This is a genomic window from Bacillus sp. SRB3LM (assembly GCF_015712745.1).
In the GTDB taxonomy this organism is placed as follows: Bacteria; Bacillota; Bacilli; order Bacillales; family Bacillaceae_G; genus Bacillus_A; species Bacillus_A thuringiensis_K.
This window is the reverse complement of record NZ_VWVQ01000078.1, coordinates 288,358-346,028: the sequence shown is the minus strand read 5'-3', so window position 1 is coordinate 346,028 and position 57,671 is coordinate 288,358. Positions and strand designations below refer to the sequence as shown.

Genomic DNA, 57,671 nt, shown 5'->3' with positions numbered 1-57,671 from the left:
TTCTTCTTGTAACGCCGTAATGTCTGTATTCGTTAAGCGATATAATTGCAAGGAAACAATTGCTTCTGCCTGTGCTTCTGTAAAGCCAAATTTTGCACTTAAATTATCTTTCGCGTTACGTTTATCTTTTGAAGCTCGAATTGTTTCAATTACTTGGTCTAAAATCGATAATGCTTTCTTTAAACCTTCTACAATATGTTGACGATTTTCTGCTTTTCTTAATTCATATTGCGAACGTCTCGTAATAACCTCTTTTTGATGTCCAATATAAGCATCTAAAATTTTCGGTAATGTCATAAGTGTTGGACGACGATTATTGATCGCTACCATATTAAAGTTATATGGAATTTGCAAATCTGTATTTTTATATAAATAATTTAAAATACCTTCGGCGTTTGCTTCTTTCTTTAATTCAACAACAATTCGTAAACCAGTACGATCTGTCTCATCACGCACTTCAGCAATACCATCTAACTTTTTATCTAGACGTAATTCATCCATTTTCTTTACAAGGTTTGCTTTATTTACTTCGTATGGAATTTCAGTAATTACGATTTGCTGTTTCCCGCCACGAACCGTTTCAACCTCTGCTTTCCCGCGAATAATAATTTTACCTTTACCTGTTTCATACGCCTTTTTAATACCATCAATCCCTTGAATAATACCACCTGTTGGGAAATCTGGTCCTTTCATAACTGTTAATAAATCATCAACAGTACTATTCGGTTTATCAATACGCATCATTGTAGCGTCAATAACTTCTCCAAGATGATGCGGAGGAATTTCTGTTGCATAACCTGCGGAAATTCCTGTAGATCCGTTCACTAATAAGTTCGGGAACGCTGCTGGTAATACGACCGGTTCTTCACTCGTATCATCAAAGTTTGACACGAATTCAACTGTTTCTTTATCAAGATCACGTAATAATTCAGATGCGATTGGTGATAAACGAGCTTCCGTATAACGCATCGCTGCCGCTGGGTCCCCATCAACACTACCGTTATTACCATGCATTTCAACTAAAACATTACGTACTTTCCAAGTTTGGCTTAAACGTACCATCGCCTCATATACAGAGGAATCACCATGCGGATGATAATTACCAATAACGTTACCGACTGTTTTAGCTGACTTACGGAACGCTTTATCATGCACGTTTCCTTCTACATACATAGAATATAAAATACGTCTTTGTACTGGTTTTAAGCCGTCACGCGCATCTGGAAGTGCGCGATCTTGAATAATATATTTACTATAACGTGCAAAACGATCACCTAACACGTCTTCAAGCGGGAGGTCATGAAACTTCTCTGCTTGCATGTTATTCCACCTCCGTCTCCATAATCATTTCATTTTCTAAAATATTTCCTTCTTCTTGCATACCAAACTGTACATTACGTTCAATCCATTTACGGCGCGGTTCTACTTTATCGCCCATTAATGTTGTAACGCGACGCTCTGCTCTTGCTGCATCATCAATTTTCACGCGAATTAATGTACGCGTTTCAGGGTTCATTGTTGTTTCCCATAATTGATCCGCATTCATTTCACCAAGTCCTTTATAACGTTGTAACATATAGCCTTTTCCAACTTTTTTCGTTACACCGTCTAATTCCTCATCTGACCAAGCGTATTCAATTACCTCACTCTTACCTTTTCCTTTACTTACTTTGTATAAAGGAGGAAGTGCGATAAACACTTTACCAGCTTCGATAAGTGGCTTCATATATCTGTAGAAGAACGTTAATAACAATACTTGAATATGAGCCCCATCCGTATCGGCATCGGTCATAATTACAACTTTATCGTAGTTAATATCTTCAACATCAAATTCATTTCCTACACCGCCGCCAATTGCATAAATGATTGTATTAATCTCTTCATTTTTAAAGATATCAGCAAGCTTTGCTTTTTCTGTATTAATTACTTTACCACGTAACGGTAATACGGCCTGGAAACGTCGGTCTCGTCCTTGTTTCGCAGAACCACCGGCAGAGTCACCCTCTACTAGGTACAGTTCATTTTTTTGCGGGTTACGTGATTGTGCAGGTGTTAATTTCCCGCTTAACGTACCTTCTGATTTTTTCTTTTTCTTACCACTCCGCGCTTCTTCTCTTGCTTTACGGGCTGCTTCACGGGCTTGTGCGGCTTTAATTGCTTTTCTCACAAGAAGTGTAGCTACATCAGGATTTTCTTCTAAAAAGTATGCTAAATGCTCAGATACAATGGCATCAATTGAAGAACGCGCTTCACTTGTACCTAGTTTCCCCTTCGTTTGCCCTTCAAACTGAAGCACTTCTTCTGGTACACGTACCGAAACGATAGCCGCTACACCTTCACGAATATCTGTGCCTTCTAAGTTTTTATCTTTTTCTTTTAATAGGGCTACTTTACGAGCATACTCGTTAAACACACGCGTCATCGCTGTTTTAAATCCAGCTTCGTGTGTTCCACCATCTTTTGTACGTACGTTATTTACAAACGATAAAATGTTTTCTGAGTAGCCATCGTTAAATTGAAATGCTAGTTCTGCTTCAATTCCATTTTGTTCACCAGTGAAATATACAACTGGATGAATGGAATCTTTTTCTTCGTTTAAATATGAAACGAAAGCTTCAATTCCCGTTTCATAATGAAATACATCCTCTAAATCATTTCGTTCATCTTTTATCGAGATTTTCATTCCTTTTAATAAGAATGCAGATTCACGTAATCTCTCACATAATGTTTCATAATTATAATTTGTTGTGCTGAAAATCGTTGTATCTGGTTTGAAATGCATCGTAGTACCAGATTCTTTCGTCTTCCCGATTTTCTCAAGCGTCGTTACAGGAACACCGCCATTTTCAAAGCGTTGTTCGTAAATATTTCCGTCACGCTTAATCGTTACGACTAACCATTCTGATAAGGCATTTACAACAGATGCCCCAACACCGTGCAAACCACCACTCGTTTTGTAACCACCTTGACCAAACTTACCACCGGCATGAAGTACAGTTAAAATAACTTCAGGTGTAGGTTTCCCAAGTTTATGCATTCCCGTAGGCATTCCTCGCCCTTTATCTATAACGCTAATACTATTATCTTTATGTATTACGACTGAAATTTCGTCGCCAAATCCCGCTAACGCTTCGTCAACGGAGTTATCTACTATTTCATATACTAAATGATGCAATCCACGGCTGTCCGTGCTCCCGATATACATACCCGGGCGTTTTCGAACGGCTTCAAGTCCTTCTAACACTTGAATCGCATCTTCATTATATTGGAACTGATGCTTCGCCAAACTCCTTGCCCCTTTCCTAATCCAAAATCAGAACATATGTTTCTATTATAGAATAACGCCTCGACTATAGTTTTGGCAAGTTATCTTATCTCTTTTATATACCATTTTCAATAGAAAAATCCTTGTTTTCTCACAAGGATTCCTCTAGGCTACTATTTCAGAAAAATAATCGTTTGTCAACGAGAAATGGATATGTATTCCAAGATTACACATTCCAAACCTTTATTATGATCCAAATGATCAAGATCCAAAATGGGATTACAAATAACAATCCCCAAAAACAGCCTTTAAAAAATCTCATGATGAACACCTCGTTCATCGGCCCTACTTATCTATAATGAGGGCTGAATCAATCTTTCTACCTTTACATCTACACTATTTTGTCATCGCATGTTCTACTTTAATACAACGATCCATTATTACAGTATAGTCTTTTTCTTTTAAAAGTTTATATGTATCCTCATCTTGTACTCCTAATTGTGCCCAAAAAACATCTGCATCAATCTCTACAAATTCTTTTGCAACATCCATTAAAAACTCTGAGCGACGAAATATATTTACTATGTCAACGTGTTCCTTAATATCCTTTAGTGAAGAAACTGCCTTTTCTCCAAGCACCTCATCTACTGTTGGATTAACTGGAATAATGCGGTATCCAGCATCTTGCATTGCTTTTGAAACCATATACGATGTACGTTCTGGCTTATCTGATAATCCAACAACCGCAATTGTTTTGCTTTTCTTTAGCACTTCACCAATTTCCGTACGAGTTGGGTTTTCAATTGTCATAATTAATCCCTCCTATTCCTTTAGTATAGCCGATAAAGAAAGTCTCTTTCAATATGAAAGAGACTTTCTTTTATTTCGATTATTGATTCTTTGTAGCTGAATTATCTGCTAAAGTAGCCGATTTCGTCATTTTTTGACCGTTACGGTAGAATGTAACTTCTACTTTCTCGCCTACTTTTTTCTTTTCATATAAATATTTACGGAATTGAAGAGCATTCTCTACTTTTTGATTATCTAATGCTACTACAATATCATATTGCTCTAAACCAGCTTTTTCAGCCGGTGAGATTGGGTAAATTTTACCTAATACAACACCATTAGTTACTTCTTTCGGTACTTTCAATTGATTGACTGCATAAGCTTGCACATCTTCTAATGAAACAACACCTACTCCAAGCGCTGGACGTTTTACTACTCCATCTTTTTCAAGAGATTCAATAACTGGTTTTGCGATATTAATTGGAATAGCAAATCCAATCCCTTCAACTTCTTGTTGTGCAATTTTACTTGAATTAATCCCAATTATTTCACCATTTTGGTTAAATAATGCACCACCACTGTTACCAGGGTTAATCGCTGCATCTGTTTGAATAACTTGTGCTTGCCAATCTGGTCGTTTATCGCCATCAATATCAACCGGAATTTCGCGTTCTTTACTACTGATTATACCTTCCGTTACACTTCCATCAAATCCTAGCGGGTTACCGATTGCAATGGCTTTTTCACCCGCACGAAGTTTACTTGAATCACCTAAAGTGGCAACTTTATTTACATTAGATCCATCAATTTCAACAACTGCTAAGTCTAACCAAGGGTCCTTACCAACTAATTTCGCATCAACTTGCTTTCCGTCGCTCAGCTTCACAGCAAGTTTATTTGCTCCATCCACTACATGGTTGTTTGTTACAATATATGCTTTATTCCCTGCTTTTTTATAAATAACACCTGATCCTGAACCAGCTTGTTGTTCTTGACCTGTCGGTTGCATTGCAAATGGATCAACACTTTGTTGCATATTAATAACACCTACAACAACATCTTTCGCCCCTTCAATCATACCAGGTAAATCAGTTTCATTTTTCGCTTTATTTACAACAGGAACTACAGTACCTTCTACTTTTGAATCCGAACTAAATGATGATACTGGCGCTCCATTATTTTGAGCCCATGGCATATATGGTGCTGCAAAACTAATCGAAACCGCTCCGACTACAGCTCCCACTAAACCTGTGAAGAAATAGCCTTTTTTACTACCTGATTTTCTCACTTCTCTCGTTTCACTATGCTCTTCATTTAAATTTGGTCCGTCGTAATATCCCATGTTTTATTTCCCCTCTCTGGTGAATTCGTATTTTCAGTATAGTCACGTTTTGTGTCCTTCTTGTGAACTCATCGTGAAATCCAATTAAAAAAATACACTTATCTAACATTGTAGACAAAAAAAGTATTTTTTGTACATTTTACCTTCAAAAGAGAGTATAAAATCGCCATTTCCCTAGGCTAAATTACACAAATCGCTCTAGATTATTCTTCAAATTTATAACCAACTCGAATAACAGTACCGATATGCTTCGCTTTATCTCCTAGCTTATTTCGAAGTTTTTTAATATGGGTATCAACCGTTCGGTCATCACCGTAATAGTCATATCCCCATAACTGATCTAATAAATGTTGACGTGATAACACGATTCCTTTGTTCTCCATTAAATACACAAGAAGTTCAAATTCTTTATGTGTCAATATAATTTCTTCTCCATCTACTAAAACAGTTCTAGATAGACGATTTACTTCTATTCCAGCTAAAGACATAGCATTTTCTTCCGCTACTCCTACCGCACCATCCGCACGTTTCAATAACGTCTTTGCACGAGCTACTAATACTTTCGGGCTAAATGGTTTCGTTACATACTCGTCTGCACCTAATTCGAAACCTAGCAATGTATCATCCTCATCCGAACGTGCTGTCAACATAATAATTGGTACTGCTGATTCTTTTCTAATTCTTCTACAAACAGACCATCCATCTATTTCTGGTAACATAATATCTAACATAATTAAATCAATTTCATGCTCTGCAAATAACTCTAACGCTTTTTTTCCATCTTCTGCTTCGATTACTTCAAAGCCTTCATTACGAAAATAATCACTAACAATTTCACGTAATCTTCTTTCATCTTCAACAAGCAATACTGTTTTATTCATATCATCTATCCCGCCTTTTTACTCTTTCAATCGAATAATACGTTGATTGGAGCTTCCGCGAAATGGAAGTGTTAAATCTTTTTTCTCAATTTCAAACCTTCCATCGACTAAAACATCCCCATAATGTAACAACTCTATCATATCATTATTTTGAGAACTCTGTATCTCTTCTAACGTATAACCTGTATACATCCATAGGTTTTTTTTTAAATCTTTCACGATTTTTGCTACCTTTTTCACTTCAGCAGCTTGAAAAAATGGATCTCCACCTGAAAATGTTACATCAGTTAATGGATTACTTGCAATCTCTTTCACAATTTCTTCTACTGTCATTTCCGTTCCATTGCAAATATTCCATGATTTCGGATTATGGCAACCAACGCAACGATGCGGACAGCCCGCAAAAAACACGACTGTCCGCAATCCTTCTCCATCTACTACACTATCATGAATAATATTCATCACTTTCATTTATGTTTCACCCGATCTATCTCTTCACTACGTTTCGCACTATTCCACTTCGACATATCTCCTACAAGATAGCCTGTTATACGGCGAATTCTTTCTATATTAGCCTCATCTTCATTCCCGCAACTTGGACATTCATTCCCAATAACCCCGTGATAACTACAGCACTTACAACGGTCAACAGGATGATTAATTGAACCGTATCCAACGCCATGTTCTGCCATAGCTTGTACAATTTGTTTTAATGCCTTTTTGTTATGCATTGCTGCTCCGTCTAGTTCAATATAAGTAATGTGTCCTCCATTACAGAGAGCATGGAACGGGCCCTCTAAACGGATTTTATTTATCGCTTGAATGTTATAATAAACTGGAATATGGAATGAATTCGTATAGTAATTATGGTTCGTTATACCGCTAATCACGCCAAATTCTTCTCTATCTTTTTTCACAAACTTCCCTGATAATCCTTCTGCTGGAGTTGCAATTACTGAGAAATTCAGTTGATGTTCTTCTGTCGCTTTATCCATTCTATCTCTCATAAAGGAAATAATTTCATACCCAAGTTTCCATGATTCTTCATCTTCCCCATGATGCTTTCCTGTTAAAGCTACTAAACATTCCGCAAGACCGATAAAACCAATACTTAACGTCCCTTGTTTTAAAATCGAGGCTACGGAGTCTTCAGGCTGCAACGTTTCTCCACCACGCCATACACCTTGTGAATATAAAAACTGAAAATCTCTTGCTCGCTTCGTACATTGATACGCATATCTTTCTAATAGCTGCTTAATTCCTAAATCTAAATAATAGTTTAGCGCTTCAAAAAACGCTTCTTTTGAACCACTAATTAACGCTAATTTCACTAAATTAATAGACGTAAATGATAAATTCCCTCTACCAATCGCTGTTTCTTCTCCATGTATATTAGACATAACACGGGTACGACATCCCATGTAACATACTTCACTTTCTGGTCTTCCATCATAATGCACTGCATTAAACGGCGCATCTAAAAATGAAAAGTTAGGGAATAATCGCTCTGCGGTTGTCTCTAATGCTAATTCAAATAAATCGTAGTTCGGATCACTTTCTTCAAAATTCACACCTTTTTTCATCTTGAAAATTTGAATCGGAAAAATCGGTGTCTCTCCTTTACCAAGTCCAGCTTGTGTCGCTTTTAAAAGTTGTTTAATTAACATTCTTCCTTCTTTTGATGTATCTGTTCCGTAATTAATAGAAATAAACGGGACTTGTCCTCCGCCCCTACTATGCATACTATTCGAATTATGAACGAAAGCCTCACACGCTTGATACGTATCATTTTCCGTTTCTTTCCATGCAAATTCTTCTATTTGTTCTTTCGTAAGCGGATATGATTGTAATCGTTTTTTATGTCTCTCAATTGTTTTTCGTACATAAGGTGCTAAATCAATATCAAAGAGTGCAAACGATTGACCACCATGCTGCATATTTTGATTCGCTTGAAAAATAATAGACGCAAGAGCCAATGCACTTTTAATGTCTTGCGGTTGTCTCATATGTCCATGCCCCGTATGAAAACCGTTAGCAAGCATTTGTGCTAACGGAATTTGTGAACAAGTCGTCGTTCCTGTCGCATAAAAATCTAAATCATGTGGATATAATATATTTTCATTTATTGCTTTTTTCACTTGATCTGACAATAAATTCTCAACAGCATAATATTTTGCACTCTCAGATGCGAAGGTTCCCATTACGCCCATTGGAGAGCGGCCGTCTACATTTGCATTTTCTTGCATTAAATCTTGTTCATTGCCGTGGACTATTGTCTCGAACACTTTCATTAATTCTTCTTCTCCACGTGTATTATTTTGTAACATTTATAACCCTCCACCAATATGTTGTTATCTTTTGATTAAAATGTTACTACATATAGTCTTACTGTTTCTGTGAGAAATGTAACATTACTGTGAAATTTTTTTCACGAAATAATGAATTTTTCATTTGCAAAAAAGAAATGTGCTCTTTACAAATGTATGGTACAATATACGGGAAAAACTCTTTTTACCCTTTATCAACACATTTGAATAAAGGAGACTGAACTTATGGTTACTACATATCTTTTATTTATCGTTGCCTACTTACTTGGCTCGATTCCATTTGCACTAGTTGTTGGAAAAATTGGCTACGGAATCGATATTCGTGAGCACGGGAGCGGTAATCTAGGCGGAACAAACACATTCCGCACATTAGGGAAAAAAGCAGGTTTTACCGTTACAATTGCTGACATTTTAAAAGGGACTTTAGCAACAAGTCTACCAATGATTTTCGGATTAGATATTCACCCACTATGGTTCGGGTTAGCGGCTGTTCTTGGACATGTCTATCCAATCTTCGCGAAATTCCGCGGTGGTAAAGCAGTTGCAACTTCTGCTGGGGTACTATTATGCTATTCACCAGTTGTTTTTGCAATATTGGCTGTTGTATTTTTCACCCTTTTATTTACAACAAGATACGTATCACTTTCTTCTATGGTAACAGCAGTTGTTGCTGTTATTGCATCCATTGTTAGCGGGGATAAAATCTTCATTATTGCGATGTGTTTATTAGCAGGTATGGTTATTTATAAACACCGTGCAAATATCGGACGAATTATAAATAAAACTGAACCAAAAGCAAACTTTTCAAAAAAGCAAAAATAAGATCGTAACCCACATAACGCAAAAAGAAAACGTGAAGCATATTAATAGCGTCTTTTTGCGTTATTTTTTATACTAAAGAAAAAGCAACATAATTTGGAGGAACTATACATGAATCTTTCCGTAACAAAAGAAGCAGCACAATGGTATAAAAATGAATTAAACTTACAATCAAATGAAACACTACGCTTTTTCGTACAATACGGTGGTTGCAGTACTGTGCAAAAAGGACTTTCTTTAGGTATTCGTAAAGATGATCCTGCACACCCTGCTGTTCAAATTCAAGAAGAAGGCATTAACTTCTTTATTGAAGGCGATGATGAATGGTTCTTCGATGGACATAATTTATCTGTTACACTTAACGAAGGTGACGACTTCCCACAATTTAATTATGAAAAATAAAAAAACGTGGCTTCTGCCACGCTTTTTTATTTTTTCTTAATTTCCTCATATTTCGCATACCACTCAGGATATAACTTTTTAAATGATACAGGACGGAACCCTTCTTTTTTCGCACAAATATTCGTCGTACTTGCAGTAATACACAGTTCACCATCACCATTATATATTTCATATCCATATACAACGCGAAGTGGGCTCACAGTATCTACCCATGTTTTTACGATTGCTTTTTCTCCGTAACGCATCGCTTTACGATATGAAATTTGTAAATCTAACACAGGAGAAATAATTCCTTCTTTCTCCATTTCAACATATGAAAAACCTAAATCTTGTATAAGTTTCGTGCGACCTAACTCAAGCCACACTAAGTAGTTTGAATGGTAAACAACACCCATTTGATCTGTTTCCGCATAACGGATTTCAACTTCATGTTCTGCTACAAACATATGTATTCGCCTTCTTTCACTTCTGCTGCCTTGCATACATTTAATCATAATACAGTAACATCAAAAATAAAATAAAAACAGTGAATCTTTTACTGAAAGGAGCCAGCATATGATTCAAATTGTAACGGTTCGTAGCGGTGATAGCGTATATAGCTTGGCATCAAAATATGGATCGACACCTGACGAAATAGTAAAAGACAATGGACTAAATCCAGCTGAAACGCTCGTTGTTGGTCAGGCACTTATCGTTAATACGAAAGGAAATAATTATTATGTACAGCCTGGTGACAGCCTCTATCGGATTTCTCAAACATATAATGTCCCCCTCGCTAGTTTAGCTAAAGTTAATAATTTATCTTTAAAATCTATTCTCCATGTCGGACAACAATTATATGTACCAAAAGGCACAAAACGAGCTGTAGAATCCATCGCTTATTTACAACCTTCCACTATACCGATTAAAGAGAGTTTAGTTAATGCTACACGTGCCATCAATCCATTTTTAACATATTTAGCTTATTTTAGTTTTGAGGCAAAAAGAGATGGCACATTAAAAGAACCTACTGAAACAGCTAAAATTGCTAATATTGCAACGCAAGGGCAAACAATCCCTATGCTCGTTATTACAAATATTGAAAATGGTAATTTCAGTGCCGATCTAACATCGGTTATTTTACGCGACGCAACGATTCAAAACAAATTTATTACTAACATTTTGCAAACAGCTGAAAAATATGGCATGCGAGACATTCATTTCGATTTCGAGAGTGTAGCACCCGAAGACCGCGAGGCATATAATCGCTTTTTACGAAATGTAAAAACACGCTTACCTAGCGGGTACACATTAAGCACAACTCTCGTACCGAAAACAAGTTCAAATCAAAAGGGAAAATTTTTCGAAGCCCATGATTATAAAGCGCAAGGGCAAATTGTTGATTTCGTCGTCATTATGACATATGACTGGGGTTGGCAGGGCGGGCCACCAATGGCAATCTCTCCTATCGGTCCTGTAAAAGAAGTACTTCAATACGCAAAATCTCAAATGCCTCCCCAAAAAATTATGATGGGGCAAAACTTATACGGATTCGATTGGAAACTTCCGTTCAAACAAGGGAATCCACCAGCAAAAGCAGTTAGCTCTGTCGCAGCTGTTGCACTTGCTCGTAAATATAATGTTCCTATCCGCTATGATTTCACAGCTCAAGCTCCACATTTTAATTACTTTGACGAAAATGGCGTACAACATGAAGTTTGGTTTGAAGATGCGAGGTCTATTCAAAGTAAATTCAATTTAATGAAAGAGCAGGGCATTGGCGGTATTAGTTATTGGAAGATTGGCTTGCCATTTCCACAAAATTGGCGTTTACTTGTTGAAAACTTTACGATTACGAAAAAGGGCTGACAAAAGTCAGCCCTTTTTGTACATTTTGTTAAGATTCATCTTTGATTTCACTTTTTAATGAGTCAATACTTTCTAAACGTCTTTGATTTTTTGCTTCAATAGCAGCACGATCTTTTTCATTAGAAAGTTCCGCTGTTTCTTTTGCTTCATTAAAGTTATCAACTGTATTTTGCACCATTTCTTGTAACTTTTCAGCGTTGTCACTTCGATTATCTGGATTTGGCATGTACTTCCCTCCTAATATTGTATATACACACCATCTTAAATTACCTATCTTTCCTCAAATTTATACATAAAAAAGGAGAATGTAATATTCTCCTTTTCTTTAACCATTATCAACAATCGGTTGTTTACCTGTTTGATCTTGCATTTGCTTTCCTTTATTTCCACCAGCTTTTTTCGATTGTGTTCCAATATGATTTGGTGCAAAGTCTTTTGAATTTTTTTTCGGATTACCCATTACTATCGCCTCCTTAACACTAGTATCGTACTAGTGTTAAGAATTATTCAGCTTGCTTAAAAAGTTTCATTTCATAACGTTTTTCAATGCGCTCTTCAATGCGATCAATTGCCTCACGATCGCTTAATAATTGTTGTTTATTTTCATTTACAAGTTCTTCAAACGATTTACGGCGACTTCTTCTCATGTTGTTCACCCTCTCTCCTTCGCTTTCTTATTACATAGTATGAGCAAACAAAAAACTCTTTAATCAGATTTGTAAGAAAATTTTATGTTTTAGTACTCCTAAAAAAACTCCGTGTACAATATATTGCACACGGAGTTTTTTATACCATAATATTTAAATACTCTTTCAACTTTTCATCTGCATTCATTTCATTTTCTTTATAATCATGAAGCGCCTGTAATACAAAATCATACTGCTCTAAAATATAACTTTCTAATTTCATAACATCCTCTAAGCTATTAAGCATAATTCTCGTATTACCAACTTCACTTTTTAACGCCGGTTCACATTTTAAACTTGTACATATTTCTTTCACATCTTCTTCTAATATCTCTGTTAATACGTATTTCTTTCGCCCTTTTACCTTTAATCTCATAACTGGATAAAAAGCTTTTATATCTAAATAACTTCCTACGTTCATACAACGTAGCCATTCTACATTACGTTTATTACATGCAAGTATTTCTTTCACCGCTTCATATACCGCAGTTTCATCAAGCATAGCCTTATTTACTTTTCGTTTCCCTTCTTCTTCAATAGCTGCACACTTTTGATAAACAGCAGCACACGTAATGCAATCGTCAAATGCATTATGAGAGCTTAAACGAATTCCAAGCATTCGTTTTAACGTTTCAAGTTTATGATTAGGCGCATGCTTCATGTATTTCTTTGCTAAAAATACAGTATCAATTACTTTATTTTTAGGTTCAGGCAACCCAAGCATATTTACATTACTTTTCAAAAAGCGCATATCAAAAGAAGCATTATGGGCCACAATAACATTTGTATGTAAAAATGCTAAAAATAAAGGTAACACTTCTTCAATCGTCGGTGCATCTGAAACGCGATAATTAGTAATACCTGTTAAACTCGTTATTCGGTCCGGAATTGGCCGCTCTGGATTCACGTATGAAACAAATTGATCTACTAATTCATGATTACGATATTTCACCGCTGCAACTTGAATAATTTTATCATTATAAGGGTTAAATCCTGTTGTTTCAAAATCAATTACAACATAATCTAACGGTAAGGATACATTCCCCACTCCATACACTCCTTTATCTCTAAACGTTTATATTTCTTACATCATATCATGAAGTGATTACTACTTGAAAAAGAAAAGGCAGAAATGGGAACTCTCCACCTCTACCTTTTCACCATTATTTTAATTTAGCAACTCTTTTCTCCATCTCTTTTTGTGTCATCGGCCCAATAAACTTATCTTGAATGACACCTTTTGTATCTATAAAATACGAAGTTGGAATCGTAATTACTTTATAAGCTGTTGTCACATCAATGTTCTTGTCCAATAAAATAGGAAAAGTAATTCCTTTTTCTTTAGCAAAATTGCTTACCTTCTCTTCCCCCCCACCTTTTTCTGAAGGCGTATAATTGATCGCTAAAATTTCTACGTTTTCTTTATGTTCTTTATAGAAAGCCTCCATATCCGGCATTTCTTGCTGACATGGTCCACACCACGTAGCCCAAAAGTTTAAAATTACTTTCTTTCCTTTTAAATCCGATAACTTTACATTTGTCCCATCTAACTTAGTTAATTCAAAGTCCGGTGCACTCTTCCCTATCTCAATACCATTCCTTGCGATCATCTCTTTCATAGCAACTTCACTTTTTTCTTGCTTCACTTTTACCGCCTGCTCTTTATGACCAAACTGTTCATAAGCTGCATATCCCGCTAAACAAAGTAACACTACAATAATCATAAGCTTCCGCCACATGTTATATCACCCTAACGTGTTTATCTTCTTTTAATATATCCATTCAAATGCTATATACCTTATTTTAGCTTATACGGACAAGCTTGAAAATATTCACATTCTAAATAATCAGAATTTTTATAAATAATATGAAATATTTACCTTTTAATCATATAATTAGAAATACACGGAACATTTTACAATGAAAGGAGCTCTCATGAATTTATTTGAAAAAATACTTCTATATATTCTTAGTTTTATATTTTTCCCAATCGGAATTATCACATGGATTATCTCACTATTTAGTAAAGATCCTAAAAAAACAAGTTGGACGTATTTGTCTCTATATCGCATTAATCTCATTTATCCTTTTGGCAGGCCTCGGCATTATTACTTTTTTCACAATGACTACCATTACTAATATAGAATAGTTATAGAAAGGATGATTGTTTTGGGAGAACACCCTATCACAAAAGAGCTACGCTATATACGAATATGCTTAGTTATTTTAGTAATCGTTCTTTTATTTTTCAACAGTGAAAAAGTCGTTGAAATTTCTACAAATCATGATTCCATAGAAAATGTTCCCACCAGTAATATGACACAAATTGCGGAAAATACATTCGCTATTCAAGAATATAATCCATTACTAAATAGCGAACATACAATTAAGATTTTTAAATATAATCCAGATACAAATCAACTTACTCTCGTCAAAGAAGTTAATTCTAGTGATCCGAATTCTTATACTTATCAACTTAATGAGACCGAATAAAGTGAAACTTTAATCAGCCCTCACCAATCGGGCTACCCGGCAAATAGCGGAATAAAGATAAGAGCATTACATATCTCTTATCTTTTTGTTTGCAACTCATTGTACAATGAGTTGCAATTTAATAATTCTCTAGGATTCCCACATTCCACAATAATCCCATTCTTCATGACAACAACACAATCTGCTATCATCGCTCTCTCTACATCATGTGTTGCCACAATTCTCGTTACATCTCTTCCTATCCCTTCAATCATATTCCAAACCAATTCTTGATTGCCCGGATCTAACCCAGCCGTCGGTTCATCTAAAATAATAAGAGTTGGATTTGATACAATCGCTCGCAATAATGCAAGACGTTTTCTTTCGCCTCCTGAAAACTCTTCACCGCTTTTATGTAGCACAGTTTGACTCCCTTCAGGTAACCCTCTAATAATCGGCGTTGCATTTATAAGTTCACTATTTTTTTCTAGCTGATTTTCTAAACCCTCTTCCCCGAAATACATATTCTCTGTTACCGTCGTTCGGAAAAAACGTGGTTCTTGCCACACTGTAGTCATACGAGCTTCATTACCATAATAAGCAATGCTACCGTTAGATGGTTTATACAAGCCCGTTATTAACTTTAAAAGCGTTGTTTTTCCTGCACCGCTTTTTCCCACAATAATAACGAGTTCACCAGGATGAATTTGTAAATCGATATTATGAATTCTACATTTCTCTCCATCATTCTCCTGAAATGAAACATTTGTTATCCTGATCCCCATCGCTCTTTCTACATTGCTATCTGCTGCTCTTTTATTTAAAAAGCAAAAAGCTCTATTTGCCGAAGCGACTGCAACTTGTGTCATTATTAATAAATCGCCCACATAACGGACAGGGAAAAAGAGCATCTCAATTGTCGCTAACACTGTAATGAGTGAACCAACTTCTATTTCTCCCCTCATTATTTTTTGTGCACCTATAATGAGAACAAGGATATATGCTCCTGTTTCAATCACCGTTCCAACTACTCCAATACAATGTTGCATCATCGTCTTCTTTACTTCCGATTTATACGATTGTGCCGTTACTCTTTTAAATAAGCGAATTGCCCATTTTTCTTTTTGTAAACTCCGCAAATCTTGTATCCCCTTTACAAACTGTGACACCATCTCTACAACACTTGAGTGATTTTTTTGAGCAACGCTTGCAATATCTCTTACCTTTTCTCCCATCAGTATTGGAACAATTGTACTTAAAAATAAAAACGGAGTTACCCACAATATAAACTGTATATCTATATGTTGTAGTGCTATGAAAGCCCCAATAAATTGGGCAATAGCGTGTATATATTCTATTAATATAGAGCCATATAATCTCACCCAGTTCGGAATATCAGACACGACCAAAGTTTCTAACTCTCCTTGCTTAATCTTCTCACTCTCTTCAAACGGTAATGAGAAATAGTTACGTAATAATTCTATACGTTTCGTTTGTAATATACGTTGACTCGCTTTTGAACTTATATAATCAAATAAAAGATTGTTCGTCCACATTAAAAAGCGACTACCCGCAAACAAGGCTATATATAAATACGCACCTTTTAGCTCCCTTTGAATAAGATTGTCTACAATTAACCCCATGAAAATTGGGCGTGATAAATTTAAAATGGCAGCAATTATCCCACTACATACAGCTGCTATTACTAATATTTTCTCTTGTCGTAACGGCAACAATATTCTTTTATACTCTGTCATGACGTTTCCTCCATTTTTATAGTAAAAAGAAAGGGATGAAACCAAATGGTTTCATCCCTTTCCATAAAATAAGGAAGCTAACTATTGTTAGCTTCCTTATTGTTCATTTCAATAATTTAGTTCGATACTTTAGATTCTTCAATTTTCTCACGAAGAACCATTTGCAGAATACCACCGTGACGGTAGTAGTCAATTTCAACTTCACTATCGAAACGAGCTACTACTTCAAATTGTTTTTCGTTGCCATCTGCATCAGTTGCAACTACTTTTACAAGATCGCGTGGTCTAACTGTTTTGTCGATTTGAATTTCAAATGACTCGTTACCAACAAGACCTAACGTTTCAGCACTTTCGCCATCTTTAAATTGAAGCGGTAGTACACCCATTAACACTAAGTTACTGCGGTGAATACGTTCGAAGCTTTCTGCGATTACTGCTTTAATACCTAATAAGTTAGTACCTTTCGCAGCCCAGTCACGAGAACTTCCCATACCGTAATCTTTACCAGCAACAACTAGAAGACCTGTTCCATCTTCTTTATATTTCATAGCAGCATCATAGATAGATGTTACTTCACCAGTTGGCCAATATGTTGTATATCCGCCTTCTGTTCCTGGTGCGATTTGGTTTTTAATACGGATGTTTGCGAATGTACCACGCATCATAACTTCATGGTTACCACGACGAGAACCGTAAGAGTTAAAGTCAACTGGTTGTACGCCGTTTTCTAATAAGTAGCGTCCAGCTGGTGTATGCTTACCGATTGAACCTGCTGGTGAAATGTGGTCTGTCGTTACAGAGTCACCAAATTTACCAACTACGCGTAGGCCTGATAATGTTTCGACTTCACCTGGCTCTTTAGATAAACCTTCAAAGAATGGCGGGTTTTGAATGTATGTTGAATCATTATCCCAAGTATATAAAGCTTCGTTTGAAGTTTGGATTTCATTCCAGCGCTCATTGCTGTTAAATACTTGTGCATATTCTTTCTTGAACAGTTCAGATGTAACAACGTTTTGAACTACATCTTCAATTTCTTTAGCTGATGGCCAAATATCGTTGAAGTAAACAGCATTGCCATTTGCATCTTTACCGATTTCATCATTTTTCAGGTCAATATCAACAGTACCTGCAAGTGCATATGCCACAACTAGTGGTGGTGATGCTAAGTAGTTTGCTTTTACAAGTGGATGAATACGACCTTCAAAGTTACGGTTACCAGATAAAACAGATGTTACTAGTAAGTCGTTTGCTGCGATTGCTTCTTCTAATTCTGGCGCTAATGGACCAGAGTTACCGATACAAGTCGTACAGCCGTAACCAACTGTTTGGAAACCTAATTGATCTAAATATGTTGTTAAACCTGATTTATCTAAGTATTCAGTAACAACTTTTGATCCTGGTGCTAATGATGTTTTTACATACTCAGGTACTTTAAGTCCTTTTTCAATTGCTTTCTTCGCAACTAAACCTGCCCCGATTAATACGTATGGGTTTGATGTATTTGTACAGCTTGTAATTGCAGCGATTGCAATTGCACCTGTTTTCATCGTTACTTCTTTATCTTCTAATGTAACCTTCACTTCTTTATCGAACTCTTGCTCATTAAATCCAAGTCCTTGTGTTCCAACTGGTGCTACAACTGCTTTGTGGAACGCATCTTTCATATCTGAAAGTGGAATTAAATCTTGTGGGCGTTTCGGTCCAGAAAGGTTAGATTCGATTGTATTTAAATCAATTTCAACAAGATCAGTATAGATTGGATCTTTACTATCTGCTGTATAGAATAAACCGTTCGCTTTACAGTATTCTTCAACAACGCGAATTTGTTCTTCATCTCTACCTGTTAAACGTAAGTATTCTAATGAAATATCATCGATTGGGAAGAATCCACAAGTTGCGCCGTATTCTGGTGCCATATTTGAAATTGTTGCACGGTCAGCTAAAGGCATGCTCTTTAGTCCATTACCGAAGAACTCAACGAATTTACCAACTACACCTTTTTGACGTAATACTTGTGTTACTTTTAATGCAACGTCTGTCGCTGTAGTACCACTTGGAAGTGTACCAGTTAATTTCACACCGATTACTTCAGGTACCGGGAAGTATGAAGGCTGTCCAAGCATTCCTGCTTCTGCTTCAATACCACCAACGCCCCATCCAAGAACGCCGATACCGTTAATCATTGTTGTATGTGAGTCTGTTCCAACTAACGAATCTGGATATGCAACTAAATCACCTTCAGCATTTTTCACAGCATGAACAACTGGTGCTAAATATTCAAGGTTTACTTGGTGTACAATACCTGTAGCTGGTGGAACCGCACGGTAGTTATCAAATGATTTTTGTGCCCAGCTTAAAAATTTATAACGTTCTTCATTACGTTTAAACTCTAAGTCCATGTTGAATGCAAGCGCGTCTGCCGTACCCGCTCTATCAACCTGTACAGAGTGGTCAATTACAAGGTCTACAGTAATTTCAGGATTAATTTTGTCAGGATCTCCGCCCATGTCTGCCATTGCTTTACGAAGCGAAGCCAAATCAACAACAGCTGGAACACCAGTGAAATCTTGTAAAATTACACGAGATGGTTTAAATGGAACATCGATATCTTGAACATCTTTCGTTCCCCATTTCGCTAAATTTGTAACATGCTCTTCTGTGATTACACGTCCGTCTACTTGACGAAGTACTGATTCAAGTAAAACTTTCACGGAATATGGTAATTGAGATACGTTGCCAACCCCTGCATTTTCAAGCGCTTTCAAATCATAATAATGATACGTTTTTCCATCTACTTCAAAAGTTGCACGTGATTGAAATGGATTATGTTTGACCATTATGTTTCCCCCCTGTTAAACGTGACTAAGTTGTCTGAATATAAAATGTAGACAAACTTTTCAATACCTTACGATAATATCTTATTACAACTTTCTAAATAAGTAAATAATAAGAAACTTATAGATTATCATAAGTTTTCTTTATGTTTCTAAATTTGAATAGCTTTCATGCTCCTTATGAATACTATTATCATAAAGTAAAGTGCTCTATCAGCAGTTTACTTACAGTTCATACATACTATGAACTGCTCATCATTCAACATACAAAAAATGTTATAGAGGTGAAATAAAATGGGTAAAAGAAAAGCAAATCATACTATTTCAGGAATGAATGCTGCATCTGCACAAGGACAAGGAACTGGTTACAATGAAGAATTTGCAAACGAGCCTTTAACTCCAGCAGAGCGACAAAATAATAAGAAACGTAAAAAGAACCAGTAAAGAAAAATCCCAAAAGGTCTATTTTCCTTTTGGGATTTTTTCTAATGTTTATAACGTAGTAATTCCGAAACCGTTACAAATCGATAGCCCTGTTTTTTCAGCTCAGGTAAAATTTTTGCTAGCGCTGCTACCGTTTGACTACGATCATTCCCTCCATCATGTAACAATACAATATCGCCACTTTTAGCATTTTTCACTACATGATTTACAATGGAGTCAACCCCTGGATTTGCCCAATCACGCGGGTCTTGATGCCACGACCATAGAACGGTTTGATAGCCAGCCTCTTTCGCTGTTTTAAATACAGCATCGTTAATATATCCGCCAGGAGGACGGAATAACAAAGGTTCTTTCACCCATTTTCCAAAAAATTTCTTTCCATCTAAAATATCATTTTCTAATTTTTCATCTGACGAATTACTCGCATACAAATGATTCATCGTATGATTTCCAATTTCATGTCCCTCTTTTAACACTTGCTTCACTAAATATGGATTACGCTGAACTCGAAATCCAATCATAAAAAATGTCGCTTCCGCCTTATATTGACGTAATAAATCTAAAACTTGTGGTGTATACGTTGGATCTGGCCCATCATCAAATGTAATTGCAATAATTTTTTCATTATTAGGTACTTCCCATGTTACATAACCAGTTGGTTCTAACTCTTTTCTGAGCAACATTTTCGCTTCCACTTTTTCCACTTGAAATATATGTACTGCGCATAATAAAGAAAAAACGAATAGAAAAATTTTCTGTTTTAGCATAACGTTTACTAAAGCAGCAAGGTTGTCGAATAAACAACAACCTCATTTACTTTTCTAATTGATCTACATTTCGCATTATATTTTGGAGATTATTTTCATATTGCTCAAGTTGTGGACGTTGTGTTTCTGAAGCTACCTCTAGTGCATTTTGAATTTGTTCATATGCTTCCTGAACCTCTTGACGTAACTCTTTTAAATCATGACCGTAGTTAAGGTCATTTTTCACAATATTATTAAATGCATTTTCTGCTTGTGTAACTCCTTGCTGTGCCGCTTGAAAAGCTTGTTGCTTATCTTTATGATATGGCATTATATAATCCCCTTTCTGTAATAGTTAGTCCCCTTTATCTTTACCTTTTTTTCTAAAAACATTCTCGTATAAAATCGTCAACTTCTCTCATTCTAAAAAGAAAGAGGAGGTGTCATATACAATGGGTAAAAACAACCGTGAATCAAAAGAAAAACAAGGACAACCTGAGCCATTAAGCGGATCTCATAAAGTAAAAAACCGTAACCATTCACGCCAAAAAAAACATGCACATCATGATATGTAATAAAAAACATTCACATACAGTGCACATTCAACATAAAATGTTTGTATTTCATCATTTATTCTTCACCTCTGTTTCATTCATGCATAACATGATATGAATTGATATTTTACGGAGGGTGTCTTACATGGGCAAGAAAAAGAAGAATTGTCTTTTTCATGTTGATGGTTTCGAAGAATGGATGGATCAATTTTGTTCCGATTCTTATAGTAACTTTAGCTTTCCAAATCAAATTCACATCGACCTTTGTGAAACTGAAGAAGAATATATTTTGGAAACAGATGTACAAAATGTTTCAGAACAAAATGTACTCATTAAAAAGTTAGAGACAGGCCTAGCTATTTGCATACTTCATAAAAACATTTCCTTACAACGAACAATCCCTTTACCTACTACTATCATTTACAAAAAGATGCTAGCCTGCTTAGAAAACGGATTTTTAGCCATTCATATTTCCAAAAATGAAGTTGCTGATAAGCATGAAAAGAAAGTTCTTTTTTCAAATTAAGAGTTAATATAATACAAACTAAGCCCCAGTTGGTTACTGGGGCTTATGTTATTTCGCATGCATTTCTATATTAGAATTTCTATCATATCTTTTTTTCAATAAACCTTTTGTAACTAAAAGCACAGGAAATGCGACAGTTGAAAATATAGCTAGTGCTGAAAATACTGCAAACCCATTTTGGTACCCGTAGTAATCGAGAAGTACTCCTCCAAACCACGGACCTATTACTGCTCCAATTCCCGAAAAGCCCATCGCACCGAAGTATGTTCCTTTTAGATACGCAACAGCAATATCATCAATAAATACATCCGTCATTGAAAACATTAATACTTCTCCAATTGTAAAAATAATTGTACAAACGGCAGCACCTAGCATAGATTCTACTATTCCAAAGCCAAACAATCCTCCGCTCACAAATAAAGTCCCCACCATAATTGATGTTAACGGTGTATACTTTTTGCACATTTGAATAACAGGGTATTGGATAATCACTACAACAATTGCATTTAAAGCGAGCATATATGAGAATAGCTTCACTCCATCCTCAAATATATATGCATTTGCAAAATATTGAGATACTGTCGTCGTTAAATGTGAAAAACCGCAATTACTCAAAATAATACCGACTAAAGCAACTAAAAATACTATATCTTTTCGCAATATACGCATTGCATTTAGCATTGTAACAGGTTTTTCTGTCCTCACTTTCTTTTTTTCCATTGGATACTTCTTAAATTGGAACGCTAATATAGCTGTATATAGAATATATACCCCAGCTGCTACTAAAAAAGGAATTGTTGATTTTGCACTCCCAATCTGTAATCCAACAATTGGTCCAATTGCAACTCCAACATTTATTGCACCGTATCGTAAGTTATAGACGAGTAACCGATACTCAGGCTTTGTTAAATCTGATAATAATGCTCTTGATGTTGGCTCAAAAAACGACCTACATAATCCATTTAAAGCGTTTAATAAAAAGAAACTTAAAACATGATCCGCAAGTGAAAAACCTATAAACACAAAAATCCAAACAATCATGGACCAGAGCATAATCGTTTTCCGGCCAAATCGATCTGATAAATTCCCTCCGATAAAACTAGCAAAAACGCCAACAAGTGCACTCGTTCCGATAATAGCACCAGTCATTCCAGCTGATACACCTTTAACAGTCGTTAAATAAATCGCTAAAAAAGGGATACTCATTGAAGTTGCAAACCTAGCAAACAATGTCCCTAAAATAATACTCATTCCAAGCGGATGAATATGCTGTAACTTCCCCTTCATCGTTAAACCTACTCTCTCTATTTTCACAAAAAAAGAAAGCAAAGGATCTGCTTTCTTTTCCTTTTTCTATACTTGAGCTGTTGATACCCGAGTTGTTCTCGTTATGTCCATATCAATTCCATATGTGAATTGTAATTCTTTACACACATCTTTAATTAAGATTACGACATTATACTTTTCATTAAATTGTAAAACGATGTTTTCTACTTCTTCATATATATACTTATATTCCCCTGTAATGACACTTTTTAGATCAAAGCATTCGTTAATACAAAGTTGTACAAGTAGCTGGTCATATTTCTCTATTACATCTTCTTTCTTCCAAAGTAACTCTTTTACATATAATCGATCAAACTTCACACTTTCTCGATTACAATCCGTTAAAATCCGGGTCATTTCGTTTAATTCTCGATATAATTCGGAAATATTTCTGCTTAAACTAAGCAGTTTATCTACGCCGTTTTCATATAACATATTTATTCCACCCCCGCATTTTCTTTCCCTTATTATAGCAAGAAAATTCTAAAAATAGTTTCTTTCTTCTGAAATATTAGGAAACTAATTTCAATTGCTTTACAATGAAACTAGTTAATGCGAGAGGAGAAAGAAAATTGGAACACAAATTATATTACACTGACGCTTATAAGCAAGACTTTACTACTAAAATTATAAAGCAAGATTATGATAAAGATGGTAACTTATACGTTGTTTTGAATGAAACAGCATTTTATCCGACAGGTGGCGGACAACCATATGATACTGGTACATTAAATGATATAAATGTAATCAATGTAGAAGAGATAAACGGAGAAATTCGTCACTACATCGCAGAACAATTACATACAGAAGACGTAGAAGGTAAAATTAATTGGGAGCGCCGTTTTGATCATATGCAACAACATGCGGCTCAGCACATTTTATCTGCTGCTTTTTGGGATTATTTTAACATACCTACGATTGGATTCCATCTTGGTAAAGAAACGGTAACAATTGATTTAGAAACAGAAAATTTACATGCAGAAACGGTTGAAAAAGCAGTACAAATTGCAAACAATATAGTTTTTGAAAACCATCCAATCTGTATAGAGTGGATGAACTTAGAAGAAGCGAAAACATTGCCCCTTCGTAAAGAACCGACTATGACAGAGAATATACGTGTTGTTATTATCGAAAATTACGACTACAACGGCTGTGGTGGAACCCATCCGAAATGCACTGGTGAAGTTGGTCCTATTCAAGTACTAGGATGGGAGCGCAATAAAGGTGGTATACGCTTAACCTTTATCGCTGGTTGGCGTACACTTAAATTAATGGGGCAACAGCAACAAATTATAAAAGATGTTTCCAAACAATTAAACAGTAGCGAAACTGATATCCCAGCAAAAGTAGCACAGCTTCTTACCGCTCAAAAGGAAAACGAAAAAACAATACAAACAATGAATGAAAAATTATTATTTGCAGAGGCAAATGAATTACTGCAACAGTCTATAGAAATACATGCTGGGTTACTTATTTCTAAAGCATTTACAGATCGTTCTATGCAAGAAATTGCAAAACTATCAGCTATCATTACAGAACAACAAGAGCATGCAATTACGTATTTCGTTATTGAAAATGATGACAAACTACAATGTATTCTCGCTTGCGGAAAAACAGTAACGCTCGATATGAATGCTCTTTTAAAAGATGATCTTCCTGCAATTGAAGGAAAAGGTGGCGGAAATAAAAAGAGTGCACGCGGCGGCGGAAAAGCGGTGATGAACGGGGACGAGTTTTTAAATCAGCTTGTTTCTTCTTTACAGTCAGCAGTGTAAAACATGTTTATGAAGGATAGCTAACGGCTATCCTTCAACTATATTTACAGGCCTATATTTCGTTTTAACCCTTGATAACTTCCTGCATTTGCAAAACCGCCACTTATAAGATTGATAAAAGTTTCCGAAAAACCATAATAACTTAATTCGTTAATCGGTACCATTTGCACATCATGAATCGGATTATGATCGAACTCGTTAGAAGGTAGTGTAATTTCACCTTCAATCCTTTCAAGCAGAAACGTAATATGTAACAAAGATGGACTAGCATCTGGTTTATCACAAACATAGAGTAGCTTCTTAATTTTAACTTCTAATCCCGTTTCTTCTCTCATTTCTCGAATCATCGCTTCTTCTAACGTTTCACCATTCTCTACCCTTCCTCCAGGTAAAGACCAATCGCGATTAGCCACTTTTTGCTTTACTAGCAATACTTTTTTTCATCTTCAATTAAAATTCCCGTAATACGAACTTGCATTACATTTTCCATATGTAATCTCCTCTTCCTGTTATATTTACAAATTAATCCTTCCACAAAAAGAACATACGTTTTATAATTAAAGAAAATTATGGAAGAAAGAAGTTGTTATATTCATGCGCCCACCTTTAACAAAATCTATATCACTTAAAGATTTTCAAAACTATTATTGGTTAAAAGCAGAACTGCAAACATTTTGTCGCGAGCATGGTTTGCCAGCTAGTGGCTCTAAGACCGAAATAACCGAGCGTATCTCACATTATTTAACTACGGGGAAAGTCTTAAAAAACAGCTCTGTGCAAAAAGTGAGCAAAGCTCCCCTCTCTTATAAAGACCTTTCTCTTCAAACGATTATTACTAAAAATCACCGCTGTAGCGAAGATGTTCGTGCTTTTTTCAAAGAAAAAATCGGAACAAACTTCCGCTTTACAGTAGCTCTTCAAAAATTTTTTAAAGAAAATGTTGGAAAAACATATGAAGACGCGGTAGCTTTTTGGCATGAAGAAAACGAACGAAAAAAAGACCCTACATACAAAACAACTATCGGTGCACAATTTGAATACAATCGCTTTACTCGTGACTTTTTCGAAGATCCAAATAATAAAGGAAAAGCAAAAGCTGATGCGATTGCTGCTTGGAATGAAATAAAAGCAAAACCTGGTAGCAATGTTTATGTTCCTCAAAAAGTAGAAAACTAGTTCCTTTCTAGTCTTCTACTTTCTCAAATAATAGCGCAACCCCTATCCCGCCTCCAATTCCTAATGTAGCAATTCCATATTTCATATGCTCTCTTTGCGCCTGATAAAATAAACGTGTTACAAGCATAGCCCCAGATGCACCGTACGGATGACCGAGCGCAATTGCCCCACCATTTACATTTAATTTTTCATACGGAATTTGTAACTCCTTTGCACAAGCTACAACTTTTGAGGCAAATGCTTCATTTATTTCAAAATAATCGATGTCCTCTACTTTCATATTCATTTCGTTTAATAATTTGTTCACCGCAAATATTGGACCAGTTCCTGGAAGATTGGGATCTACTCCAACTACAGCACTACGAACGAAACGAAGTACAGGTTTATAACCTAACTTTAAGGCTTGTCCCTCTTCCATTACAAGAACAGCACATGCCCCATCATTTACACCACATGAATTACCTGCCGTCACTGTTCCATTTTGTAAAAATGCGGGCTTTGTTCTTTTAATGATTCGTTCATAATTCATTTCTAGCTTTATAGATTCATCTAATAATCCATTAAAAGAAAATATTTCATCATGTATATAGCCTTTTTCTAACGCTTGCAATGTCCGCTTATAACTAAGACAAGCGTACTCGTCTTGCATTTCTCTCGTTATGTTATAACGCTCCGCAACATATTCAGCCGCTACTCCCATGTCAGGATCACCAATTGTTTCAGGTGAAAATCTTGCTCTTTTTTGAAAAGGTGACGTACTTGTACTCTCTACTCCTCCTGCAATATAGCAATTACCTGCTCCGCCTTGAATGAAATGACATGCAGTGCGAATTGCTTCTAATCCGGCACCACATTGCCGATCAATCGTTACACCAGGAATATGATAGCCAAGTCCTGCCGCTAAAGCAGATAATCTTGCAACATTCCCTCCTGGCCCAACAACATTACCTAATATGACATCATCTATTTCCCTCTCAATCCCTTTACTTAAAAACGTAAGAAGCGGCGTTGCTAATTGCTGAACTTCATACTCTTTTAACATCCCATTCTTCTTACCAATAGGTGTTCTTTTCGCCTCTACAATAACTGCTCTATTCATATATTTTCTCCCGGTTTTCAATCATACTTTTTGCTTCCATACGAGCGATTTTCCCACTATTTGTATAAGGTATTCCATCTACAAAATGCCATTCTTTCGGTATTTTAAAAGAGGATAATCTCTGTAAGCAAAAACTCTTTAATTGTTGTTTCGTAGCACTTCCTTTTACGATCGCGACGGGCTTTTCACCCCAGTAACTATCTTTCACACCAATTACAACTATTTCATCGACAGCTGGGTGTTCATGTAATACACTTTCTATTTCTTCTGGATAAATATTGATTCCTCCAAATAAAATCATATTCTTCTCTCTACCAACAATATATATAAAGCCTTCTTCATCTTCATAGCCTACATCTCGCACTGTCATCCAGCCTTCTGCATTCAACTCCCGTGTTAAAACCCCATCTATTATGTATCCCATAAAAAACTGATCACTTTTCACATAAACAGTTCCTATCTCGCCTTTCGGTACTTCTTTTCCCACTTCATTACATATTTGAACCTGCACATTGTGACAAGGTTTTCCTACTGAATTTGGCTTTCTTTTACTTTCTTCATCAATTAATGCTGTTACAAAACTCAGTTCCGATGCACCATAAAATTCATATTTTTGCGCATAAGGAAATATACTCTTTATTTTTTCTTTCGCTTCAGCTTCCCATTTCGCTCCTGATGAAATAATTTTCATTTTATTTTCTATTACTCTATTTTCTTTATGTAAAGATTCAAGCATTGTCGGAACTGTATACATAACTGATATATTTTCAGTTTCTAACTGATCTAATACTTGATTTGGAATGAACTTTCTCATAATGTGAACTGTTTGTCCTACATATAATGCGCTTATTGCCCCGTATAAGAAAAGAGAATGAACGAGCGTCCCAGCTATTAAAATCGAATCCTCCCTTTTCATATAAAAGTCATGTACATTACAATCAAAACTATGAACCCACGATTGTTGTGCACGTAAAAATGCTTTTGCTGTTCCTGTTGATCCTGATGTAAATCCCATATAAAAAGGAGCATGTTGTACACTTTCTACAGTGGAATATGTAGGAAGATATTTCTCTATCATTCTTTTCCACTCATCAATTTCAATTACTCTTCCTTCTTCATCCAATAGATCATTCACCTTATATCGTTCTGTCACAATCATATCCGGATTACTAATTTCAATTCTTTCTCTGAGCTCATCTTGTTTCCACTTTATATCTAACGGAACACAAACCCACCCGGCCATAGCGGCACCAGAAAATAGTTGTAAAAACTCTATACGATTTTCTAATAGGATTGCTATCGTTTTATTCTTCAATTTTTTTTCATTTAACCAACTTGCTACTTTACAAACTGATTCAAACCACTCTTTATATGTTAAAACTCTATCATTTTCCTTTATCGCTATTTTATTTGGTTGTAAAGAGGCATGCTTTTTATATTCTTTTGTAATCCCCATATGAGACGTCCTTTCTTTACAAAAATAATAAAAAGAAACACGCAATAAACGTGTTTCTTCCCTTTATCATCCCGCATTTGTATATTTTCCATTCTTTAAAGCGGGTGTAATAATATGTTTCAATGAACGATGTAATTTTGTTACGAGAACTGCCGCAATAATTGCTTTTATACAATCCCCTGGTAAAAACACAGCACTCACTTTCATTGTCTCCCATACAGAAACATTCATTAAAAACGCTTGTACAGTAATACCAAATACATAAACTACGAAAATACCACCAATTATATTAATACATAATACTTTTATAATAGAAACTTCACGTAAACGCTCAATTAAATAACCAATAACAAACGCTCCAATGATGTAACCAAGTAAATATCCTGCACTTGGCCCAACAAATACACCAAGGCCACCACGTCCACCAGCAAGTAATGGTGCTCCAACTCCTACAATAAGTAAGAAAATAAGCTGACTTAACGCACCTAGACGTGATCCTAACAACCCACCCGCAAGCATAACACCGAGTGATTGCAATGTAATCGGAACTGGTGTAATAGAAAGAGCAATCGGAGGTATTAACCCTAACACTCCCATAATAGAACTAAATAAAGCGACGAAAACTAAATTTTTTGTATTCATATTTGCTTCCCCTATTTGTAAACTTAAAATGTTTTTTAGGTAACATATTATAGAAGTTATATTATCTTTCCATTTAGTTTTTGTCAACTTATTTTCTTTATAGGTTTACAAATATAAATTTAATTATTTTTCTTTATGCAAATGCTCAAGTTCTTTCCGAAGCGCCTGCTTTAAAAACTTCCCAACAGATGTTTTCGGTATTTCTTCCATAAATACAATATCGTCTGGTAACCACCACTTCGCAAACTGTGGTTTTAAAAACTCATATATTTCTTCTTTCGTTACTGTACTATTTTTCTTTTGAACGACGCAGGCAACAGGTCGCTCTTGCCACTGAGGGTGAGGAATTGCAACGACAGCCGCTTCAAATATAGCATCATGTGCCATTAAAGCATTTTCAAGATCGACAGAAGAAATCCATTCTCCCCCGCTTTTAATAACATCCTTCGTACGGTCAACAATTTTCACGCAACCTTCCTCATCCACTGTGACAACATCACCAGTATATAACCATCCATCGCGAAACCCTTCGACAGTACGATCATCGTTATAATAGCTTTCAGCGATCCACGGTGCTCGTAAACATAATTCTCCCATCTCAGTACCATCCCACTTCACTTCACCATTTGTCCCGACTACTTTCATCTCGACACCAGGTACAAGATATCCTTGTTTAGAGCGAATTTCTAGTTGCTCTTCATACGATAATTCCGTTTCATAACTTTTCAAACGTGCAAGTGTTACGAGTGGACTCGTTTCAGTCATACCATATGCATGTATGAACGGAACATTATGTTTCTGTTCAAATGCTTTAATAACACTTTTCGGTGCCGCTGCACCTCCGCATAGTATTCTCGTCATACTAGATAAATCGTAACTATTATTTTCTAACTCTTGTAATACGCCGAGCCAAATTGTCGGCACACCCGCAGCTAACGTCACTTTTTCTGATTGAATCATCTCTAATAAAATTTTCGGAGTAAACATCGGTCCAGGAAGAACTTGTTTTGATCCAAACCAAGTAGCAGCGAAAGGAAGTCCCCAAGCGTTCACATGAAACATAGGGACGATTGCCATTGCTGCATCACTTTCCGATAAAGCAGCTGTATCAGCTAAACCGAGTGCCATACAATGCAAAACAGTACTACGATGCGTATATACAACACCTTTTGGATTTCCTGTAGTCGCTGACGTATAACACATACCAGCAGGTGTATTTTCATCAATATCTTTTACAAATTGGAAATTTGGATTGCCTTCTTCTAATAGCTTTTCATAATGATATACAGGTTCCAGCGTTGTATTTGGGAGTTCATCTTTATCAGTCATAATAATGTAAGCTTGTACAGTTGATAATTGTGATTGAATATTTTCAACGAGTGGTACGAGATCTTCATCTATAAGTAGAACTCGGTCTTCTGCGTGCTGAATAATGTATGAAATATGTTGAGGAGATAAACGAATATTAATTGTGTGCAAAACAGAAGCAATACCTGGAATAGCAAAATACGCTTCCACATGTCGATGATGGTTCCACGCTAACGTTCCTACACGTTCACCTTCTTTAATTCCAAGCTTTTTCAACGCACTGGAAAGTCTTCTCGTCCTTTCCCCTAACTGCTTATACGTTAACGTTGTAACTGTATCATGTGTCCGTGAAACAATTTCTTTCTTCGAAAATAGTTTCTCTGCTCTTTCCATCATAGAACTAATTGTTAGCGGTACATTCATCATCATATTGGTTATATCCCCCTTTAAAGCGTTTTCATTTTTATTCATTATAACAGACATCTACAAATGATTACGAATTTTTTCTGTATATTCTGAATTATTTCTTTGGAAATAATTCAGAATATACTAAGAAGAAATATACTAAAATTTCTTCTTACGATATATAAATACCGAAATAACAAAAGAAAAGATATATATGATAACGCCAAATATTGTATATAGAATTGAAACGTATACAGATAAATTTAAATTTGATATTGGAAATTGTTCTATTAGATAGCCAATTACACTTTGTAATCCAAAATAAGTAACAAGTCCCCCACATGCGCCCCCAATTGTAATAGCATCAGATTTTTCTGCTCCCAAAACATAGAGAAGTGGATAGGCTATCGCTCCAGCATTAAGAATGATGAACGTTCCTAAAGAAACACTCTTAAATATATCATTATCAATTGGTGTATCTGAAACGAAACTATGTACATAAAATATGCCACACGATAATAAAGTACCAATAATTACAACTAAAAAATAGAAAAAGTAATGACTTTGTACAATGTTATTTCTAGTAACCGGTAAAGTAAGTACATATTTTTCATAACCCGACTTACTCTCATACTTAATAACTTCAAGTGCAGGAATCGCAGCAAATAAGATAGTGAATGTAGCAATTAAACGGTACATTGAAGCATTACCAAAATAAAAAACAAATCCCGATCCTAATATCGCTATTCCCATGAACAGAAAGAAAGTTCGATACACTAGATAATAGTTTGTCAATAATAAACCTTTCATTTATTTTTCACTCCTTGTTAATAAGATACTCATTTCTTCTATCGAGATGGTTCTATGAGCAATACCACTTGGTAATTTATGTACATCTGATACGAGTACATTGAAATATGAACCATGTCCCCTTCTAGCCACAACTATATCTTTGTTAATTAAAGTTAGTTGTTCCTCATCAACATCTACAATGGCGTAACTGTCTAAAACCTTATCTTTTTCTTCGTTCAATAGAATTTCTCCATCTTTTATAATGACAAGATGGCTAGCTATTTTTTCTACATCACTCATAATATGAGAAGAAAGTAATATACCACCATTACTTTTACCTACAAAACTTTTTAATTCCTCTAACACCTCCTCCCTAGATGAAGGATCCAGACCTCCCGTCGCTTCATCTAGGATTAATAATTTTGCATTATGTGACAACGCAACAGCTATAGTTAGTTTCATTGACATTCCACGCGAGAATTTACCTACTTTCTCATTAGTAGGTAAAGAAAAAGTATTAACTAATCGATAAAAATTATCTTGATCCCAAGATTCAAACATCTTTTCAAAAACTTTGTTTAGTTGCTTTATTGTAAGATGAGCCGGTAGATTCATAGCATCAAATACGACTCCTATCTTTTCCTTAAGCTTGGCATCTTTATTTATATTTTCTTTACCAAATATTTTTACTGTACCACTATCTTTAGAAATTAGTTCTAGTACCGTTTTAAAGGTTGTTGATTTCCCTGCTCCATTGTCACCAATGAATCCAACAATTGATCCAGACGGCACATTGAAGGAAACATCTCTTAAAACAACTTTGTTTCCAAATGATTTGCTTAAATTTTCAATTTCTAGAAGATTTGACATCATTACACCCCTATCTTAACTTTTCATAAAAATATTTTTTCTCCTATTAAAAATTATCTACTTTTTCTCTCACTTTCTTTTTCAGTTTAAAAATAAAACGTTTACTATATTCTTTATTTTCTACTAAAATTCGATACACCTCTAATACTCCTAACACACGAACAAAAAGATAAACTCCGATAGCAATAAGTACAACACAGTAAGGGTAATACTGCACTAATTCTCCTGAAGTGATATGTTTTTTCTCAAACAAAAACGGTATTGCGCCTGCGGCTATAAAACAAAATCCAACGATCATCACTGCTGCATACCTCTTCTTAATAGTCGCATATCTCTTTGTCAATTCTTTTAGAAAGTTTTGATCAAATAGTAGTTCTTCCTTTTTCAATACATTGTATCGACTCTCTTCTATCGTTACAGGTACCATCATCGCTCCAATTCCAAGGACAGCAACAATAATGACAAGGAATGTCGACATTGTTGCATTTTCTTTAAATAATAAATACGGTATTGTAGATAAAATGAGTAAACTAAATCCTAGCGCTATATATTTAGAAATTTTTTGTCCATACACTACATACCCTTCTGCCATTTCCTGACTTACGTAATATCCATCTACATTTTCATTACTTTGCTCAGCAGTTTCTTTTAATAAATAATCGAGTGATACTTCAAATACATTTCCAATCATTATTAACTTTTCAGTTTCAGGAAAACCTTGACCGTTTTCCCATTTACTAACCGCTTGCCTTGTTGTGTTTAATTTCTCAGCTAATGCTTCTTGAGAAAGCCCCTTTTCTTTTCTTAATTTAAAAAGCTTCTCACCAAATCCCATATGTGTGTCCCCCTTTGTTTTCTTACCTAAATTGTATGTAAACATAGCCCTTATCTCTATCTTCCTGCGGTTGCACTTTGTCAACTTGCGGTTGCGATTGTGTTATATAGCGTTTTTTTTCTATACTTAGAACGTTAATAAAAATAGCGCTTCCTAATAGTCCATTTGTTGTTATCAAAATAAAAAAACTCCTTAATTCATTTAAAGGAGTTTTCAATGTAAGATATTTCATTGATTCATATATCTTTCTCTAGATATAAAATACCTTTTTGTATCACGATTCTTACCTTTAATAAACATATCCTTCTGAATTGTATATTTGTACTCCATATTCAAACGTTTCATTAATTTTTCAGATGCTTCATTTTCTGAATCACATCCCGCTTCAATACTATTAAGATGCAATTCATGAAAACCATAGTAGAAAAAAGCTAACACAGCCTCCGTAGCTAATCCTCTTCCCCAATATTTTCGAGATAAGGCGTATGCAATTTCTGCTGTATGTGCGGTCAAATCATATTTTATAAATCCACACGTGCCTATAAGTTTTTTTTCCTCTTTTAATACAATTCCAAGAGGTGCTACTTGCCCTCCATTGTACTGACCCACAATTTCTTCTATATAGTTATATGTGTCACATAACGATCGATGAGCATCCCATACAGTAAAAGTTGTCATCTCTTTATCTGTAGCATACTCATATATATGTAAACTATCACTCATATTCATTTTCCTTAACATAAGTCGTTTCGTATACAAAGTTGGATATGACCACTTCTCAATAATCATAACGGTTTCTGTTTAAACCTTTCATAATTCCTTACCTTTAATAAAAGGATATTCCCACAATCTGTACAAATATAAGCATCCACCGGCGAAGATGTGAACATCGTTTCCTTTTTCCGTATTTGTGCATATCCGACAAACTCACCTTCTCCTATATTTTGAGAACCACAATTAGAGCATGTCTGCACGGCTTTTTGTTTCATGAGAGCACCACCTTTAATCTGTTTCTACTCCCTTCGACAGTTCACTTCCATTTCCCTTCCAAAAAACCTCTTATTCTCTCACATTTCAACAGGAATCTCAAAACAAAAATCGTATATGTACTATGAAATATATTTATTAACGGAGGAATTTTATGACTACTGTTATGACACTCGATATGGCAACAGAAATTGAAAATGCAGAAATTGATATGCTCTCTTCTAAATTAGAGAGACTACAAACAATGAGCGGAAACCCAATGCAAGTGCAAATGAAAAAATTCGGTAGTGCCACTGCCTTTTCATCAAAAATAATTGCTGGTCCTGCTTTTAATACGGTAAAAGGTATTACAAATGCAGATGCGATTGATGCAATCATTTCTTATTATGAATCACTACAAATCCCTTGTCGTTTTGAAATTACCCCAGCACAAGGTACAACTGAATTATTTCAATACTTATCTCAAAAAGGATTTTATCAATCTAGCTTCCATACTGCTTTGTATAGTATACCGAGAGAGGGTTCATCACTTCTTCCTTCTAATATTACAATACGAAAACTAAAAGAAAATGAGTTTGATATTTTTGCAGACATTTATGTACGTGGATTTAATATGCCATCCTTTACAAAAGATGGCGTCCGCCAAAATAACGAAATTCTCTACAATAAACCTGGCTGGTATTTTTTCATAGCCGAAGTTCAAAACACTCCTGCGAGTATAGGAGTTCTCTATATAAATAACGGTGTTGCTTCATTAGCTTCTTCTGCTACTTTGCCAGAATTTCAACGTAAAGGCTGTCATACCGCATTAATTCAAAAACGAATTGAAATAGCTATTGAAGCCAATTGTAAGTTAATAGTTGGACAAGCAAGGTTCGGTAGCAGCAGTCAAAATAATATGGAACGTGCCCATATGAAAATTGCTTATACGAAATCTATATGGACTGCAAAAGAAATATAATTAACACTCTTTCTCTTCTCATTACAATTTTATACATTTCATGACAATTCCTTTTCTATCCTATTAATCATTTGAATATTCGAACTAGATTTGATACGCTATTACTAGATACATCATTCAACTTGCAATATGAAAAGAGCATTCTAATCAAACTACAAGGAGGAGAAATGTATGACTAAACATGATCATGGTTTAAAAGAAAAAGTAGAAGGTGCCATTGATAAGGTAAAAGGTGAAGTAAAAGAAGTTGTCGGGAAAGTAACTGACAATAAGAAATTACAAGCTGAAGGAAAATGGGATAAGGTGAAAGGCACTGCTAAAGATACAGTTGGTAATGTGAAAGAAAAAGTACATGAATATAAGGAACATAAGAAAGAAAAATAAAAAAGAGCCCATTGGTCATCTCCCTGTCAAGTAGACAGTAATAAAAAGAGTATTATGCCACGGCCTTTTCCCGATATTCTATCGGGGAAAGGCCGTGAAGTTTTTCTTGGAATCTTTCTGTATTATAAAACTGAATATATTCTTGAATTGCTCGGTAGGCCATTTCATATGTTTTTGGGCGCACTAAATACAACTTCTCTGTTTTTAAATGTGAGAAGAATGATTCGATACACGCATTATCAAAACAGTTTCCACGTCTAGAATGACTACCGACAAATCCTAATTTCTCTAACTGTTTTGCGTAGGATTTAGATGTATATTGAAACCCTTGATCTGAATGGAAAAGGGGCTTAGTAGTTAATGACTTCCCTTCTAATTGACGTAATGTAGTTAAAACCAAATCTAAATCATTTCTTGAAGATAGCTTCCAGGCAACAATTTCATTGTTGTATAGATCTAACACAGCTGACAAATAGGCAAATTGTTCTCCGATTCGTACATAAGTAATATCTGTTACGAATTTTTGGTTTTGCTTTTCAGCTTGAAACTCTCGATTCAAATGATTTTTAAATACCACAGATGTTTTTCTTCCATAAAACGGACGTTTTTTTCGAATGATAGATTGAATACCCAGCTCTCTCATAAGACGACGAACACGTTTATGATTCATTACCATTCCTTCTCGAGCCAAAGCACGAGTCATACGTTTATACCCATAGTAAGGGTGCTGACGATGAATAGATAAAATATGTTCTTTATGCCACCTATCCCTTTTCTGACGTAAACGCTGCACGTTATGATATTTCCGCCATTTATAGTAGCCAGCCTTAGAAACTTCCGCGATTTGAAGCAACCATCGGAGTGGATAGGCTTGGCGTAATGAATCGATAAGAGAAAATCGTTCTTTCTTTAGGACCATTCCTTCCCATGTAGATTTGGATTGCGCTTTTTTAAATACTCAACCTGTGCCTTCAAATAAGCATTTTCTTCTTCTAGACTATTAAAATTCTTTCGATTCCAGACACCACGTTGATCATCAAAGGACTCCCCCTGTTGCGCACGTTTTACCCACTCAATAATCTGGGCATCGCTCTTCACACCGAGTTGTTCACGAATTTCTCGCAATGATTTTCTCTCTTCTAATCGAAGACGAACTGCTTCTCGCTTTAGTTCTTCTGTATATTTTTGAAATGATTGTCCTTTTCTTGCCATAAAAAAATCCCCTCCAGATAAAACAGTATTGAGTCCATCATATCAGATGGACTCTTTTTTTACTGTCTACCTATAGGGGATAATACCAACCCAGACAAATGGCAGATAACGTATTATATTTCATGCTCCAAACAAAGTAAAAGAATCCTATCATAAAGAAGGATTCTTTTACTAGGTATTCTGTTGACAAATGAGCAATCTACGGGAATTGAGTCTCTCAATACTCAATTCCTTTTTATGTTATACCAAAGCAGACATAGTATTCAAGTACGAGTACAACATTTTGAAAGTGTAACATGAAATCTATTCCTCATCTCCGTACAGACTGCTTCTATTTCTTGTTCGTTGACACTCCTATAACTTTAGCTAACTTGTATATGCTATCAGGTTCTGTACAAAATAAGAAAGCCAGGAACTGCAGTAAACAATATAGATTTTCTTTTTCAAACGTCCTTTCTTAAATGGCAGACAAAAAGGTGACTCTCAAATGGGAATCACCTTTTTTGTTACGAAATAATATAGAATGATACCGTTTATTCTACATATAAACCAATTGCTGCCACAATTGTTTCCGAAGCGTATTCCCATTTACCATCTGTGAAAGCCCCTAATTGTTGGCCGATTTGAGATAGAAGATCTGGCGTAATCGGAACACCAAAATATTGAGCAATGATTGCACCAATAGGTGCTGTTATTTTTGTCCATCCACCACTATCAATTTTAATTTCTCAATTTTTGATTACCCCATCTTCTTTTACAAAGCGATAATAGACTTGATCATCTAAACGAAAGCTTAAATGATGTGAAATTTGACCATTTACGACCGTTTGATTGCCTAGTTTCGAAATGTACGCTGGTTTCACATTAAATTCATGGTCATACTTTTAATTTTTTAATTTCAGGTCCTAACAAAGCAGCTTGAACCGCCTTATCAAGATTATTCATAGGAATAGCATCTAGATTTTTCGTTTGTTCAATAAATTGGGGTGAGAATACATGAGATGCTTGTACGACTTGTTGCGTGGTCGTTTCTTTTTCTGCAGCAAATGCGAATGTGGATGAACCTGTTACTAACATTGCTGCTAAAGCTGTAGCACTGATTACCTTATACCGTTTCATACTTATATTCCTCCTCTTTTCCAAAGGAGATTTTGTCCTCCATATCAATTTTTAAGGAGTGATTCTCATTGACAGAAACACTACGTATAGAAAAATTAAACACGTTTTTGCCATTAGCTTCTTTAGAAGCTCTCCCTGCAGAAGAACAAAAAATGCGTCTTCAATATTGGAAAGAACATTTCACCAACAAAGAAATTACCGCGGGTTTAGGCACGTATAATAGTAAACTATACGAATTGTACAAAAAACATGAAATTCCACTGCAAGGAACAGCGCATCTAAAGCGAAAAGGAAAAAAACGAACCCCATCCAAAGATGATACTCCTATTGTTTCACAACAGTGCAAGACTACCGAACCAGTCCAAATGCAAACAATTGTACCCACCATCCCAATGCAAGAGGTACCCGTGATTCCACAATTCGAACCAACAACACTACCAGTAGAACCAATAGAATCTGCTATTCTAGAATCCTTTCATATCCACTATGCGGGATGCCAGTCAAAATAAAAAATCATCCACCAATTACAAGCCCTTGCTACTTTGTTAGAAGAGGCATCACATGAACAGTATCAATTCTCAATTCAAATTGATACGCCATCTTTGAAATAACACAGAAAAAACTCTCTTATATTTTGATAAGAGAGTCTTCCGGGTAAGTATAGCATAAAATATTTAATACATAGCAGAGAGTTGCTTGAAATAATTGTAACACGAAAGACAAGAAGGCGCTTCCTAAATTTTCGTATCCTTCTGCATAAAATACCGTTTATAGGAGCATACTGTTATCCATCCATGATATGTATTCCATTCTGAGTAGCAAATAAATAGCTATTCTTTTTTTCTGTCTGGTGCCCTTATCATAATTTAAATCGCTGATCCCTTTATGTTAAGATACAGAATATTTCTGTATTGTTTCGAAAACAGCCGATACAATACTTTGTATATACTGATGCCATTCCTCCAGTTGAATCAACAACGTTTCTCTTTTATATGCTGGCATATCTCGTATCGCCTCTGTAGAGAGCGCTTTTATTTCTTTGTAGGCTTCTGAACATTCAAATGCGTGTGTCTCTGTATACGCCAATTTAGGAAATGGATTCCGCTGTCCCTGTTTCTGTCTTTCCCATTATTGTACGACATATTGAATCAATAACTCTTTATGTACTTTTGAAAATGCTATTTTATCAATCCATTTGGAAGACATACGATGTTTCACTCCATTTCTATTTAAACATTCTGCCCCGTTGCATGATTTTATCTTACTATTCAGATTTTAGTAATACATAAACAATGAGATCCTACACTTTCTGTTGACTGAAATGGATAATCTCAGTTGTTGAAAGTTAGAATTTGAAATGGTGTTGTTGGGAAGGATATAAATTTTCTGTTATGATGAAATAAATATACCTCACAAAATATTGGTATAAAAAGGAGGATGTATGTATGGAATGGCAAGAAGTAAGAAATGCATTCCCGAATAAATGGGTATTATTCGAAGCAGTCCAAGCATTTACAACTGATCAAAAAGAAAGAGTTTTAACGAAAATTGTACCAATTGAAACATATAGTGAGCCTTTAGCAGCCATGAATGAATATAAAAAAATGCAACAAAGTCATCCAAACCGTGAATTATATGTACTTCATACAAATCGTGAAAAACCAGGTATTATTGAAAAAACATGGGTAGGAGTTAGGCGAGCGTGATTCATTTAAAAATAGAAGATAGATTGTTGTTATGTTCCATTAGAATGAAACATAACGGAGAAATACTACATCTTGAACGTGTATTAGTCGATACTGGGTCTGGAGGAACGATTATTTCATCTGATAAAGCGGCATCTGTAAATATCGTACCAGAGGCTAATGATAATATTTATCGTGTTCGTGGTGTAGGAGGATCAGAATTTGTATATACTAAAATAGTTGATGAAATCGAACTTGGATTTTTGAAAGCAGAAGGATTTGAAACGGAATTTGGTGCTATGAACTATGGTTTTGATTTGGATGGAATTATTGGATTAGATTTTCTACTTGAAGTAGGGGCTATTATTGATTTAGAAGCAAAACAAATTTATCAGAAAGAAAAATAATAAAACCAGCGTATCAATGAATAATTGATACGCTGGTTTTATTATTATGTGTATTAACTTTAAGTGCACTTATTGGTTAATAGGGTTCTTACAATACTTTTTTGCAATTGCACTAGCCATATCAATTGCTCGTTGCAATACCGCGTGTTTTGACTTGAAATCTACCAGTTCAAAGCCAAATTCTTCGTTAATTTCAAAATCATTAATTGTAACAAAACTGTATTCTTCAGGAATTGACTTGTTATCTGAAATTAAATGAAACGCATAAGAAGTATCAAAACATAATAACTCGATTTTGAATGTATTTAGTGTACTAGCTTGACGGAATTGATAATACTCAACGGGGTATAAATAATCCCCTTCATGATGATAATTGAAGTCCTTTGAAAAATTCATCATTAACAATCCTATGTAGTTTATTAAAAACTTTTATTTAAGTAATTTGTCATAGGAAAAATCTTTCACTGGTAAATAATCATATCTATCCATCTTTTCTTGATTTGATCTTTGGGAATCAAAAGAAACAAGTAAAGAAGAAATCAAAGTCATTGAGTAAAAGATACTCCGTTTGCAAATTTTCCTAAGTAAATTAAATTCCTAAATATTGAGAGGATGAGTATAATATGAAAATGGTTCAATCTTTTATGGCGTCGAAAGTTGTTTTTGCTGAAACTAACAGTGGTGCTTTAGTGAACATTACAATCACTGGTCCTCAACCTAAAAAAATAGCGGTGGAACTCTCTTATTTATATCTTTTAACGGTGAAAATATGATGGAGATACTTCCAACCTTTCGACCAATCAATATAACAAAACTGATGACAAGAGCAGAAAAAGCAGAAATACAAGAAGTAATAAATCAATACCATCCTACTACATCTAAACAGCTAGAAATACGTTAACATGATATAAAATTATTAATTGAAGTATCCTTCTCAACATGTAAAAGTATTTATGATTAAGTTAATGAATTTTACAAAACTTACAAAATGTTAAACTTATAAAAGCCATTGATATGTAGTAATCAATTTTATAAATTATGAAGAATTATAAGCTTAGTTTTACAAGAATTAATAAATAAAGTAAATATTTTGCAAACAGCTTAGCAGGAATAGGAATATATGCTGCTAGATAGTGTGAGGGAACGGATTCATGCACGTGGTATTTGGATACCGTATAGAGAAGTAAAGATGTACTTTGCACGTAAAGGGGCAAATGGTATCGGAAATAAGAAAATGAGTTTGAAAGCATATGGAATATTCATTATTCTTACGTATATATGATAAGAATGTGATAGTCTATAAGTAACATGGCATACGTATAGAATAATTTGTGATTGACGATATGTAAAAGTAAGAATGTGGAGGGAAGAGAAATGGAAGCACAGCGAGTAATGCAAGAAGAAATGCGTGAAAAAATCGAACCGCTTCTAACTTTCATCATAAAAACAGAAAAATAAATGGTATCTGTGCCGCTAGTAGAACAAATTTTTCTTTGTGGTAGTGATTCAGAAGTGTTGCATAGTATACCAGTAGCTGCACTTATACAGGGGTGGACCACAGCTCTGAAGAATTGATCAGTCATCTATTAAAAGAGGAAGAAAAAATTTCGTATACAATTGGTTATAGAAAAACAAGAGAAATAAATGAGCGGATTTTATAAATAGGAATCGTGCGAAAAATAGACCATTTAGGACGGATTGTCATACCGAGGGAAATAAGAAGAGTGCTGGAAATAGAGAAAAAAGACTGGGTAGAAATATTTGTAGAGGGAGAATCGATTATTTTGCAGAAATATCAGGGAGATGATGTTTGCCCCATCACAGGAGAAGTATCTTTCCAGCATATTAAGCTGGGAGATGGAAAGTTGACGTTGAGTCCAGGAGGAGCAAAACAGCTTATACAGGAATTAGAACCATATCTTGTAAGAGCCTAAGAAGAAGGGGGAAGAAATCGTTGGAAAGAAAACCACAAGTACTACAGGAGAAAAGAACAAAAGATATGGTATCCTTTCAGGAACAAGTACTACAAGAAGCAGTACAAAGAAAAAAGAACATGACAATGATTTTAGTAAATGGATTTCATATCAAAGGAACAATAACAGGGTATGATTTATATTCGATTTTGTTAGAAGTGGACGGGAAACAACAGCTCGTGTATAAACATGCTATTTCAACAATCCCATTATAAAAGAAACAGAAGCATGAATCTGGATGATTTCATGCTTCTGTAGAATGATAGACAGATACATATTTAGTTGTTTACAGCTTCTTTTAATGCTTTTCCAGCTTTAAAAGAAGGTACTTTTCTGGCAGGAATGGTTATGGATTCTCCAGTTTGTGGATTGCGTCCTTCTCGTGCAGCACGTTCTCGCACTTCGAATGAGCCGAACCCGATTAATTGTACATTGTCTCCATTTTGTAGAGCTTTTTGAATGGATGCGAATACGCTATCTACCGCAAGACTGGCTTGTTTCCTTTTTAGTCCTGTTTGTATTTCTACTTTTTGAATTAATTCTGTTTTATTCATCAGGCACCTCGTATGATTGTTGTTATGTGAATCTTAGTATAAATCGAAAAAGAGAACGGTGCAAGATAGTTTGGGAGCTTTTCATGATAGAACCGAAAAATATGAAAATCTTGTCAAAAAAGAATGGAGGAGAAAAAAGAGCATGAACAATGTTTTTCACACAGAGCGAAATGATTTAGAACGTATTTCAGAAATGCTCAAGGTATTAGCACACCCTGTTCGTCTCCAAATGGTCCATCATTTGTTAGAGAAAAAAGCTTTAAATGTTACAGAATTACAATGGTATTTCGACCTACCCCAATCCACTATTTCGCAACATCTTGGTAAGTTAAAATTGCATAAAGCAGTGGCATATGAGCGAAAAGGATTAGAAGTATTTTATCGAGTGGACGATGAAAAAGTGAAACAAACGCTGCAGATATTGCTAGGCTAAACAGATAGTTTCGTTTATTTGTCTGGTCATGTGCGGATAAAAATAATGATCGAGGAGGGGTATTCTTCTATGAGCGGAAATGCACATTGTAATTATATAAGTCCCCGTTAAAAAATCGACATATCTACACGTTGAATACGACTAAGGATCGCTTCAGGATTTTTTATTAATAGATTCTGTAAATTGATAGATTGAACTCATCAAATGATCCATTGTTTCATGGTAACAATTTGCTAACACATTTTCTTTTATTACCTTCCATATACGTTCAATCATATTTAAATTAGGAGAATATGGCGGTAAAAATAGCAAAGTTAGACGACGGTTGTTTTCTCGCAAAAAAGATTTCAATTTTTTAGCATGATGATACCTTGCGTTATCTATATAGGTCCTCTATAAAATATCATCACGTATAAATTGTGTCTGGATACCCGATAATGTTTGTAAAAAACATGAGGGGAGAATATATGTTATGTCATATAAAATTCAAAAATTAAATCGTTTCACAATATCAGATTTACGCAAATTAGAGAAAAAAGGAAAACAAGCTTCTTGTCAAAGACGTATTGCAGCCGTTCGAATGGTCATGGAAGGATATACAATGGTGGATGTAGCACATATACTTGGGATGCATCGTCAAAGCGTCGCTAGTTATGTAAAGAAATTTAAAGAAAATGCAATCGAGGGATTACTTACTCGTAAACAAATTCCTGGGAAGAAGCCTTATTTAATTAGAAAACAACAGGAAGAATTAAAGGAACTCATTTTAAACACAACTCCAGCGGAGTTGCAATACGGTCAAGAGTCTTTTTGGAATACACGCAATATTCAATACGTCATCAAAGAGAAATTTTTGATTTGTATGTCACGTGAAGGGATCCGAAAAATGTTGCATCGGATGAATTTTTCCTATACAAACGCTACTTATGTATTGAAAAAGACAAATAAAGAAAAGCAAATTCAATTTCAAACGCAATTAGATGTGATAAAAAAAACCTAATCGATGAAAATACTGTACTCTTATATCAAGATGAATGTCACTTTAGAGATAGTCAAACTGTACATGCTACATGGTTTGCAAAGTGGAGAAGATGCGCCAAGTTCTACATGTATCCCGAAGCGGATATTACAAATGGAAATATCACACCAAAAGCCCCAGGCAAATACAGAGAAAACAAATAGCCAAAGAAATCCACCGCATTTTTCTAGAATCGCGTTGTTTATATGAAATTCCGAAAGTAACGTCTGTTTTACGCCAAACAGGAAAGCAAATCTCACAAAAAACAGTGGTGAGAATCATGAAAGAACAGGGCTTACAATCAAGAACTGTAAAAAAATATAAAGCTACTACAAATTCCAAACATTCTTATCCGATACAGGACAATGGATTAAATCGTCAATTCAAGGTAGAAAAGCCAAACCAAGTTTTGGTAGCCGATATTACCTATGTATCGACGAAAGAAGGATGGTTGTATGTAGCAAGTCTGATGGACTTGTATTCTAGGAAAATTGTGGGCTGGCATGCTGATCGAGGAAGTCAATATGCTGCCCATGATTATCAAAAACAATTACAACAGTATGGAATGCAAAGTAGCATGAGCAGAAAAGGGAACTGTTTTAATAACGCTTTCATTGAATCATTCCATGGTGTCTTGAAAAAAGAACTTATTTATCAGCAACAATACGTAACACGTGCGCAAGCACAGCAAGATATTTGGGAATACATTGAAATTTTCTATAATCGTAAAAGAATTCATTCAGCGAATGGTTATTTATCTCCGATAGAAAAAGAACATCTGTACGAACCGGAAGCTGCATAATTAAATTTATCTTTGTCTATTTTATTGACTTAATATCATATTTTTTGTGTAGACACTATCTAAGCTTTTCCAACATATCATGGTTGTGTGAGACAAAGATGAGCCTCTTTTGAGAATGTCTGTTATGAACAGTCAAATAAATCATTGTTATATCTCGGACAAAATTATACACTCGTATTGTATATACATAATAATATCTGTAAAGAGGTGTACGCTATGATTCATATTTTACTTCCTACGGAAGAATCAACTGCTGGATATTAACTTATTTAGTAGCTAGTAATCGGTAAAGTTCTTTATATGCTAAAAAACGGTTCTGATGAAATTCTAAAGAGGACATATATAGGTTTTAGGACAGGCTTCCTCCTTTGGAGAGTCTGTCTTTTTGATCATATACATGACTTCTATTCCAGTAATCACCTCTCTAGCTATTTTGACCTGGTCAAGAAAAACTGGAACGTACATGAGGGTACACAATCAATTTTGAATATTTGTAAGGAGTCACTCCCTCTAATAAATGGCTACATGAGTGAATGCTGGGCGTTTTGTCTTATATTTTCTAAGGTGGGAAATACACGTATTACAATAATTGTCGTCATTCATTGGGTGTCCAAAAAAAGAGAAAATTACTTGGCGATTTTTTGAAGATTTTTTATTCTGCACGATTGAATATAATGAATTTACAGTTTAAGTGAGGTACAAAACATTGAATAAACGACATATTTTCATGGGTGCTGTAATGAGTAGTATTGTATTACTCTCAGCATGTGGAACATCATCAGACAAAGTTGTCACATCTAACGCTGTTGATATTACAAAAGAAGAGTTCTACACTGAAATGAAGCAAAAAGCTGGTAAGCAAGTACTACAAAACATGGTTATGGAAAAAGTTTTTATGAAAAATTACAAAGTGGACGAAAAAGAAGTAGACAAAAAGTTCGATGAAACGAAAAAACAAGTGGGTGATCAATTCGATACCCTATTGAAACAACAAGGTATGAAAGAAGAAACATTAAAAAATACGCTCCGCGCCTCATTAGCTCAAGAAAAAGCGATTGAAAAAGCAATTACGGATAAAGATCTAAAAGCAAAATTTGAGGACTACAAAAAAGAAGTGAAAGCAAGTCAAATTCTTGTAAAAGATGAAGAGACTGCTAAAAAAGTGAAAGAGAAGCTTGCTCAAGGTAAATCTTTCGAAGAATTAGTGAAACAATACTCTGAAGATACAGTTTCAAAAGAAAAAGGTGGCGACTTAGGATTCTTCGGACCAGGGAAAATGGGAAAAGAATTCCACGAAGTAGCTTATAAGCTAAAAAAAGGGGAAATAAGCGAACCGATAAAAACAAAATATGGTTACCATATTATTAAAGTAATAGATACAAATGCTGATAAAACTTTCGATCAAACAAAAGCAGATATCAAGAAAGCATTAGTTCGAGAAAAATCAAAAAATCCTGAATTTATTAAAAATGTAATGATGAAAGAAATAAAAACAGTTGATGTACAAGTTAAGGATACAGATTTGAAAAACCTTTTCGAAGAACCCAAAGTTGATACGAAAAAAGATGAAAAGAAATAATAGGAAAACGGAGGTTGTGGAGAAGATCCTCTCTGCAGCCTATGTTTGTGTTAAAATCTTTTTTTATGTCAACACAATATATTCAATACCTGGAGAACCTTCATTACCCCAAGTATCAAAAACGTTGTTTTTGAACTTCCGACTGTCAAATAGACAATGAAAATAATAAAATTTTTCGCTTTTAAAAACCTGTCTAAACTCTAGGATATAATCTATAGAAAAGGAAGATCCCATGATACACAATTTGTGCAATGAGTAAGAACAAATTATATCTATTCGAATATAAAGATGGAAATTAAAATGGCTTTACAGATCATCTACAGGAGATAACGTACACATTTTTCTTTTGTGGTGCAGTTAAATTTCAGATTAATCTATCTAGTAGATATGCTAGTGATTTTGAGATCGTATGATAGGGAGGTGAATGACCATGAAAACAGGTGATTTTGTCCGGCATTTTCCAGAACTTGCTGAAGTCATTATTATATTACAGCAAGGGTGCTGAGTACATATGGCTAGGCGGTTCTGTAATTTTAGTATAGGCTGTACCAACCCGAAAGGAATGATTTGGAATTTTCCTCTTTCGCTCATCCATCCATATATAATCCGCTCTTTTTTTACAACGTATTCTTGTTTATGCAATACAGGCTACCCTTGTTTTTATACAGTTTGAAGGAGTCTTCTTGTTAGGAAAAAGATGCGTGTAGACGTAAGAGCCAGCAGTCACCGGTTGTAGCCATGAGAATGTCCAAAATAAAGAAAGGACAATATAAAATATGAAAAAATCTTTAGCAAGCATACTTAGTTTAGCAATTGCTGCAGATCATTCCAATCCTGTTACAAAAAATGGAGAACGATTGAAATATAATACGCCATACTATATAAAAGATAAAAATTTGCCTGATAAAGGTGGCGTCACATTCGAACGTTGGGGCTTAGATGATTTCTTACTTTTTGCGAATGCTGCAACGGATAATGGAACGCCTATTATTTTTGAACATAAATATGGAATAGATGGGTTCATCGAATCTACTAATGAAGTAAGAATAAAATCAGCTAAAGCCAATAAACCAGGTTTATACTATTGGGCTTATGATCCTTTATTCAATTCTATTTATTTGAATTATAGCAACAGCGCAGATCATGTCATTTATGGATCATCCGAAGATAATTCTATAGGTCTAGGAAGCGCTGTGAAAGGAGTCCATGAGAGTGCTACGGGGTGGTCTGATTTTAATGGATATTACGGAAACAATGTGGAAAAAGCTTGGATGGAGTCAACAAATTATCCGCATTCATACGACCCTGGTAAGGACAGATTCGCGTTACGTTTGAGTGAGTTACAAACACCTTTTGAAGTGATAGAAGCTAGCGAACAAAACGCTTCTGCCGAAAAGTTGCTGAATAAAAATCTAGTAAACAAAATGGAGTCTGTGAGGAGAACATTGGTACGATGAACAAATTTAAATATCTATTCTTAGTATTTCCTTTGGTAGGTGGGTTCAGTATGGGTACAATCTCAGCTACCACATCGTTTGCTGATTCTTACCAATCAAAAAAGAGGGTATCATCAGAGAATCCGTTTCAAGGATACCTTGTAAAAAATGGGGGCAAAACGCTTCTTCCCGAGGAACAAAATAACGTAGCCATGAACCAGGAGCAAATTCCCGTTCCTCAGCTTTCCGCTAATCCCTATGACCCTATTCCTAAGCAGGGAACGACAGTCAATGAATTTGGAAATATAGGTGATGTGCTGTATTTTAATGATGGTACCTATATGGAAAAAAGTGAGCATGGTCTCATTATCATCGGAAAATATTCTCAGACAAACACCTATAGAATGTTAGATTTAGGGAAAACTATTTCTTTCACGGCGAAATGCAATCAGGATCCAGAATTTGCGAAGCAAGTGCAATCCTTTTGGACAGAAACAAAAGTAAAACGGGCGACAAAATTTAAGCGTGTGGTATACAGTACGCAACCTGTTACAACTCTATATACTTTTAACCAAGCAGTTCAATCTGGATTATCCATAGAGAATGCCTTACATTTTGCGTTCACAATGGGGTGGAAAACTGACATGAAAGCGCTTCTCGACGGAGCGATAGCTACGTTGAGTGAATTATTGACTGCAACGTATCATCATCCCATTACTGTAACAGAAGAGGTTAGCCATACACAAAACATCCCGATAGGAGTAGATAATTCATCCTATGGGTATACAGAATATACAGCCGCAGTCTATCAAATACATTCTGTGTATACAGTAGAACCAGGTGCGGCACTTCAAAAATATTTACAAGATAATCATCTAGCTTTACAACAAACACAGTTCGAATATTTGAATTCATCTATTTTGATTATCCAGACACCAGGAAGCTATAAAACGGATTCTTGAGTTTGTAGTAGTATCGCAGTGCCGTATGTACAGAGAAAGACATTGAAATGATTCCAGTTTTTACATAAACAAAAGAGAAGTCTGGAATATGACTTCTCTTTTGTTTGTATATGGCATGAACCGTTTCGATTCCTTTCAATGTACGTGAAGCATGGCGAAGATTTTGAAATCCTGCGGATTTAACAAAACGTCTCTTGATATGTCTATGGTCTTGTTCGATGAGATTATTGAAATGCTGAACAGTACAATGTTTCGTATGCACATAAAAGCCATTATGTTTTAGTTTTTTGAACGCACAAAGTAAAGCAGGAGCCTTGTCTGTTGTGAGAACCGTTGGTTCTCCAAAAGCTTTCACTAACCTTTTCATAAACATATAGGCTGCTTGATGATCTCGCTTTTTGCGAAGTTGAATATCCAACGTGTAACCTTCCTTATCAATCGCACGATACAGATAACGCCACTCTCCCTTGACTTTGGATATAGGTTTCATCTAAATGCCATAAGGAATGTGCTGATTTATTTTTCTTCTTCCACATTTGATAAATGATATTTCCATATTCATGGACCCAACGCATAATAGTTGTAGGATGAACTGAAACACCACGCTCTCTCAAAAGTTCAGATACGTCGCGATAGCTTAAAGAAAAACGACAATAGTAGCCGACGGCTACCAAAATAATATCTTTCTTGAATTGTTTTCCTTTAAAATATCCCATATGTTATGCTCCTCATCTCATTTTTTTACAGTCTAGCTCAGCTCCAAAAACTTTGCAACAGAACCTCATTGAGCAAGATCATCGATTTATCAAAAAACGGATTCAGAATATGCTGGGATTGAAATCCTTGCAAACAGCTACAAAAATGATCGCTGGAATAGAAGCTATGCATATGATCAAAAAAGGACAAACCCTCCAAGGGGAGAAGTCTGTCCAAAAGCAAATGTATCTTATCAATGAAATCTTTGGTTTAACAGCATAAAGTTCCATTCCGCTAGGAATCTTTTTCTTTTTTTCATATCTAACTGTATTTGCACCAGAACCTATAAAACATTCATGAGTTTTGATCGTTTTTTAATTTTGTAACAGAAGGATCTGCTGTTGTATTATTTGAATAATTCGAATCAAACGTAATATGAGAGGATTTCAATGACTCTTGCATCCACCAATACGTAATAAAGCTTATTGCAATACAACCCGTTACATAATAGTAAAATAGTGACTCAGCCCCGATCTTCTTTAGCCACAATGCGATAAATTCTGCTGTTCCACCAAATATCGAAACTGTAAGTGCGTATGGAAACCCTATGCCTAGTGCACGAATTTCAGCTGGAAAAAGTTCCGCTTTTACAATTGCATTAATAGAAGTGTAACCAGTAATGATAATGAGCCCAGTCATCATCATTAGAAATGCTACGATTGGCGATGTCGTTTTTTCCATAAAGTAGAATATTGGTGCTGTTAGTAAAGTTCCAAGAATGCCGAAGGTCATTAATAGTGGACGACGTCCAATTCGGTCAGATAATAGGCCAGCAACCGGTTGAAGTAGTACGAATATAAATAGTGCGACAAAGTTAATCCAGCTTACTACTTCTTTTGGTAGACCAACTGTATTTACCATGAATTTCTGTAAATATGTTGTGTACGTATAGAATGCAACAGTACCGCCTAGTGTTAATCCGATCACAGTTAATACAGCTTTCGGATGCTTCATAAGTGTTTGAATGGTTCCTGGATTTTCACGGTTTTCGGATTTCATGTTTGAGAACTGTTCAGATTCATCCATAGTACGGCGAAGCCATAACACAGCTGTTGCTCCCATTGATCCAATAATGAATGGTATACGCCATCCCCACACTTTCATGTCTGGTTCGCTTAATATCTGTTGCAGAGCAATTTGAACGCCTAAGGCAATCATCTGCCCTGCTACGAGAGTTACATATTGAAAACTTGAATAAAAACCACGGCGATCACTACTAGCCATTTCAGATAAATAAGTTGCTGAAGTTCCATATTCTCCGCCTATTGATAATCCTTGAATCAAACGAGCAATAACTAAAATAATAGGAGCCATAATTCTGATACTATTATAACTAGGCGTACAGGCGATAATAAGAGAACCCCCAGCCATAATTGTAATAGAAAGGGTTAATGCTGTTCGACGTCCGTGGCGATCCGCATAACGTCCTATTAATAAGCTTCCAATAGGACGCATTAAAAATCCAACTGCGAAAATAGCCGCTGTATTCAGTAGTTGACTAGTTGAATCGCCTTTCGGGAAGAACTCTGCTGAAAAATAGACAGCAAAAGCAGAATAGACGTACCAGTCATACCATTCAATTAGATTACCGACAGAACCTTTAAAGATATTTTTAGTAATTTGGCTTGAGCGGGCTTGAGTTATAATAATCCCCTCCTACTAGGAATAAAAGGAAATTCTGAAAAAACATTCTTACACCAACCTTCCGAAACAAAATTCTTTATTTTCTGAATCTTTTAATATTGTTATCATTAGGACCATTAATAAATTTTACTAAAGAATGTATAGTTGGATGAGAAAATATAGCTGTTACTGGAATATCATGTTTTAATTTGTGATGTACCCGTTCTTTTAACTCCATCACTTGTAGAGAATCTCCACCTAAATCAAAAAAGTTGTCCTCCAAATGAATATTAGTTACACCTAATAATTCCTCCCAAATAAGGGTTAAAGCATGAACTAGATCAACCGGTTTTGTTTGTTCGATTCGTTCAGAGTTGTGATTAAAATATTTTGAATGAGCAATAGATGTTAATGTTTTGGTGTCTAATTTTCCATTTTCTTGAACAGGTAAATTATTCATTTGTATAAATTGATTTGGAATCATATACTCTGGAAGGCTTTTTTTCAAAAGTTCTTTAAGTTCTGAAGTGCGTATTATCTGAGATGAGACATAAAATGCGACTAACTTTTTATTACCAGAAAGATCTTTTATATCCATAACTACACATTCTGTTATAAAAGATAGATTTAACATCACTGTCTCAATTTCCCCTGGTTCTATACGAAAACCTCGAATTTTTATTTGGCGGTCTTTTCTTCCTAAGTATTCAATATTTCCATCTGGTAACCAGCGACCTAAATCTCCTGTTTTATAAAGTGTTTTTCCGAATTTTTGAAATGGGTGTTCTTGAATAAATGCTTCTTGAGTAAGCTCTTTATTATGCAGATAACCTATAGCTACCCCTTTTCCCCCTAAATAAATTTCTCCAATCGCTCCAATAGGTAATGGAGAAAGATTTTCATCTAAAATGAAAACGGATGAGTTGGTGAGAGGAGTACCAATCAAAATAGAATTTAACTTTTTATGTTTCTGGTTCATAAAATAGTAGGTTGAAAACGTTGTATTTTCAGTCGGTCCATAACCATTTATCAAATACCCTTCTTCATTAAGATATTGAAGTGCTAAGTTGGCATGTGTTAAATTTAATGCTTCTCCTCCTACAATTAAATATTTAAGTGTTGAAAGTGCTTGGGGATTTTTTTCTACAAATTTATGAAATAATGCTGTTGTAAAAAACATAATAGTAATTTCTTTATCTAAGATAAACTGACACAGTTTTTCATTATCTAGAGCTATATCTTTGGACACAATCTCTAACCTTAAACCATTTAAAAGAGCTGTCCATATTTCAAAAGTAGCTGCATCAAAACTAATAGAAGACATTTGTGTCAAAATATCTGTGTTTGTAAATTTAAAATGATCTTTATCACAGGCTAAACGTATAATGCCTCTATGTGGAACCATGATCCCTTTCGGTGTTCCAGTGGAACCTGAAGAATAAATAACATACGCTACATCCTCTGTAGTACAAGTGTGATTAGGATTTGTATTATGCACATTGGATTCCAATATTTTTGAGATTGTTTGAATAGTTCCCGCATAGGTGGACGGAAGTATATGTTGAAACGATTCATGAGTAATGACCATCGCAGGATTACTATTTTTTAACATAAATACTAATCGTTCTTGGGGGTATGTGGCATCTAAGGGAACATAAGTACATCCTGATTTTAAAATTCCTATTATAGAGACAATAGCTTCAATTGAACGTTCTAACATGATGCCAATATGAGAACCTGTTTGAACACCCCTAGATAATAAATAATTAGCGACTCTATTTGCTTGTGCATTAACCTCTCTATACGTTAAGTTTTTTCCATTATAGCTTACAGCAATATGTGAGGGAGTATTTACAACTTGTTCTTCAAAAATTTTATGAACACATTTACATTGTTGTTTTGAATAACTTTGAGGAGTATCATTAAATATTTCAGTCACTGTGTTTTGTTCTGACGGACTAGTAATATTTATATCTAAAGGTGTCAATTCTGACTTAGTTTCAAAAGTATCTAAAAAAATCTTTAAATTATTTAACAGGTTTTCAAGAATTCCTATATGATAAGTAGAAGAATTAAAATAGGCTTGAATATTAAATTCATCGTTTAAATGATTTTCTTCAAAGGAAATAAAAACTACATCTTTAGAAAAAGTATGAAAAAACGACTCAATATGCGCTACATTACCATTAGAATTTACCAGTGCCGTATCATATTGCAGTTTATCGTTATATGACACCATGGTTGGTGGTTGCATATAAATATCGTGTAACAGAGTTTTTACTGTAGCATTTTTTTGAATTTTTATATTATAATTATCTATATTGTTTTTTTGAAGATTATAAAATCCGAAACCAACTTCTGTTTCTGCACTGTATTTATATAAAATAATTGTCCAAGCACACTTAAAAAGTGTACATAGATCAACGTCAAATTTTTGAGCAATGTCTTTTAACATGGATAACTTCTGTTTCATTGTAATTGTAATATATTTTTGGTCTATGTTCATATTTTTTTGTTTGGGAAGAAAGTCTTTATTTAACATAATCCTAAATATACCTCCTCATACTAAAGTGTGCCATACTGCTCTCTTATAGAACGGTATTGATAACTACATACTTCTTCAGTTAATGCTTCTTTATCATATTGAAATTGGAATTTTTTATTTTCTAATATGATATCTGTTTCTTTAATTAGTTCTTCTGCTATTCTAATGTTCGGTTTTCGCATTATTTCTAGCATCAGTTGTTTTGTCATACTATTGAAATAATCTAAATCATTTAAATTTTGGCTACTCCAATGTATTACTGGTACCCATTGATTTTGTAATACAAAGAATAACTTAATAAGTATCTGTAGAGATTTTGCTACACATAGACGAGTATTTAATTCATCTCCACGAAGTAATAATTTTCTAGTTCGTTGTATACAAAATAAAAATTCGAAATAATGTAATTTAGCTCTTTGATCTCCTAGCATAGGAGGCATATGTTTGATCTGTGCTATTTCTTGATACAAAATTCTATTGGGATCATAAAGTATTTCACAAAATTCATATGGCCAATGGTCAATATCTGCGGGAGAATCTTTTTTAGCTTTAAAGTCGGATTCGGGTAGCAATAAGATTTCAATCTTGCCGTCCATTGATCTCTCGAAAAGATTATTTGTTGCAAGGGAATTATAGTAAGAATCCGTTACAATTACTTCTACATCAAAATCAGATAACGTATCTTGATAACCCCGTGAACTAGAACCTACTAGTACAATCCCTATTGTATCTTTGTTCTTTTTAAATTGAGATATAAGATCATTTAATAGAGTTTTCATTCATGCTCCACCTTTCGTTTCGAAGTTTTAATAGCCATATAAATTTAGATCTTATCCTGAGTTAATTGCCGTATGAATTCGGAAACATCTGTCACCTCTGTTAATATGAGTTTTGTTAAATGAGTTATAGTAGGATTGATAAGAAAGGATCGAATGGAAATGGGAACGTTTAATTCTTTTCTTACCCAGTTCATTAAAGATATAATTTGCAAAGAGGATCCTCCTATATCAAAAAAGTTATCATCCTTCTGTACATCTTGTATACGTAATACTTGCGCCCATTTTTTTTGTAAATATTTAGAAATAATTTCACTTGTGTCTTCATTTTGATATTTTACATTTTCTTTTTCGAACATTCGCTCAGCCGTTGTTAATACATTTTGCTTAGATTCATGATTGATCATAAAGTGGTACAATGTATCGACAGTAGGATTAGCCAAAAAGGATCGAATGGAAATAGGAATATGGAAGGTATCTCTGATCCAAGAAATCAATTGAATAGCTTGAAGAGAGCTACCACCTATATCAAAAAAATTGTCCGTAATGGTTATATGTTTGTTATTTATTAATGTTCCTAAATAATTAAGAAGTACTTGATGGAGCTTTGAATATTGAGCTTGCTTTTTCTCAGGTAATGCTGTTAAAAATTTATTTAATATTTTTTTGTTCACTTTCCCATTTGCATCCAAAGGAATAGCATCCACAATAATAATGCTAGGAATCATATAGGAAGGAAGAGTTTCTTTTAAAAAATTTTTCAAGTTGCTTTCATCAATTGGAGCATTTTTTACAGAAACAAAGGCAATTATTTCTTTTTCTACATTATTTTTATCATTAACGTGGACATATACATTTTGAACATTAGTGTAATGGAAAATAGCTTTTTCAATTTCTGCTAATTCTACTCTATATCCTCTTATTTGTATTTGGTCATCAATTCGACCTATTATTTCAATACTATCGTCGGATAAATATCGCCCAATATCACCCGTTTGATAAGCCTTTTTCCCATTTATAGATAAATATCCTGATTTTTGAGGGCCAGTGACTTTTTCGAGATAGCCTCTCCCTACGTTTTCACCTATAACGCATAATTCTCCAATCGTACCTTGTTTGCTCAGGTTTTTATCTTTATCAAATATGACGATTTGATTATTACGAATCGCCTTTCCAATGGGAACACTTTTGGTTTCTGTTTCAAGGTTATCGTCTATATCTACATTCATTGCAACACCAATTGTAGTTTCAGTCGGCCCATAATGATTTACTATTTTACAGGCTCCTGCCCGTTTTTTTATTTCTTGATAGATTTCCCATTTTAACAATTCGCCTCCCAGTATCAAATACTGTTTTGGAAAGATATTTTCTTCTGCAGAATGTAGTAAAGTATAGAAATGGGAAGGCGTAATTTTCAAACAATCTACTGAATGCGTAGAAAAATAATTCGAAAATTCGTCAGGTTGTAACATTTGTTCTTTAGATAAAATATGCAATGTTCCAGCTGAAGCTAGAGCTCCAAAGATAGATGTATTCCCTAAGTCTGCTGATAATGTAGATACACTCGCAAAGTTTGTTTTATCATTTATATTTAAACACTCCATAAGAGATACAATATAATTTGTTACATTTTTATGTTCGATTAGTACTCCTTTTGGATTTCCGGTAGACCCTGAGGTGAACATGACGTACATCAGTTGATGTAAAGGAATTGAAATATTTAAATTTTCAATTCCATATGTTTTTGTCTTAGGGTCATCTACTGTAATGATAGGTCGATCTACCAAAGGATAAGTTGATTTTGATTTTTTTGAGCTGAGTATCAAACTACAGTTAGCAGAGTTTACTATATATTCTATTCGGTCTTTAGGAAGTTCGGTTTCTAAGGGGACATAAGTGGCACCCGATTTTAAAATTCCCAATAACCCAATAATCATTTCAACAGATCGCTCAATATATAGACCTATAAAATCTCCGATACCTCTCCCTTGTTCTTTTAACAGATTAGCTACTTGATTTGCAGATACATTCAATTCTTTATATGTTAGTTGTTTATCATCAGCTATCACAACTATTTGTTCGGGCGTATGATCTGCATGAAATTCAACAATTTGGTGTAAGCACATGTGAGCCAGTTGTTCTAACGTTAACTTTCTTATAGAGCTTGTCTTTTTGTGATTTAAATTCATGATGTACCATCCTCAATAGTAATAGTTTTTTAGTTAATCTGTTCATCAATAATAGTAGCTAATGTTTGCTCAGGTTTAGTAATTACGCTTTCTAATAATGTTTTATATACCTTTAGCATGGAAAGAACTGTATCGTGTTTGAATAATGCAGTATTGTATTCTAAAAAACCTGTGACTTGAGAGTTTTTAGTGAAAAACCCCATATTTAAATCAAATTTAGCACTTTGTGTATCAGAAAAAATATCTTCCATTATTATATCGTTCATTTCGATAGCGCTATTACTGACATCATTTAATGAGAACCATACGTCAAATAAGTTGTCTTGGGTTAAATTTTTATGTTCTCTTATTTTAGAAATGAGTAGATCAAAAGGATATTCTTGGTTACTGTCAGCTTCCAGGACCATAGATTCGGTTTCTTTTAAAAATTGTAAGAATGTACTTTCTAAATTTAATGAACTTGTTAATGTTAATGTATTGACAAAACAGCCTACGATATTTTGCACGTCTAAATTCTTACGATTAGCTGTTGGTGTTCCAATTACAATTTGTCGACTCTTTGAATATTTGGATAAAAATAATATATAGACTGACAATAATGTTAAATACGATGTACTACTGTATAATCCATTAAATTCTTGTAGCTTTTTCTGAAGTTCATCATTAAAATTAAATTTAATAGATGCCCCTTTTTGCGTCTCTAAGTTAGATCGTTTAAAGTCTAATGGTAACGTTCCTTTATTTTGAATATTTTCTAATTTGTTTAACCAATATTGTAATTGAGAATCTAGGAACCCTTTATTTACAATTGCTCTCTGCCAAATTGAATAGTCAACATAAGTAAATTTAATATTAGATAAAAGAGGTGACTCTCCTTGTGAAATCGCATTA

General features: G+C 34.8%; 62 protein-coding genes and 5 pseudogenes (2 of these 67 only partly in view). 27 read left to right on the top strand and 40 right to left on the bottom strand.

The annotated features are described in order from the left end of the window. From parC to F3I02_RS25365, 7 genes are all read right to left on the bottom strand, one after another. Window positions 1–1,320 carry the 5' portion of a DNA topoisomerase IV subunit A gene (parC, locus tag F3I02_RS25395; protein WP_001147465.1) on the bottom strand. The gene continues 1,104 nt to the left of window position 1, outside the view, so the window shows 1,320 of its 2,424 coding nt (coding positions 1–1,320); its start codon is at window positions 1,318–1,320; the stop codon falls past the left edge of the window. A 1-nt stretch (window position 1,321) separates the two neighbouring features. Then, window positions 1,322–3,286: a DNA topoisomerase IV subunit B gene (parE, locus tag F3I02_RS25390; protein ID WP_001062202.1), complete on the bottom strand. Its 1,965-nt coding sequence runs from the start codon at window positions 3,284–3,286 to the stop codon at window positions 1,322–1,324. Window positions 3,287–3,661: 375 nt separating this feature from the next. Beyond that, window positions 3,662–4,075: a CoA-binding protein gene (locus F3I02_RS25385; RefSeq protein ID WP_000151386.1), complete on the bottom strand. Its 414-nt coding sequence runs from the start codon at window positions 4,073–4,075 to the stop codon at window positions 3,662–3,664. Window positions 4,076–4,154: 79 nt separating this feature from the next. Beyond that, a complete protein-coding gene (locus tag F3I02_RS25380; protein WP_000542646.1) occupies window positions 4,155–5,396 on the bottom strand; it encodes a S1C family serine protease in 1,242 nt (413 codons plus the stop codon). Window positions 5,397–5,599: 203 nt separating this feature from the next. After that, window positions 5,600–6,277: a response regulator transcription factor gene (locus tag F3I02_RS25375; RefSeq protein WP_001044679.1), complete on the bottom strand. Its 678-nt coding sequence runs from the start codon at window positions 6,275–6,277 to the stop codon at window positions 5,600–5,602. Between the two features lie 18 nt (window positions 6,278–6,295). Further along, window positions 6,296–6,748, bottom strand: coding sequence for an anaerobic ribonucleoside-triphosphate reductase activating protein (gene nrdG, locus F3I02_RS25370; RefSeq protein ID WP_000867078.1), 453 nt, complete (start codon window positions 6,746–6,748; stop codon window positions 6,296–6,298). Beyond that, window positions 6,745–8,604: an anaerobic ribonucleoside triphosphate reductase gene (locus F3I02_RS25365; RefSeq protein WP_163051164.1), complete on the bottom strand. Its 1,860-nt coding sequence runs from the start codon at window positions 8,602–8,604 to the stop codon at window positions 6,745–6,747. Before F3I02_RS25365 ends, nrdG begins: the two co-directional genes overlap by 4 nt. Window positions 8,605–8,829: 225 nt before the next feature. On the opposite strand from F3I02_RS25365, the gene plsY reads away from it, so the two are divergent. Further along, window positions 8,830–9,426, top strand: a complete 597-nt coding sequence (plsY, locus tag F3I02_RS25360; RefSeq protein ID WP_000258974.1) for a glycerol-3-phosphate 1-O-acyltransferase PlsY — start codon at window positions 8,830–8,832, stop codon at window positions 9,424–9,426. Between the two features lie 108 nt (window positions 9,427–9,534). Further along, window positions 9,535–9,825: a HesB/YadR/YfhF family protein gene (locus F3I02_RS25355; RefSeq protein ID WP_001054453.1), complete on the top strand. Its 291-nt coding sequence runs from the start codon at window positions 9,535–9,537 to the stop codon at window positions 9,823–9,825. Window positions 9,826–9,851: 26 nt separating this feature from the next. Here the strand turns inward: F3I02_RS25355 and F3I02_RS25350 are convergent, their stop codons facing one another. Then, window positions 9,852–10,271: an acyl-CoA thioesterase gene (locus F3I02_RS25350; protein WP_000495812.1), complete on the bottom strand. Its 420-nt coding sequence runs from the start codon at window positions 10,269–10,271 to the stop codon at window positions 9,852–9,854. 109 nt (window positions 10,272–10,380) lie between these two features. Between F3I02_RS25350 and F3I02_RS25345 the strand changes: the two genes are divergently transcribed. Continuing rightward, on the top strand, window positions 10,381–11,673 hold the full coding sequence (locus tag F3I02_RS25345) for a glycoside hydrolase family 18 protein (protein WP_000614862.1): 1,293 nt from the start codon (window positions 10,381–10,383) through the stop codon (window positions 11,671–11,673). 28 nt (window positions 11,674–11,701) lie between these two features. On the opposite strand, the gene tlp is transcribed toward F3I02_RS25345, so the two are convergent. The 5 genes from tlp to F3I02_RS25320 form a co-directional block, all read right to left on the bottom strand. Next, window positions 11,702–11,899 (bottom strand): small acid-soluble spore protein Tlp, encoded by a 198-nt coding sequence (gene tlp, locus F3I02_RS25340; protein ID WP_001133511.1) that lies wholly within the window; start codon window positions 11,897–11,899, stop codon window positions 11,702–11,704. A 99-nt stretch (window positions 11,900–11,998) separates the two neighbouring features. Then, window positions 11,999–12,133 (bottom strand): acid-soluble spore protein SspN, encoded by a 135-nt coding sequence (gene sspN / locus F3I02_RS25335; protein ID WP_000527987.1) that lies wholly within the window; start codon window positions 12,131–12,133, stop codon window positions 11,999–12,001. A gap of 43 nt (window positions 12,134–12,176) precedes the next feature. Beyond that, complete coding sequence (locus F3I02_RS25330) at window positions 12,177–12,320, bottom strand: FbpB family small basic protein (protein WP_001254703.1); 144 nt, start codon at window positions 12,318–12,320, stop codon at window positions 12,177–12,179. Between the two features lie 139 nt (window positions 12,321–12,459). Continuing rightward, window positions 12,460–13,407, bottom strand: coding sequence for a 3'-5' exonuclease (locus F3I02_RS25325; RefSeq protein ID WP_000528755.1), 948 nt, complete (start codon window positions 13,405–13,407; stop codon window positions 12,460–12,462). A 115-nt stretch (window positions 13,408–13,522) separates the two neighbouring features. Continuing rightward, a complete protein-coding gene (locus F3I02_RS25320) occupies window positions 13,523–14,098 on the bottom strand; it encodes a TlpA family protein disulfide reductase (RefSeq protein WP_000269041.1) in 576 nt (191 codons plus the stop codon). Window positions 14,099–14,294: 196 nt separating this feature from the next. Between F3I02_RS25320 and F3I02_RS25315 the strand changes: the two are divergent. Together F3I02_RS25315 and F3I02_RS25310 are read left to right on the top strand one after the other, a co-directional pair. Beyond that, a pseudogene (locus tag F3I02_RS25315) lies at window positions 14,295–14,508 on the top strand (hypothetical protein). A gap of 11 nt (window positions 14,509–14,519) precedes the next feature. Continuing rightward, a complete protein-coding gene (locus F3I02_RS25310) occupies window positions 14,520–14,852 on the top strand; it encodes a YmzC family protein (RefSeq protein ID WP_074593090.1) in 333 nt (110 codons plus the stop codon). 77 nt (window positions 14,853–14,929) lie between these two features. Here F3I02_RS25310 and F3I02_RS25305 read toward each other — a convergent pair whose 3' ends face one another. Both F3I02_RS25305 and acnA read right to left on the bottom strand, forming a co-directional pair. Further along, window positions 14,930–16,588 carry an ABC transporter ATP-binding protein gene (locus F3I02_RS25305; protein WP_196478534.1) on the bottom strand — a complete coding sequence of 553 codons (1,659 nt, stop codon included), beginning with the start codon at window positions 16,586–16,588 and terminating at the stop codon, window positions 14,930–14,932. Window positions 16,589–16,704: 116 nt separating this feature from the next. Then, on the bottom strand, window positions 16,705–19,428 hold the full coding sequence (gene acnA, locus F3I02_RS25300) for an aconitate hydratase AcnA (RefSeq protein ID WP_000238559.1): 2,724 nt from the start codon (window positions 19,426–19,428) through the stop codon (window positions 16,705–16,707). A 291-nt stretch (window positions 19,429–19,719) separates the two neighbouring features. On the opposite strand from acnA, the gene sspO reads away from it, so the two are divergent. Then, complete coding sequence (gene sspO / locus F3I02_RS25295; RefSeq protein ID WP_000518057.1) at window positions 19,720–19,869, top strand: acid-soluble spore protein SspO; 150 nt, start codon at window positions 19,720–19,722, stop codon at window positions 19,867–19,869. Between the two features lie 41 nt (window positions 19,870–19,910). Here the strand turns inward: sspO and pdaB are convergent, their stop codons facing one another. Next, window positions 19,911–20,636, bottom strand: coding sequence for a polysaccharide deacetylase family sporulation protein PdaB (gene pdaB, locus F3I02_RS25290; protein WP_102947840.1), 726 nt, complete (start codon window positions 20,634–20,636; stop codon window positions 19,911–19,913). A gap of 46 nt (window positions 20,637–20,682) precedes the next feature. Continuing rightward, window positions 20,683–20,946, bottom strand: a complete 264-nt coding sequence (locus F3I02_RS25285) for a hypothetical protein (RefSeq protein WP_196478533.1) — start codon at window positions 20,944–20,946, stop codon at window positions 20,683–20,685. 121 nt (window positions 20,947–21,067) lie between these two features. Between F3I02_RS25285 and F3I02_RS25280 the strand changes: the two genes are divergently transcribed. Both F3I02_RS25280 and F3I02_RS25275 read left to right on the top strand, forming a co-directional pair. After that, complete coding sequence (locus F3I02_RS25280) at window positions 21,068–21,190, top strand: small acid-soluble spore protein P (protein ID WP_000517653.1); 123 nt, start codon at window positions 21,068–21,070, stop codon at window positions 21,188–21,190. Window positions 21,191–21,314: 124 nt separating this feature from the next. Then, window positions 21,315–21,695, top strand: a complete 381-nt coding sequence (locus tag F3I02_RS25275) for an Hsp20/alpha crystallin family protein (RefSeq protein WP_000516756.1) — start codon at window positions 21,315–21,317, stop codon at window positions 21,693–21,695. A 48-nt stretch (window positions 21,696–21,743) separates the two neighbouring features. On the opposite strand, the gene F3I02_RS25270 is transcribed toward F3I02_RS25275, so the two are convergent. Continuing rightward, the gene (locus F3I02_RS25270) at window positions 21,744–22,982 is read right to left on the bottom strand and encodes an MDR family MFS transporter (RefSeq protein ID WP_000676810.1); all 1,239 of its coding nucleotides are present in this window, start codon (window positions 22,980–22,982) and stop codon (window positions 21,744–21,746) included. Window positions 22,983–23,048: 66 nt separating this feature from the next. Beyond that, window positions 23,049–23,456: a hypothetical protein gene (locus tag F3I02_RS25265; protein ID WP_196478532.1), complete on the bottom strand. Its 408-nt coding sequence runs from the start codon at window positions 23,454–23,456 to the stop codon at window positions 23,049–23,051. Between the two features lie 137 nt (window positions 23,457–23,593). Here F3I02_RS25265 and F3I02_RS25260 point away from each other — a divergent pair, with 137 nt between their 5' ends. Beyond that, window positions 23,594–24,796, top strand: coding sequence for an alanyl-tRNA editing protein (locus F3I02_RS25260; protein ID WP_196478531.1), 1,203 nt, complete (start codon window positions 23,594–23,596; stop codon window positions 24,794–24,796). A gap of 44 nt (window positions 24,797–24,840) precedes the next feature. Here the strand turns inward: F3I02_RS25260 and F3I02_RS25255 are convergent. Then, a pseudogene (locus F3I02_RS25255) lies at window positions 24,841–25,286 on the bottom strand (NUDIX hydrolase). A gap of 104 nt (window positions 25,287–25,390) precedes the next feature. Between F3I02_RS25255 and F3I02_RS25250 the strand changes: the two are divergent. Next, window positions 25,391–25,972, top strand: coding sequence for a DUF6434 domain-containing protein (locus F3I02_RS25250; protein WP_001247756.1), 582 nt, complete (start codon window positions 25,391–25,393; stop codon window positions 25,970–25,972). A 7-nt stretch (window positions 25,973–25,979) separates the two neighbouring features. Here F3I02_RS25250 and F3I02_RS25245 read toward each other — a convergent pair whose 3' ends face one another. From F3I02_RS25245 to F3I02_RS25205, 9 genes are all read right to left on the bottom strand, one after another. Next, window positions 25,980–27,071, bottom strand: a complete 1,092-nt coding sequence (locus F3I02_RS25245) for an acetyl-CoA C-acyltransferase (RefSeq protein ID WP_001078000.1) — start codon at window positions 27,069–27,071, stop codon at window positions 25,980–25,982. Beyond that, the gene (locus F3I02_RS25240; RefSeq protein ID WP_196478530.1) at window positions 27,064–28,527 is read right to left on the bottom strand and encodes an acyl-CoA synthetase; all 1,464 of its coding nucleotides are present in this window, start codon (window positions 28,525–28,527) and stop codon (window positions 27,064–27,066) included. Before F3I02_RS25240 ends, F3I02_RS25245 begins: the two co-directional genes overlap by 8 nt. 66 nt (window positions 28,528–28,593) lie before the next feature. Then, window positions 28,594–29,169 (bottom strand): biotin transporter BioY, encoded by a 576-nt coding sequence (locus F3I02_RS25235; RefSeq protein ID WP_001093336.1) that lies wholly within the window; start codon window positions 29,167–29,169, stop codon window positions 28,594–28,596. A 123-nt stretch (window positions 29,170–29,292) separates the two neighbouring features. After that, on the bottom strand, window positions 29,293–30,906 hold the full coding sequence (locus F3I02_RS25230; RefSeq protein ID WP_000980210.1) for a long-chain fatty acid--CoA ligase: 1,614 nt from the start codon (window positions 30,904–30,906) through the stop codon (window positions 29,293–29,295). Window positions 30,907–31,041: 135 nt separating this feature from the next. After that, window positions 31,042–31,692: an ABC-2 transporter permease gene (locus tag F3I02_RS25225; protein ID WP_131250035.1), complete on the bottom strand. Its 651-nt coding sequence runs from the start codon at window positions 31,690–31,692 to the stop codon at window positions 31,042–31,044. Further along, window positions 31,693–32,544 (bottom strand): ABC transporter ATP-binding protein, encoded by an 852-nt coding sequence (locus F3I02_RS25220; RefSeq protein WP_000067332.1) that lies wholly within the window; start codon window positions 32,542–32,544, stop codon window positions 31,693–31,695. 46 nt (window positions 32,545–32,590) lie between these two features. Further along, window positions 32,591–33,379, bottom strand: a complete 789-nt coding sequence (locus tag F3I02_RS25215) for a helix-turn-helix domain-containing protein (protein ID WP_131250037.1) — start codon at window positions 33,377–33,379, stop codon at window positions 32,591–32,593. 228 nt (window positions 33,380–33,607) lie between these two features. Further along, complete coding sequence (locus F3I02_RS25210) at window positions 33,608–34,168, bottom strand: GNAT family N-acetyltransferase (RefSeq protein ID WP_046945605.1); 561 nt, start codon at window positions 34,166–34,168, stop codon at window positions 33,608–33,610. After that, a complete protein-coding gene (locus F3I02_RS25205; RefSeq protein ID WP_000810193.1) occupies window positions 34,165–34,368 on the bottom strand; it encodes a hypothetical protein in 204 nt (67 codons plus the stop codon). The genes F3I02_RS25210 and F3I02_RS25205 overlap by 4 nt, the downstream gene beginning before the upstream one ends. A gap of 152 nt (window positions 34,369–34,520) precedes the next feature. Between F3I02_RS25205 and F3I02_RS25200 the strand changes: the two genes are divergently transcribed. Together F3I02_RS25200 and F3I02_RS25195 are read left to right on the top strand one after the other, a co-directional pair. Next, a complete protein-coding gene (locus F3I02_RS25200; RefSeq protein WP_046945606.1) occupies window positions 34,521–35,327 on the top strand; it encodes a GNAT family N-acetyltransferase in 807 nt (268 codons plus the stop codon). A 171-nt stretch (window positions 35,328–35,498) separates the two neighbouring features. Beyond that, on the top strand, window positions 35,499–35,711 hold the full coding sequence (locus F3I02_RS25195) for a CsbD family protein (RefSeq protein ID WP_000160410.1): 213 nt from the start codon (window positions 35,499–35,501) through the stop codon (window positions 35,709–35,711). A gap of 52 nt (window positions 35,712–35,763) precedes the next feature. On the opposite strand, the gene F3I02_RS25190 is transcribed toward F3I02_RS25195, so the two are convergent. Together F3I02_RS25190 and F3I02_RS25185 are read right to left on the bottom strand one after the other, a co-directional pair. Continuing rightward, a protein-coding gene (locus tag F3I02_RS25190) for an IS3-like element ISBth8 family transposase (RefSeq protein WP_196477519.1) occupies window positions 35,764–36,923 on the bottom strand; the annotation gives its coding sequence in 2 pieces (ribosomal slippage) (window positions 35,764–36,665 and window positions 36,665–36,923; 1,161 coding nt in all). 533 nt (window positions 36,924–37,456) lie between these two features. Continuing rightward, window positions 37,457–38,048 (bottom strand): annotated as a pseudogene (locus F3I02_RS25185) (methyltransferase). Window positions 38,049–38,110: 62 nt separating this feature from the next. On the opposite strand from F3I02_RS25185, the gene F3I02_RS25180 reads away from it, so the two are divergent. The 3 genes from F3I02_RS25180 (at window position 38,111) to F3I02_RS25170 (ending at window position 40,134) form a co-directional block, all read left to right on the top strand. Beyond that, complete coding sequence (locus F3I02_RS25180) at window positions 38,111–38,551, top strand: hypothetical protein (protein ID WP_230876855.1); 441 nt, start codon at window positions 38,111–38,113, stop codon at window positions 38,549–38,551. Between the two features lie 936 nt (window positions 38,552–39,487). Further along, window positions 39,488–39,748 carry a hypothetical protein gene (locus tag F3I02_RS25175; protein ID WP_061657687.1) on the top strand — a complete coding sequence of 87 codons (261 nt, stop codon included), beginning with the start codon at window positions 39,488–39,490 and terminating at the stop codon, window positions 39,746–39,748. Next, window positions 39,745–40,134 (top strand): retropepsin-like aspartic protease, encoded by a 390-nt coding sequence (locus F3I02_RS25170; protein WP_196478212.1) that lies wholly within the window; start codon window positions 39,745–39,747, stop codon window positions 40,132–40,134. The genes F3I02_RS25175 and F3I02_RS25170 overlap by 4 nt, the downstream gene beginning before the upstream one ends. Window positions 40,135–40,203: 69 nt before the next feature. On the opposite strand, the gene F3I02_RS25165 is transcribed toward F3I02_RS25170, so the two are convergent. Continuing rightward, window positions 40,204–40,530, bottom strand: a complete 327-nt coding sequence (locus tag F3I02_RS25165) for a hypothetical protein (protein WP_098424952.1) — start codon at window positions 40,528–40,530, stop codon at window positions 40,204–40,206. Between the two features lie 227 nt (window positions 40,531–40,757). Between F3I02_RS25165 and F3I02_RS25160 the strand changes: the two genes are divergently transcribed. From F3I02_RS25160 to hfq, 5 genes are all read left to right on the top strand, one after another. Next, a complete protein-coding gene (locus F3I02_RS25160) occupies window positions 40,758–40,907 on the top strand; it encodes a hypothetical protein (protein WP_196478213.1) in 150 nt (49 codons plus the stop codon). After that, window positions 40,904–41,035 (top strand): hypothetical protein, encoded by a 132-nt coding sequence (locus tag F3I02_RS34495; RefSeq protein ID WP_269061764.1) that lies wholly within the window; start codon window positions 40,904–40,906, stop codon window positions 41,033–41,035. The genes F3I02_RS25160 and F3I02_RS34495 overlap by 4 nt, the downstream gene beginning before the upstream one ends. 219 nt (window positions 41,036–41,254) lie before the next feature. Beyond that, a complete protein-coding gene (locus tag F3I02_RS25155; RefSeq protein ID WP_230876856.1) occupies window positions 41,255–41,416 on the top strand; it encodes a hypothetical protein in 162 nt (53 codons plus the stop codon). A gap of 379 nt (window positions 41,417–41,795) precedes the next feature. Beyond that, window positions 41,796–42,068: an AbrB/MazE/SpoVT family DNA-binding domain-containing protein gene (locus F3I02_RS25150; RefSeq protein ID WP_196478220.1), complete on the top strand. Its 273-nt coding sequence runs from the start codon at window positions 41,796–41,798 to the stop codon at window positions 42,066–42,068. A gap of 20 nt (window positions 42,069–42,088) precedes the next feature. After that, window positions 42,089–42,322 (top strand): RNA chaperone Hfq, encoded by a 234-nt coding sequence (gene hfq / locus F3I02_RS25145; protein WP_196478214.1) that lies wholly within the window; start codon window positions 42,089–42,091, stop codon window positions 42,320–42,322. Between the two features lie 63 nt (window positions 42,323–42,385). Here the strand turns inward: hfq and F3I02_RS25140 are convergent, their stop codons facing one another. Beyond that, a complete protein-coding gene (locus F3I02_RS25140; protein ID WP_196478215.1) occupies window positions 42,386–42,661 on the bottom strand; it encodes an HU family DNA-binding protein in 276 nt (91 codons plus the stop codon). 142 nt (window positions 42,662–42,803) lie between these two features. Here F3I02_RS25140 and F3I02_RS25135 point away from each other — a divergent pair, with 142 nt between their 5' ends. Then, window positions 42,804–43,094 carry an ArsR/SmtB family transcription factor gene (locus F3I02_RS25135; protein WP_196478216.1) on the top strand — a complete coding sequence of 97 codons (291 nt, stop codon included), beginning with the start codon at window positions 42,804–42,806 and terminating at the stop codon, window positions 43,092–43,094. 153 nt (window positions 43,095–43,247) lie between these two features. Here F3I02_RS25135 and F3I02_RS25130 read toward each other — a convergent pair whose 3' ends face one another. Next, the gene (locus tag F3I02_RS25130) at window positions 43,248–43,433 is read right to left on the bottom strand and encodes a transposase (protein ID WP_230876857.1); all 186 of its coding nucleotides are present in this window, start codon (window positions 43,431–43,433) and stop codon (window positions 43,248–43,250) included. Between the two features lie 133 nt (window positions 43,434–43,566). On the opposite strand from F3I02_RS25130, the gene F3I02_RS25125 reads away from it, so the two are divergent. The 5 genes from F3I02_RS25125 (at window position 43,567) to F3I02_RS25105 (ending at window position 48,891) form a co-directional block, all read left to right on the top strand. Continuing rightward, on the top strand, window positions 43,567–44,094 hold the full coding sequence (locus F3I02_RS25125) for a helix-turn-helix domain-containing protein (protein WP_196478218.1): 528 nt from the start codon (window positions 43,567–43,569) through the stop codon (window positions 44,092–44,094). Between the two features lie 70 nt (window positions 44,095–44,164). Beyond that, on the top strand, window positions 44,165–44,914 hold the full coding sequence (locus F3I02_RS25120; protein ID WP_308018611.1) for an IS3 family transposase: 750 nt from the start codon (window positions 44,165–44,167) through the stop codon (window positions 44,912–44,914). A gap of 727 nt (window positions 44,915–45,641) precedes the next feature. Further along, entirely contained in the window at window positions 45,642–46,493 is an 852-nt protein-coding gene (gene prsA / locus F3I02_RS25115; protein WP_196478221.1) for a peptidylprolyl isomerase PrsA, read from the top strand. Window positions 46,494–47,269: 776 nt separating this feature from the next. Next, window positions 47,270–47,950, top strand: a complete 681-nt coding sequence (locus tag F3I02_RS25110; protein ID WP_196477874.1) for a hypothetical protein — start codon at window positions 47,270–47,272, stop codon at window positions 47,948–47,950. 50 nt (window positions 47,951–48,000) lie between these two features. Further along, window positions 48,001–48,891, top strand: a complete 891-nt coding sequence (locus F3I02_RS25105; RefSeq protein WP_196477873.1) for a hypothetical protein — start codon at window positions 48,001–48,003, stop codon at window positions 48,889–48,891. Between the two features lie 70 nt (window positions 48,892–48,961). On the opposite strand, the pseudogene F3I02_RS25100 reads toward F3I02_RS25105, so the two are convergent. Next, a pseudogene (locus F3I02_RS25100) lies at window positions 48,962–49,607 on the bottom strand (IS6 family transposase); the annotation flags it as partial. A gap of 61 nt (window positions 49,608–49,668) precedes the next feature. Between F3I02_RS25100 and F3I02_RS25095 the strand changes: the two are divergent. Continuing rightward, window positions 49,669–49,869 (top strand): annotated as a pseudogene (locus tag F3I02_RS25095) (DDE-type integrase/transposase/recombinase); the annotation flags it as partial. A 72-nt stretch (window positions 49,870–49,941) separates the two neighbouring features. On the opposite strand, the gene F3I02_RS25090 reads toward F3I02_RS25095, so the two are convergent. The 5 genes from F3I02_RS25090 to F3I02_RS25070 form a co-directional block, all read right to left on the bottom strand. Further along, entirely contained in the window at window positions 49,942–51,297 is a 1,356-nt protein-coding gene (locus F3I02_RS25090) for an MFS transporter (RefSeq protein ID WP_374058642.1), read from the bottom strand. A 70-nt stretch (window positions 51,298–51,367) separates the two neighbouring features. After that, window positions 51,368–53,812, bottom strand: a complete 2,445-nt coding sequence (locus F3I02_RS25085) for a non-ribosomal peptide synthetase (RefSeq protein ID WP_196477971.1) — start codon at window positions 53,810–53,812, stop codon at window positions 51,368–51,370. A gap of 23 nt (window positions 53,813–53,835) precedes the next feature. Next, window positions 53,836–54,594 (bottom strand): hypothetical protein, encoded by a 759-nt coding sequence (locus tag F3I02_RS25080; protein ID WP_196477972.1) that lies wholly within the window; start codon window positions 54,592–54,594, stop codon window positions 53,836–53,838. A gap of 44 nt (window positions 54,595–54,638) precedes the next feature. Continuing rightward, complete coding sequence (locus F3I02_RS25075; protein WP_196477973.1) at window positions 54,639–56,780, bottom strand: non-ribosomal peptide synthetase; 2,142 nt, start codon at window positions 56,778–56,780, stop codon at window positions 54,639–54,641. A 29-nt stretch (window positions 56,781–56,809) separates the two neighbouring features. Next, window positions 56,810–57,671 carry the 3' end of a non-ribosomal peptide synthetase gene (locus F3I02_RS25070; protein WP_196477974.1) on the bottom strand. Its footprint extends 3,749 nt past the window's final position, so only the last 862 of its 4,611 coding nucleotides appear in the window; its start codon lies beyond the right edge, outside the window; its stop codon occupies window positions 56,810–56,812.

Bases quoted from the DNA above. Each gene is read 5' to 3' on its own strand.
- F3I02_RS25385 (WP_000151386.1), bottom strand. From the start codon at position 4,075: ATGACAATTGAAAACCCAACTCGTACGGAAATTGGTGAAGTGCTAAAG.
- F3I02_RS25380 (WP_000542646.1), bottom strand. From the start codon at position 5,396: ATGGGATATTACGACGGACCAAATTTAAATGAAGAGCATAGTGAAACG.
- F3I02_RS25375 (WP_001044679.1), bottom strand. From the start codon at position 6,277: ATGAATAAAACAGTATTGCTTGTTGAAGATGAAAGAAGATTACGTGAA.
- nrdG (WP_000867078.1), bottom strand. From the start codon at position 6,748: ATGAAAGTGATGAATATTATTCATGATAGTGTAGTAGATGGAGAAGGA.
- F3I02_RS25365 (WP_163051164.1), bottom strand. From the start codon at position 8,604: ATGTTACAAAATAATACACGTGGAGAAGAAGAATTAATGAAAGTGTTC.
- plsY (WP_000258974.1), top strand. From the start codon at position 8,830: ATGGTTACTACATATCTTTTATTTATCGTTGCCTACTTACTTGGCTCG.
- F3I02_RS25355 (WP_001054453.1), top strand. From the start codon at position 9,535: ATGAATCTTTCCGTAACAAAAGAAGCAGCACAATGGTATAAAAATGAA.
- F3I02_RS25350 (WP_000495812.1), bottom strand. From the start codon at position 10,271: ATGTTTGTAGCAGAACATGAAGTTGAAATCCGTTATGCGGAAACAGAT.
- F3I02_RS25345 (WP_000614862.1), top strand. From the start codon at position 10,381: ATGATTCAAATTGTAACGGTTCGTAGCGGTGATAGCGTATATAGCTTG.
- tlp (WP_001133511.1), bottom strand. From the start codon at position 11,899: ATGCCAAATCCAGATAATCGAAGTGACAACGCTGAAAAGTTACAAGAA.
- sspN (WP_000527987.1), bottom strand. From the start codon at position 12,133: ATGGGTAATCCGAAAAAAAATTCAAAAGACTTTGCACCAAATCATATT.
- F3I02_RS25330 (WP_001254703.1), bottom strand. From the start codon at position 12,320: ATGAGAAGAAGTCGCCGTAAATCGTTTGAAGAACTTGTAAATGAAAAT.
- F3I02_RS25320 (WP_000269041.1), bottom strand. From the start codon at position 14,098: ATGTGGCGGAAGCTTATGATTATTGTAGTGTTACTTTGTTTAGCGGGA.
- F3I02_RS25310 (WP_074593090.1), top strand. From the start codon at position 14,520: ATGATTGTTTTGGGAGAACACCCTATCACAAAAGAGCTACGCTATATA.
- F3I02_RS25305 (WP_196478534.1), bottom strand. From the start codon at position 16,588: ATGACAGAGTATAAAAGAATATTGTTGCCGTTACGACAAGAGAAAATA.
- acnA (WP_000238559.1), bottom strand. From the start codon at position 19,428: ATGGTCAAACATAATCCATTTCAATCACGTGCAACTTTTGAAGTAGAT.
- sspO (WP_000518057.1), top strand. From the start codon at position 19,720: ATGGGTAAAAGAAAAGCAAATCATACTATTTCAGGAATGAATGCTGCA.
- pdaB (WP_102947840.1), bottom strand. From the start codon at position 20,636: ATGCTAAAACAGAAAATTTTTCTATTCGTTTTTTCTTTATTATGCGCA.
- F3I02_RS25285 (WP_196478533.1), bottom strand. From the start codon at position 20,946: ATGCCATATCATAAAGATAAGCAACAAGCTTTTCAAGCGGCACAGCAA.
- F3I02_RS25280 (WP_000517653.1), top strand. From the start codon at position 21,068: ATGGGTAAAAACAACCGTGAATCAAAAGAAAAACAAGGACAACCTGAG.
- F3I02_RS25275 (WP_000516756.1), top strand. From the start codon at position 21,315: ATGGGCAAGAAAAAGAAGAATTGTCTTTTTCATGTTGATGGTTTCGAA.
- F3I02_RS25270 (WP_000676810.1), bottom strand. From the start codon at position 22,982: ATGAAGGGGAAGTTACAGCATATTCATCCGCTTGGAATGAGTATTATT.
- F3I02_RS25265 (WP_196478532.1), bottom strand. From the start codon at position 23,456: ATGTTATATGAAAACGGCGTAGATAAACTGCTTAGTTTAAGCAGAAAT.
- F3I02_RS25250 (WP_001247756.1), top strand. From the start codon at position 25,391: ATGCGCCCACCTTTAACAAAATCTATATCACTTAAAGATTTTCAAAAC.
- F3I02_RS25245 (WP_001078000.1), bottom strand. From the start codon at position 27,071: ATGAATAGAGCAGTTATTGTAGAGGCGAAAAGAACACCTATTGGTAAG.
- F3I02_RS25240 (WP_196478530.1), bottom strand. From the start codon at position 28,527: ATGGGGATTACAAAAGAATATAAAAAGCATGCCTCTTTACAACCAAAT.
- F3I02_RS25235 (WP_001093336.1), bottom strand. From the start codon at position 29,169: ATGAATACAAAAAATTTAGTTTTCGTCGCTTTATTTAGTTCTATTATG.
- F3I02_RS25230 (WP_000980210.1), bottom strand. From the start codon at position 30,906: ATGATGATGAATGTACCGCTAACAATTAGTTCTATGATGGAAAGAGCA.
- F3I02_RS25225 (WP_131250035.1), bottom strand. From the start codon at position 31,692: ATGAAAGGTTTATTATTGACAAACTATTATCTAGTGTATCGAACTTTC.
- F3I02_RS25220 (WP_000067332.1), bottom strand. From the start codon at position 32,544: ATGTCAAATCTTCTAGAAATTGAAAATTTAAGCAAATCATTTGGAAAC.
- F3I02_RS25215 (WP_131250037.1), bottom strand. From the start codon at position 33,379: ATGGGATTTGGTGAGAAGCTTTTTAAATTAAGAAAAGAAAAGGGGCTT.
- F3I02_RS25210 (WP_046945605.1), bottom strand. From the start codon at position 34,168: ATGATTATTGAGAAGTGGTCATATCCAACTTTGTATACGAAACGACTT.
- F3I02_RS25205 (WP_000810193.1), bottom strand. From the start codon at position 34,368: ATGAAACAAAAAGCCGTGCAGACATGCTCTAATTGTGGTTCTCAAAAT.
- F3I02_RS25200 (WP_046945606.1), top strand. From the start codon at position 34,521: ATGACTACTGTTATGACACTCGATATGGCAACAGAAATTGAAAATGCA.
- F3I02_RS25195 (WP_000160410.1), top strand. From the start codon at position 35,499: ATGACTAAACATGATCATGGTTTAAAAGAAAAAGTAGAAGGTGCCATT.
- F3I02_RS25175 (WP_061657687.1), top strand. From the start codon at position 39,488: ATGGAATGGCAAGAAGTAAGAAATGCATTCCCGAATAAATGGGTATTA.
- F3I02_RS25165 (WP_098424952.1), bottom strand. From the start codon at position 40,530: ATGAATTTTTCAAAGGACTTCAATTATCATCATGAAGGGGATTATTTA.
- F3I02_RS25160 (WP_196478213.1), top strand. From the start codon at position 40,758: ATGAAAATGGTTCAATCTTTTATGGCGTCGAAAGTTGTTTTTGCTGAA.
- F3I02_RS34495 (WP_269061764.1), top strand. From the start codon at position 40,904: ATGATGGAGATACTTCCAACCTTTCGACCAATCAATATAACAAAACTG.
- F3I02_RS25155 (WP_230876856.1), top strand. From the start codon at position 41,255: ATGCTGCTAGATAGTGTGAGGGAACGGATTCATGCACGTGGTATTTGG.
- F3I02_RS25140 (WP_196478215.1), bottom strand. From the start codon at position 42,661: ATGAATAAAACAGAATTAATTCAAAAAGTAGAAATACAAACAGGACTA.
- F3I02_RS25135 (WP_196478216.1), top strand. From the start codon at position 42,804: ATGAACAATGTTTTTCACACAGAGCGAAATGATTTAGAACGTATTTCA.
- F3I02_RS25125 (WP_196478218.1), top strand. From the start codon at position 43,567: ATGTCATATAAAATTCAAAAATTAAATCGTTTCACAATATCAGATTTA.
- F3I02_RS25120 (WP_308018611.1), top strand. From the start codon at position 44,165: ATGGTTTGCAAAGTGGAGAAGATGCGCCAAGTTCTACATGTATCCCGA.
- prsA (WP_196478221.1), top strand. From the start codon at position 45,642: ATGGGTGCTGTAATGAGTAGTATTGTATTACTCTCAGCATGTGGAACA.
- F3I02_RS25110 (WP_196477874.1), top strand. From the start codon at position 47,270: ATGAAAAAATCTTTAGCAAGCATACTTAGTTTAGCAATTGCTGCAGAT.
- F3I02_RS25105 (WP_196477873.1), top strand. From the start codon at position 48,001: ATGGGTACAATCTCAGCTACCACATCGTTTGCTGATTCTTACCAATCA.
- F3I02_RS25085 (WP_196477971.1), bottom strand. From the start codon at position 53,812: ATGTTAAATAAAGACTTTCTTCCCAAACAAAAAAATATGAACATAGAC.
- F3I02_RS25080 (WP_196477972.1), bottom strand. From the start codon at position 54,594: ATGAAAACTCTATTAAATGATCTTATATCTCAATTTAAAAAGAACAAA.
- F3I02_RS25075 (WP_196477973.1), bottom strand. From the start codon at position 56,780: ATGAATTTAAATCACAAAAAGACAAGCTCTATAAGAAAGTTAACGTTA.